General features: G+C 73.9%; 52 protein-coding genes, 1 tRNA gene and 5 pseudogenes (1 of these 58 cut by a window edge). 18 read left to right on the top strand and 40 right to left on the bottom strand.

Going from position 1 to position 56,126, the window contains the following annotated elements:
* The first annotated feature begins 34 nt into the window (after positions 1–34).
* Together ABZ807_RS11460 and ABZ807_RS11455 are read left to right on the top strand one after the other, a co-directional pair.
* Positions 35–111 (top strand) — tRNA-Leu (locus tag ABZ807_RS11460).
* Between the two features lie 32 nt (positions 112–143).
* The gene (locus ABZ807_RS11455; RefSeq protein WP_357155411.1) at positions 144–893 is read left to right on the top strand and encodes a helix-turn-helix domain-containing protein; all 750 of its coding nucleotides are present in this window, start codon (positions 144–146) and stop codon (positions 891–893) included.
* Between the two features lie 44 nt (positions 894–937).
* On the opposite strand, the gene ABZ807_RS11450 is transcribed toward ABZ807_RS11455, so the two are convergent.
* Positions 938–2,095 carry an aminotransferase class I/II-fold pyridoxal phosphate-dependent enzyme gene (locus ABZ807_RS11450; protein ID WP_357155409.1) on the bottom strand — a complete coding sequence of 386 codons (1,158 nt, stop codon included), beginning with the start codon at positions 2,093–2,095 and terminating at the stop codon, positions 938–940.
* A gap of 101 nt (positions 2,096–2,196) precedes the next feature.
* Between ABZ807_RS11450 and ABZ807_RS11445 the strand changes: the two genes are divergently transcribed.
* From ABZ807_RS11445 to ABZ807_RS11435, 3 genes are all read left to right on the top strand, one after another.
* Entirely contained in the window at positions 2,197–2,676 is a 480-nt protein-coding gene (locus ABZ807_RS11445; protein ID WP_357104460.1) for an Lrp/AsnC family transcriptional regulator, read from the top strand.
* A gap of 76 nt (positions 2,677–2,752) precedes the next feature.
* On the top strand, positions 2,753–3,775 hold the full coding sequence (locus tag ABZ807_RS11440; RefSeq protein WP_357155594.1) for an LLM class flavin-dependent oxidoreductase: 1,023 nt from the start codon (positions 2,753–2,755) through the stop codon (positions 3,773–3,775).
* A gap of 245 nt (positions 3,776–4,020) precedes the next feature.
* Positions 4,021–5,454: a pyridoxal-dependent decarboxylase gene (locus tag ABZ807_RS11435; protein ID WP_357155407.1), complete on the top strand. Its 1,434-nt coding sequence runs from the start codon at positions 4,021–4,023 to the stop codon at positions 5,452–5,454.
* 20 nt (positions 5,455–5,474) lie between these two features.
* On the opposite strand, the gene ABZ807_RS11430 is transcribed toward ABZ807_RS11435, so the two are convergent.
* Complete coding sequence (locus tag ABZ807_RS11430; protein WP_357155403.1) at positions 5,475–5,945, bottom strand: Rrf2 family transcriptional regulator; 471 nt, start codon at positions 5,943–5,945, stop codon at positions 5,475–5,477.
* Positions 5,946–6,168: 223 nt separating this feature from the next.
* On the opposite strand from ABZ807_RS11430, the gene ABZ807_RS11425 reads away from it, so the two are divergent.
* Entirely contained in the window at positions 6,169–6,633 is a 465-nt protein-coding gene (locus ABZ807_RS11425) for a hypothetical protein (RefSeq protein WP_357155401.1), read from the top strand.
* On the opposite strand, the gene ABZ807_RS11420 is transcribed toward ABZ807_RS11425, so the two are convergent.
* From ABZ807_RS11420 to ABZ807_RS11395, 6 genes and pseudogenes are all read right to left on the bottom strand, one after another.
* Positions 6,634–7,518: an acyl-CoA thioesterase II gene (locus ABZ807_RS11420; RefSeq protein ID WP_357155399.1), complete on the bottom strand. Its 885-nt coding sequence runs from the start codon at positions 7,516–7,518 to the stop codon at positions 6,634–6,636. It lies immediately after the preceding gene.
* The gene (gene pyk, locus ABZ807_RS11415; protein WP_357155397.1) at positions 7,515–8,963 is read right to left on the bottom strand and encodes a pyruvate kinase; all 1,449 of its coding nucleotides are present in this window, start codon (positions 8,961–8,963) and stop codon (positions 7,515–7,517) included. Before pyk ends, ABZ807_RS11420 begins: the two co-directional genes overlap by 4 nt.
* Positions 8,964–9,296: 333 nt before the next feature.
* Positions 9,297–9,662, bottom strand: coding sequence for a YciI family protein (locus ABZ807_RS11410; protein ID WP_357155395.1), 366 nt, complete (start codon positions 9,660–9,662; stop codon positions 9,297–9,299).
* Between the two features lie 195 nt (positions 9,663–9,857).
* Positions 9,858–10,655, bottom strand: a pseudogene (locus ABZ807_RS11405) (alpha/beta fold hydrolase); the annotation flags it as partial.
* A 257-nt stretch (positions 10,656–10,912) separates the two neighbouring features.
* A complete protein-coding gene (locus tag ABZ807_RS11400) occupies positions 10,913–11,104 on the bottom strand; it encodes a DUF397 domain-containing protein (RefSeq protein WP_357155393.1) in 192 nt (63 codons plus the stop codon).
* A pseudogene (locus tag ABZ807_RS11395) lies at positions 11,095–11,346 on the bottom strand (Scr1 family TA system antitoxin-like transcriptional regulator); the annotation flags it as partial. The pseudogene ABZ807_RS11395 and the gene ABZ807_RS11400, both read right to left, overlap by 10 nt.
* A gap of 11 nt (positions 11,347–11,357) precedes the next feature.
* Here ABZ807_RS11395 and ABZ807_RS11390 point away from each other — a divergent pair.
* On the top strand, positions 11,358–12,032 hold the full coding sequence (locus ABZ807_RS11390; RefSeq protein ID WP_357155391.1) for a hypothetical protein: 675 nt from the start codon (positions 11,358–11,360) through the stop codon (positions 12,030–12,032).
* A 39-nt stretch (positions 12,033–12,071) separates the two neighbouring features.
* On the opposite strand, the gene ABZ807_RS11385 is transcribed toward ABZ807_RS11390, so the two are convergent.
* The 4 genes from ABZ807_RS11385 to ABZ807_RS11370 all read right to left on the bottom strand — a co-directional run bounded on the left by ABZ807_RS11385 (position 12,072) and on the right by ABZ807_RS11370 (position 13,889).
* On the bottom strand, positions 12,072–12,506 hold the full coding sequence (locus tag ABZ807_RS11385) for a hypothetical protein (RefSeq protein ID WP_357155389.1): 435 nt from the start codon (positions 12,504–12,506) through the stop codon (positions 12,072–12,074).
* Positions 12,503–12,949, bottom strand: a complete 447-nt coding sequence (locus tag ABZ807_RS11380; protein ID WP_357155387.1) for a hypothetical protein — start codon at positions 12,947–12,949, stop codon at positions 12,503–12,505. Before ABZ807_RS11380 ends, ABZ807_RS11385 begins: the two co-directional genes overlap by 4 nt.
* 336 nt (positions 12,950–13,285) lie before the next feature.
* Positions 13,286–13,549 carry a DUF6244 family protein gene (locus tag ABZ807_RS11375; protein WP_357155385.1) on the bottom strand — a complete coding sequence of 88 codons (264 nt, stop codon included), beginning with the start codon at positions 13,547–13,549 and terminating at the stop codon, positions 13,286–13,288.
* A 121-nt stretch (positions 13,550–13,670) separates the two neighbouring features.
* Positions 13,671–13,889, bottom strand: coding sequence for a winged helix-turn-helix domain-containing protein (locus ABZ807_RS11370; protein ID WP_357155383.1), 219 nt, complete (start codon positions 13,887–13,889; stop codon positions 13,671–13,673).
* Between the two features lie 183 nt (positions 13,890–14,072).
* On the opposite strand from ABZ807_RS11370, the gene ABZ807_RS11365 reads away from it, so the two are divergent.
* Positions 14,073–14,246, top strand: a complete 174-nt coding sequence (locus ABZ807_RS11365) for a hypothetical protein (RefSeq protein ID WP_357155381.1) — start codon at positions 14,073–14,075, stop codon at positions 14,244–14,246.
* Between the two features lie 193 nt (positions 14,247–14,439).
* Here ABZ807_RS11365 and ABZ807_RS11360 read toward each other — a convergent pair whose 3' ends face one another.
* The 6 genes and pseudogenes from ABZ807_RS11360 to gltB all read right to left on the bottom strand — a co-directional run bounded on the left by ABZ807_RS11360 (position 14,440) and on the right by gltB (position 26,336).
* The gene (locus ABZ807_RS11360) at positions 14,440–15,087 is read right to left on the bottom strand and encodes a hypothetical protein (RefSeq protein WP_357155379.1); all 648 of its coding nucleotides are present in this window, start codon (positions 15,085–15,087) and stop codon (positions 14,440–14,442) included.
* Positions 15,088–17,625 carry an FtsK/SpoIIIE domain-containing protein gene (locus tag ABZ807_RS11355; protein ID WP_357155378.1) on the bottom strand — a complete coding sequence of 846 codons (2,538 nt, stop codon included), beginning with the start codon at positions 17,623–17,625 and terminating at the stop codon, positions 15,088–15,090.
* 287 nt (positions 17,626–17,912) lie between these two features.
* Positions 17,913–18,116, bottom strand: a pseudogene (locus tag ABZ807_RS11350) (hypothetical protein); the annotation flags it as partial.
* 195 nt (positions 18,117–18,311) lie between these two features.
* Positions 18,312–19,877, bottom strand: a complete 1,566-nt coding sequence (locus ABZ807_RS11345; protein WP_357155376.1) for an MFS transporter — start codon at positions 19,875–19,877, stop codon at positions 18,312–18,314.
* Between the two features lie 203 nt (positions 19,878–20,080).
* Positions 20,081–21,628, bottom strand: a complete 1,548-nt coding sequence (locus ABZ807_RS11340) for a glutamate synthase subunit beta (protein WP_357155374.1) — start codon at positions 21,626–21,628, stop codon at positions 20,081–20,083.
* Positions 21,621–26,336, bottom strand: coding sequence for a glutamate synthase large subunit (gene gltB, locus ABZ807_RS11335; protein ID WP_357155372.1), 4,716 nt, complete (start codon positions 26,334–26,336; stop codon positions 21,621–21,623). The genes ABZ807_RS11340 and gltB overlap by 8 nt, the downstream gene beginning before the upstream one ends.
* 146 nt (positions 26,337–26,482) lie before the next feature.
* Between gltB and ABZ807_RS11330 the strand changes: the two genes are divergently transcribed.
* Positions 26,483–27,325: a GNAT family N-acetyltransferase gene (locus ABZ807_RS11330; RefSeq protein ID WP_357155371.1), complete on the top strand. Its 843-nt coding sequence runs from the start codon at positions 26,483–26,485 to the stop codon at positions 27,323–27,325.
* Between the two features lie 155 nt (positions 27,326–27,480).
* Here ABZ807_RS11330 and ABZ807_RS11325 read toward each other — a convergent pair whose 3' ends face one another.
* The gene (locus ABZ807_RS11325; protein WP_357155369.1) at positions 27,481–28,671 is read right to left on the bottom strand and encodes an NAD(P)/FAD-dependent oxidoreductase; all 1,191 of its coding nucleotides are present in this window, start codon (positions 28,669–28,671) and stop codon (positions 27,481–27,483) included.
* 11 nt (positions 28,672–28,682) lie between these two features.
* On the bottom strand, positions 28,683–29,852 hold the full coding sequence (gene lgt / locus ABZ807_RS11320) for a prolipoprotein diacylglyceryl transferase (RefSeq protein ID WP_357155368.1): 1,170 nt from the start codon (positions 29,850–29,852) through the stop codon (positions 28,683–28,685).
* 103 nt (positions 29,853–29,955) lie between these two features.
* On the opposite strand from lgt, the gene ABZ807_RS11315 reads away from it, so the two are divergent.
* Positions 29,956–30,534, top strand: a complete 579-nt coding sequence (locus ABZ807_RS11315; protein WP_357155367.1) for an NUDIX hydrolase — start codon at positions 29,956–29,958, stop codon at positions 30,532–30,534.
* Between the two features lie 152 nt (positions 30,535–30,686).
* Here ABZ807_RS11315 and trpA read toward each other — a convergent pair whose 3' ends face one another.
* The 3 genes from trpA to trpC all read right to left on the bottom strand — a co-directional run bounded on the left by trpA (position 30,687) and on the right by trpC (position 33,650).
* Complete coding sequence (trpA, locus tag ABZ807_RS11310) at positions 30,687–31,490, bottom strand: tryptophan synthase subunit alpha (protein ID WP_357155365.1); 804 nt, start codon at positions 31,488–31,490, stop codon at positions 30,687–30,689.
* 4 nt (positions 31,491–31,494) lie between these two features.
* Complete coding sequence (gene trpB / locus ABZ807_RS11305) at positions 31,495–32,727, bottom strand: tryptophan synthase subunit beta (protein ID WP_357155364.1); 1,233 nt, start codon at positions 32,725–32,727, stop codon at positions 31,495–31,497.
* A 119-nt stretch (positions 32,728–32,846) separates the two neighbouring features.
* Positions 32,847–33,650 (bottom strand): indole-3-glycerol phosphate synthase TrpC, encoded by an 804-nt coding sequence (gene trpC / locus ABZ807_RS11300; protein ID WP_357155593.1) that lies wholly within the window; start codon positions 33,648–33,650, stop codon positions 32,847–32,849.
* A gap of 488 nt (positions 33,651–34,138) precedes the next feature.
* Between trpC and ABZ807_RS11295 the strand changes: the two genes are divergently transcribed.
* Positions 34,139–34,417: a hypothetical protein gene (locus tag ABZ807_RS11295; RefSeq protein WP_357155363.1), complete on the top strand. Its 279-nt coding sequence runs from the start codon at positions 34,139–34,141 to the stop codon at positions 34,415–34,417.
* On the opposite strand, the gene ABZ807_RS11290 is transcribed toward ABZ807_RS11295, so the two are convergent.
* From ABZ807_RS11290 to ABZ807_RS11275, 4 genes and pseudogenes are all read right to left on the bottom strand, one after another.
* The gene (locus ABZ807_RS11290; RefSeq protein ID WP_357155362.1) at positions 34,410–34,997 is read right to left on the bottom strand and encodes a Trp biosynthesis-associated membrane protein; all 588 of its coding nucleotides are present in this window, start codon (positions 34,995–34,997) and stop codon (positions 34,410–34,412) included. The two genes, ABZ807_RS11295 and ABZ807_RS11290, sit on opposite strands and share 8 nt — an antisense overlap.
* A 55-nt stretch (positions 34,998–35,052) precedes the next feature.
* Positions 35,053–36,606 carry an anthranilate synthase component I gene (locus tag ABZ807_RS11285; protein WP_357155361.1) on the bottom strand — a complete coding sequence of 518 codons (1,554 nt, stop codon included), beginning with the start codon at positions 36,604–36,606 and terminating at the stop codon, positions 35,053–35,055.
* 58 nt (positions 36,607–36,664) lie between these two features.
* Positions 36,665–37,021 (bottom strand): annotated as a pseudogene (hisI, locus tag ABZ807_RS11280) (phosphoribosyl-AMP cyclohydrolase); the annotation flags it as partial.
* Positions 37,022–37,243: 222 nt separating this feature from the next.
* Positions 37,244–37,567: pseudogene (locus ABZ807_RS11275) on the bottom strand (phosphoribosyl-AMP cyclohydrolase); the annotation flags it as partial.
* 675 nt (positions 37,568–38,242) lie between these two features.
* On the opposite strand from ABZ807_RS11275, the gene ABZ807_RS11270 reads away from it, so the two are divergent.
* Genes ABZ807_RS11270 through ABZ807_RS11260 form a run of 3 tightly spaced genes read left to right on the top strand, consistent with a single transcriptional unit; the run spans position 38,243 to position 40,349 of the window.
* The gene (locus ABZ807_RS11270) at positions 38,243–38,989 is read left to right on the top strand and encodes an ABC transporter ATP-binding protein (RefSeq protein WP_357155360.1); all 747 of its coding nucleotides are present in this window, start codon (positions 38,243–38,245) and stop codon (positions 38,987–38,989) included.
* Positions 38,986–39,741 carry an ABC transporter permease gene (locus ABZ807_RS11265; protein ID WP_357155359.1) on the top strand — a complete coding sequence of 252 codons (756 nt, stop codon included), beginning with the start codon at positions 38,986–38,988 and terminating at the stop codon, positions 39,739–39,741. Before ABZ807_RS11270 ends, ABZ807_RS11265 begins: the two co-directional genes overlap by 4 nt.
* Positions 39,742–39,752: 11 nt before the next feature.
* The gene (locus tag ABZ807_RS11260; RefSeq protein ID WP_357155358.1) at positions 39,753–40,349 is read left to right on the top strand and encodes a TetR family transcriptional regulator; all 597 of its coding nucleotides are present in this window, start codon (positions 39,753–39,755) and stop codon (positions 40,347–40,349) included.
* A 33-nt stretch (positions 40,350–40,382) separates the two neighbouring features.
* Here the strand turns inward: ABZ807_RS11260 and ABZ807_RS11255 are convergent, their stop codons facing one another.
* A complete protein-coding gene (locus tag ABZ807_RS11255) occupies positions 40,383–42,170 on the bottom strand; it encodes an ABC transporter ATP-binding protein (protein ID WP_357155357.1) in 1,788 nt (595 codons plus the stop codon).
* The gene (locus ABZ807_RS11250; protein ID WP_357155356.1) at positions 42,167–44,044 is read right to left on the bottom strand and encodes an ABC transporter ATP-binding protein; all 1,878 of its coding nucleotides are present in this window, start codon (positions 44,042–44,044) and stop codon (positions 42,167–42,169) included. The genes ABZ807_RS11255 and ABZ807_RS11250 overlap by 4 nt, the downstream gene beginning before the upstream one ends.
* Before the next feature lie 171 nt (positions 44,045–44,215).
* On the opposite strand from ABZ807_RS11250, the gene ABZ807_RS11245 reads away from it, so the two are divergent.
* Both ABZ807_RS11245 and ABZ807_RS11240 read left to right on the top strand, forming a co-directional pair.
* Complete coding sequence (locus ABZ807_RS11245) at positions 44,216–44,845, top strand: TIGR03085 family metal-binding protein (protein WP_357155355.1); 630 nt, start codon at positions 44,216–44,218, stop codon at positions 44,843–44,845.
* Between the two features lie 173 nt (positions 44,846–45,018).
* On the top strand, positions 45,019–46,845 hold the full coding sequence (locus tag ABZ807_RS11240) for a long-chain fatty acid--CoA ligase (RefSeq protein WP_357155353.1): 1,827 nt from the start codon (positions 45,019–45,021) through the stop codon (positions 46,843–46,845).
* Positions 46,846–46,930: 85 nt separating this feature from the next.
* On the opposite strand, the gene ABZ807_RS11235 is transcribed toward ABZ807_RS11240, so the two are convergent.
* A complete protein-coding gene (locus tag ABZ807_RS11235; RefSeq protein WP_357155352.1) occupies positions 46,931–48,244 on the bottom strand; it encodes a low temperature requirement protein A in 1,314 nt (437 codons plus the stop codon).
* A gap of 106 nt (positions 48,245–48,350) precedes the next feature.
* Positions 48,351–49,808 carry a PLP-dependent aminotransferase family protein gene (locus ABZ807_RS11230; protein WP_357155350.1) on the bottom strand — a complete coding sequence of 486 codons (1,458 nt, stop codon included), beginning with the start codon at positions 49,806–49,808 and terminating at the stop codon, positions 48,351–48,353.
* A 58-nt stretch (positions 49,809–49,866) separates the two neighbouring features.
* Between ABZ807_RS11230 and ABZ807_RS11225 the strand changes: the two genes are divergently transcribed.
* On the top strand, positions 49,867–50,520 hold the full coding sequence (locus ABZ807_RS11225; protein WP_357155349.1) for a hypothetical protein: 654 nt from the start codon (positions 49,867–49,869) through the stop codon (positions 50,518–50,520).
* A 57-nt stretch (positions 50,521–50,577) separates the two neighbouring features.
* Positions 50,578–51,036, top strand: coding sequence for a hypothetical protein (locus ABZ807_RS11220; RefSeq protein WP_357155347.1), 459 nt, complete (start codon positions 50,578–50,580; stop codon positions 51,034–51,036).
* Between the two features lie 30 nt (positions 51,037–51,066).
* On the opposite strand, the gene hisF is transcribed toward ABZ807_RS11220, so the two are convergent.
* From hisF to ABZ807_RS11175, 9 genes are all read right to left on the bottom strand, one after another.
* The gene (hisF, locus tag ABZ807_RS11215; protein WP_357155345.1) at positions 51,067–51,834 is read right to left on the bottom strand and encodes an imidazole glycerol phosphate synthase subunit HisF; all 768 of its coding nucleotides are present in this window, start codon (positions 51,832–51,834) and stop codon (positions 51,067–51,069) included.
* Positions 51,835–51,908: 74 nt separating this feature from the next.
* Positions 51,909–52,907, bottom strand: coding sequence for an NADP-dependent oxidoreductase (locus ABZ807_RS11210; RefSeq protein WP_357155343.1), 999 nt, complete (start codon positions 52,905–52,907; stop codon positions 51,909–51,911).
* A gap of 143 nt (positions 52,908–53,050) precedes the next feature.
* Complete coding sequence (locus ABZ807_RS11205; protein WP_357155341.1) at positions 53,051–53,440, bottom strand: RidA family protein; 390 nt, start codon at positions 53,438–53,440, stop codon at positions 53,051–53,053.
* Entirely contained in the window at positions 53,437–54,162 is a 726-nt protein-coding gene (gene priA / locus ABZ807_RS11200) for a bifunctional 1-(5-phosphoribosyl)-5-((5-phosphoribosylamino)methylideneamino)imidazole-4-carboxamide isomerase/phosphoribosylanthranilate isomerase PriA (protein WP_357155339.1), read from the bottom strand. The genes ABZ807_RS11205 and priA overlap by 4 nt, the downstream gene beginning before the upstream one ends.
* Positions 54,163–54,178: 16 nt before the next feature.
* Complete coding sequence (locus tag ABZ807_RS11195; RefSeq protein ID WP_357155337.1) at positions 54,179–54,502, bottom strand: hypothetical protein; 324 nt, start codon at positions 54,500–54,502, stop codon at positions 54,179–54,181.
* Positions 54,503–54,556: 54 nt separating this feature from the next.
* Complete coding sequence (gene hisH / locus ABZ807_RS11190) at positions 54,557–55,183, bottom strand: imidazole glycerol phosphate synthase subunit HisH (protein WP_357155336.1); 627 nt, start codon at positions 55,181–55,183, stop codon at positions 54,557–54,559.
* Positions 55,183–55,353 (bottom strand): hypothetical protein, encoded by a 171-nt coding sequence (locus ABZ807_RS11185; protein WP_357155334.1) that lies wholly within the window; start codon positions 55,351–55,353, stop codon positions 55,183–55,185. Before ABZ807_RS11185 ends, hisH begins: the two co-directional genes overlap by 1 nt.
* Positions 55,354–55,411: 58 nt before the next feature.
* The gene (gene hisB, locus ABZ807_RS11180) at positions 55,412–56,023 is read right to left on the bottom strand and encodes an imidazoleglycerol-phosphate dehydratase HisB (RefSeq protein ID WP_357155333.1); all 612 of its coding nucleotides are present in this window, start codon (positions 56,021–56,023) and stop codon (positions 55,412–55,414) included.
* Positions 56,020–56,126 carry the end of a histidinol-phosphate transaminase gene (locus ABZ807_RS11175; protein WP_357155331.1) on the bottom strand. It continues 967 nt past the right edge of the window, so only the last 107 of its 1,074 coding nucleotides appear in the window; its start codon lies beyond the right edge, outside the window — the gene reads right to left on this strand; the stop codon is at positions 56,020–56,022. Before ABZ807_RS11175 ends, hisB begins: the two co-directional genes overlap by 4 nt.

Below are 56,126 nucleotides of genomic sequence, written 5' to 3'. Positions count from 1 at the left end.
CTAGTAGGTAGGCTGTCAACGCCGAATCACGGAAGCCCCTGTACTCCAACCGGAAGAGAGACGGAGCTCAAACCTCCGACAGTGTGGGTTCGAGTCCCACCGGGGGCACCAAAAGTGTCGTACGGGCGTTCGAAGATGCCCATGTGCATCCACCCGAGATACGCGCCCGTGCGCGGCGGCTATACCTCAACGGCGCGACCGTTGCCGACGCCGCCCGTGCCGTCGGGGTTTCCTATCCCACCGTCCGGCACTGGTGCAAGGATCGACCGGAGCCGAAGCAACAGAGCACCGTAATGCGCTGCTTCCGCTGCCGCTCCGACGTCGACAATCCGACAGATCCCGGTCAGTATGCCTATCTGCTCGGCCTCTACCTCGGCGACGGGCACCTGGTCACCGCCGCGCGGGTTCCGGTGCTGCGCATCAGTTGCGCCGACGCCTGGCCCGGCCTGATCGACGCCTGCGAGCAAGCCATGAAGAGCGTCCTCGCGGCCTCTGTGCAGCGCGTGCAGAAGCAGGGCTGTGTCAGCGTGCAGAGCTACGGCAAACACTGGCCGTGTCTGTTGCCGCAGCACGGGCCCGGCAAGAAGCATGAACGGCCGATCGTCCTGGCCGACTGGCAGCGGAAGATCGTCGCGACGCAACCGGGCGACTTCCTGCGCGGCCTGTTCCACTCCGACGGTTGCCGGTGCTTCAACCGGGTCACCGTCCGCGGCAAGGAATACGTGTATCCGCGCTACATGTTCTCCAACCGCTCCTCCGACATCATGGGCCTCTGCCAGTGGGCCCTGGACCTGCTGGGCATCGCCTGGCGAATGAACCTGCCCTGGTCGCTATCGGTGGCCCGGCGGGACGCGGTCGCCGCTCTGGACCGCCACGTCGGCCCGAAGTCCTGACGCCGGGCAGCGCCCCCGGGACGGGCGGCGAGCGCCGCCAGAGGTCAGATCGCGGCGAGCGCCCGCTCCAGGTCCGCCCGCAGGTCCTCCGGGTCCTCCAGCCCCACGGAGATCCGCAGCAGCCCGCCGCACGGCTTGGCCTCCCCCGCCACCGGCCGGTGGGTGAGCGAGGCCGGGTGCTGGATCAGGGTGTCCACCCCGCCGAGCGACACCGCGTGGGTGATCAGCTCGCAGGCCCCGGCGACGGCCGCGGCGGCGGGCGCGCCGCCGCGTACCTCGAAGGCGAGCAGGCTGCCGGTGCCGGACATCTGGCGGCCGACCAGGCCGGCCGGGTCGTGGACCACGGGGTGGTGCACCCGGACGACGGCCGGGTGGCCGGCGAGCCAGCCGGCGAGCTTCTCCGCGCCGGCCTGCTGGGCGCGGACCCGCAGCGGCAGGGTCTGCAGGCCCCGGTGCAGCAGGTACGCGCCGAGCGGGTGCAGGACGGCGCCGGTGACGGCGCGCACCTGGCGCAGCCGGGCGGCCCAGTCGGCGTCGCAGGCGACGACGCCGGCGAGCACGTCGCCGTGCCCGCCGATGCTCTTGGTGGCGCTGTGCAGCACGAGCGCGGCGCCGTGCCGGGCGGGCTGCTGGAGCACCGGGGTGGCGACGGTGTTGTCGACGAGCAGCGGGACGTCGCCGGCGGCGGTGGCGAGCGCGGCGATGTCGACCAGGTCGAGGGTGGGGTTGGCGGGCGTCTCGACGATCACCAGGGCGGTGTCGGGGCGTACGGCGGCGGCGACCTCGTCGGGGCGGGCCCAGGTGACCTCGGTGCCGAGCAGCCCGGTGGCGAGCACGTGGTCGGTGCCGCCGTAGAGGGGGCGGACGGCGACGATGTGTCGCTTCCCGTCCCGGGTGGCGGCGAGGAGCGCGGCGGTCAGGGCGGCCATGCCGCTGGCGAAGGCGACCGCCGCGGCGGTGCCCTCCAGCTCGGCGAGGGCGGTCTCGAAGCGGGCCACCGTCGGGTTCCAGAGCCGCTGGTAGACGGCGCTGGCGCCGGGCGGGAGGGTGCCGCCGGTGGCGAGCAGCTCGTACGCGTCGCCGCCGCCGTCGACCGAGGGCAGCGGGTTGGTGGTGGAGAGGTCGATCGGCGGCACGTGGACGCCGAGGGCTGTGAGGTCGTCGCGGCCGGCGTGCACGGCCCTGGTGTCCACGGTCGTCATGCCGATAGCGTCGAACGATATCCTGATCAAAGGCAAGACCTCCGAAGATGATTCTGCGTAAGTCGCTTTCGTCGTCGAAGAATTCGCGGAATGATGGTCACATGCCCACTGCGCCGAATGATGTGCGGCCGTTCGCCGCGCTGGACGACGTCGACCGAGCGATCCTCACCGAGCTGGCCGCCGACGGTCGGCTGCCGAACAACGCCCTCGCCGAGCGGGTCGGGGTGGCCCCCTCGACGTGTCTGACCCGCACCCGGGCGCTGCGTGACTGCGGGGCGATCCGCGGCTTCCACGCCGAGGTGGACCCGGCCGCCGTGGGGTTGCCGTTGCAGGCCCTCGTGTCGGTCCGCCTGGCCGCGCACGAGCGGGCCGCCGTGGACGCCTTCCGGGCCCGCTCGGTGCGGCTGCCCGGGGTGGTGTCGGTGTTCCACGTGGCCGGCGCGGAGGACTACGTGCTGCACGTGCGGGCGGCCTCCGGGGACGCGCTGCGGGACTTCGTGCTGGACCACCTGGCGGTGGACCCGGCGGTGCAGCACACCCAGACCAGCCTGATCTTCGAGCAGGCGCGCGGCATGGGCTGACGCCGCCCCGCGCCGGAGCTGCATGGACTGGGCCACGCGTACCCAGCCGGGGGGAACAATTCCGGCGCGCGCCGGGTTGATCACACCCGTGATCGACGTACCGATGGCTGTTCTTGATCTTGCGCCCGTGGCCCGTGGGGCGTCCGCCGGGGAGGCCCTGCGGGCCACCACCGAGCTGGCCCGCCGCACCGAGGAGCTGGGCTACCGGCGGTTCTGGGTGGCCGAGCACCACAACATGCCGGCGATCGCCAGCTCCGCGCCGGCCGTGCTGCTGGCCCACCTGGCCGCGCACACCTCGACGATCCGGCTGGGCTCCGGCGGGGTGATGCTGCCCAACCACGCGCCGCTGGTGGTGGCCGAGCAGTTCGGCACGCTGGAGGCGCTGCACCCGGGCCGGATCGACCTGGGCATCGGCCGCGCGCCGGGCACCGACCAGGTGACCGCGCTGGCGCTGCGCCGCACGATGGAGGGGCTGTCGGCAGAGGGTTTCCCGCGCGAGCTGGCGGACCTGATGAACTACTTCAGCGGCGACGAGCCGGGGCAGATCACGGCCACTCCGGGGCTCGGCCAGTCCCCCGCGGTCTGGCTGCTCGGGTCCAGCGGTTTCAGCGCCCAGCTGGCCGGGCTGCTCGGGTTGCCGTTCTCGTTCGCGCACCACTTCAGCGCGCGGAACACCCTGCCCGCGTTGCAGCTGTACCGGCAGAACTTCCGTCCGTCGCGCTGGCTGGAGAAGCCGTACGCGATGGTCGCGGTCAACGTGGTCTGCGCGGAGACCGACGAGCGGGCCGAGTGGCTGGCCGGGCCGAGCGCGCTGTCGTTCCTCAAGCTGCGCTCGGGGCGACCGGAGCCGCTCGCGACGCCCGACGAGGCGGCGGCGTACCCGTACAACGAGTTCGAACGCGAGTTCGTCCTGCAGCGCCGGGACGGGCAGGCGATGGGCTCGCCGGAGACGGTCCGCCGGCAGCTCGGCGACCTGCTCGCGCGCACCGGCGCGGACGAGCTGATGATCACCACCATGGTGTACGACGTGGCCGACCGGGTGCGCTCGTTCGAGCTGGTCGCCGACGAGGTGGCCGGCGGGCTCCCGCGGAATGCCTGAAACACGCTCTTCATACCCACGTCACCCCACCGTCGCGCGGCGCCCCTAACGTGGTGACCGGTGGTGGTACGGCACTCCCGGTCGGGACGGGTCGGGGGTGCTGCGGTGTGGAGCACCGGGTCGCCAGTTGTGCGGATTCCGCGGCTGGCGACCCGGTGCCTGCTTTCCCGGCCCGCCCCGCGCGCAACGGCCGCCCGCCACCGCAGCCCCTTGCCCACCCGGGATCGGTTTGGTCGACTCATCGGATGGCTGAGCACATGGACCCGGAGGAGTTCCGTCGTGCCGGGTACGCGGTGGTGGACTGGATCGCCGACTACTGGACGACGCTCGGGAAGCGACCGGTGACCTCGCAGGACCCGCCGGGCGCGGTGGCCGGGGCACTGCCCGCGGCCCCGCCCGAGCACGGCGAGCCGGTGGCGGCCGTGCTCGCCGACCTGGACACCCTGATCGCGCCCCGGCTGACCCACTGGCAGCACCCCGGGTTCTTCGGCTATTTCCCGGCCAACACCTCGGGCCCCAGCGTCCTCGGCGACCTGGTCAGCTCCGGGCTCGGCGTGCAGGGCATGCTCTGGGCCACCGGCCCGGCCTGCACCGAGCTGGAGACGGTGATGCTGGACTGGCTCGCCGGGCTGATGGACCTGCCGGACCGGTTCCGCTCCAGCAGCTCGGGCGGCGGGGTGATCCAGGACTCCGCCTCCTCGGCCACCCTGGTCGCCACGCTGGGCGCGCTGCACCGGGCCAGCGGGGGCCGGTGGCGCGCGGTGGGCGTCGACCGCCGGTACCGGGCATACACGTCCACGCAGGGACACTCGTCGATCGAGAAGGCGGCGCGGATCGCCGGGCTGGGCGAGGACGGGGTCCGCCCGATCGAGGTGGACCCGCACACCCAGGCGATGCGCCCGGAGGCGCTGCGGGCGGCGATCGAGGCCGACCGGGCCGCCGGGGACTCACCGGCGATCGTGGTGGCCACCATCGGGACGACCTCCACCACCGCCGTCGACCCGCTGCCGGAGATCGGGGCCATCTGCGCCGAGTACGGCGTCTGGCTGCACGTCGACGCCGCGTACGCGGGGGCGGCGGCGGTCTGCCCCGAGCTGCGCTGGTCGCACGCCGGCCTGGAGCACGCCGATTCGTACTGCTTCGATCCGCACAAGTGGCTACTCACCGGCTTCGACTGCGACGCCTTCTGGGTGGCCGACCGGGGTGAGCTGATCGAGGCGTTGACGGTGATGCCGGAGTTCCTGCGCAACGCCGCCACCGAGTCCGGCGCGGTGATCGACTACCGGGACTGGCAGGTGCCGCTGGGGCGGCGTTTCCGCGCGCTGAAGCTCTGGTTCGTGCTGCGCTGGTACGGCGTCGAGGGGCTGCGGGCGCACATCCGCACGGGGGTCGCCCTGGCCGACCGGTTCGCCGGGCGGGTGGCGGCCGACGACCGGTTCGAGCTGGTCGCGCCGCACCCGTTCTCGCTGGTCTGCTTCCGGCTGCGGGCCGGCGACGACGCGAGCGCCGCGCTGCTGGCCCGGGTCAATGGCACCGGCAGAGTGCACCTGACGCACACCCGGGTCGCCAGGCGGTACTCGCTGCGGCTCGCGGTCGGCTCCCCGCTGACCGCCGAGGAGCACGTGGACGAGGCCTGGGAGCTGCTGGCCGCCGCGGCAACCGACCTCCTCGCCGGTTGACACCGCCGGTGCGGCCAGGCTCAGCTCCAGGCGCGCGGATCGGCGGCCAGCTCGGTGATCCGGTCCGGCAGCGCCCCGGCGGCGACGTCGCCGATGCTCACCTGCTCCAGGACCTCCCGCTCGCTGGCTCGCAGCGCGATCCAGACCTCCTGCAACGCCCGGGCCGCGCCGTGGTAGCCGAGCTCCTCGGGACGCTGCCCGCGCACGTGGGCCAGCGGCCCGTCGACGACCCGGATCACCTCCGCCAGGGAGATCTCCGCGGCCGGCCGGGCCAGCCAGTAACCGCCCTCGGGCCCGCGCTGGGCGTGCACGATGCCGCCCCGGCGCAGCTGGAGCAGGATGCTCTCCAGGAACTTCGGCGGGATCTCCTGGGCCCGGGCGATCTGCTCGGCGGTGACCGGGCGGGACCGCCCGGCACTCGCGCCGTCGGCGACCGAGGCCAGCTCGACGGCCGCACGGAGGGCATAGTCGACCCGGGCGGAGAGGCGCATGACGGCAAGGCTAGTCGGCTGACCAGCCCGCCGGGCCGCCGCCCTCCATCGAACGGCTGACCGGTCCGGCGCCTCGCCGGCCGGCGCGCGTCCCACCGCCGGCCGGGCGGCGCCGCGCGGTGGCGCGGCCATGGCACCATACCCGTGTCGCCGGCGTGGGTGCCGGAGGACCACGCACCCTCGCACACGCGAGCACCGCCGGCCGATATGGGCAGCGACAGCGATGCCGGACGTAACGCCGCTGAATCCGCGGGACCCGCGGCAGGCCGGGCCGTATGAACTGCTCGGCCGGCTCGGCGTGGGCGGCCAGGGCGTGGTCTACCTGGGCCGCGACGTGCAGGGCCGGTGGGTCGCGGTCAAGGTGATCAATGTGGACCTGCACCAGCACCCGCGGGCCAAGTCCCAGTTCGCCAAGGAGATCGCCGCCGCCCGGCGGGTGGCGCCGTTCTGCACCGCGCAGATCCTCTTCGCCGACGTCGACGGCGACCTGCCGTACGTGGTGAGCGAGTTCATCGAGGGCGTCACCCTGCAACGGCTCGTACGGGAGCGCGGCCCGGTCGCCGGGAACCCGCTGCACCGGCTTGCCTCCCTCGACCGGATCGCCAAGGCGTCCGCCGGCAAGGCGTTCGACGCCAAGGACCCCGCCACGATCGACGAGGCGTTGGTGAAGGTGGTCAGCAGCTTCTGATCACGCGCCGACGCGGCGCAGCAGGCCCTCCTGCACGGCGCTGGCGATGTGCCGGCCCTCGGTGGTGAACATCCGGCCGGTGGCCAGCCCCCGCGCGCCGGAGGCCGACGGGCTCCAGCAGTCGTAGAGGAACCACTCGTCGGCCCGGAACGACCGGTGGAACCACAGCGCGTGGTCGAGGCTCGCCCCGACCACGCCGCCGGGACCCCAGACCTCGCCGTGCACCGAGAGCACCGAGTCCAGCAGGGTCAGGTCTGAGGCGTACGTGAGTGCGCACGCGTGCAGCAGCGGATCGTCCGGCAGCTTGCCGTCGATGCGCATCCAGACCCGCTGGTACGGGTCGGCGGGGCGGTCGCCGGGGCGTACCCAGCCGGGCTCGCCGACGTAGCGCACGTCGATCGGGCGCGGGATCTGCCCCCAGATGCCGAGCCGCTCCGGGTACCGGGAGAGCCGGTCCGCCATCGTGGGGACGTCGTCCGGGCCGGGCACGTCCGGCGGCGTCGGGGCCTGGTGGTCCAGGCCCTCCTCCTGCCGCTGGAACGAAGCCGACATGAAGAAGATCGGCTGGCCGTGCTGGAGGGCGACCGAGCGGCGCACCGAGAACGACCGGCCGTCGCGGATGTTCTCCACCTGGTACTCGATCGGCTCCGCCGGGTCGCCGGGGCGCACGAAGTAGCCGTGCAGCGAGTGGACGAAGCGTTCCGGGTCGACGGTCCGCCCGGCGGCCACCAGGGCCTGGCCGGCGACCTGCCCGCCGTACACCCGCTGCGGGCCGACCGGCGGGCTCATCCCCCGGAAGGTCATCTCACCGGTGTGGTCGAGGTCGAGGACCTCCAGCAGTTGGTCGACCGCGGCCTGGCCGGCCGGGGGTTGACGCTCGATCACTGCAGGGCCCGCGCGGAGGCCGCGTCGACCAGCGAGCCGAGCTGGTGCACGCGCAGCGTGTTGGTGGAGCCCGGGGTGCCGGGCGGGCTGCCCGCCACGATCACCACGTAGTCGCCGGGGTTGGCCCGGTTGAGGCCGAGCAGCGCCTGGTCGACCTGGCGGAACATGTCGTCGGTGTGCTCGACGAACGGCATCAGGAAGGTCTCCACGCCCCAGCAGAGGGCGAGCTGGTTGCGCACCTCGGGCACCGGGGTGAAGGCCAGCAGCGGCAGGTCGCAGTGCAGCCGGGAGAGCCGCTTGACGGTGTCGCCGGTCTGCGAGAAGGCGACCAGCGCCTTGGCGCCGATGGCCCGCGCGATCGAGGAGGCGGCGACGGTGAGCGCGCCGCCGTGGGTACGCGGGTCGTGCTGGAGCCGGGGCACCCCGATCGAGCCGGACTCGGTGGTGGTGACGATCTTCGCCATGGTGCTGACGGTGAGCACCGGGTACCTGCCGACGCTGGTCTCGCCGGAGAGCATCACGGCGTCCGCGCCGTCGAGCACCGCGTTGGCGACGTCCGAGGCCTCGGCGCGGGTCGGCCGGGAATTCTCGATCATGGAGTCGAGCATCTGGGTGGCCACGATGACCGGCTTGGCGTTCTCCCGGCAGAGCTGCACGGCGCGCTTCTGCACCAGCGGCACCTGGTCCAGCGGGAGCTCGACGCCCAGGTCGCCGCGGGCGACCATGACGCCGTCGAAGGCCAGCACGATCGCCTCGAGGTGGTCCACCGCCTCGGGCTTCTCGACCTTGGCCAGCACCGGGCGGTGCACGCCCTCCTCGGCCATGATCGCGTGCACGAGCTTGATGTCCTCGGCCGAGCGGACGAAGGAGAGCGCGATCATGTCGACGCCCAGGCCGAGGGCGAAGCGCAGGTCCTCGGCGTCCTTCTCGGACATGGCCGGGACGCTGACCGCCACGTTCGGCAGCGAGACGCCCTTGTTGTTGGAGACCGGGCCGCCCTCGGTGACCAGGCACCGGATGTCGTTGCCGGTGACGTCGCTGACCTCGACGGCGACCCGGCCGTCGTCGATCAGGAGCCGGTCGCCCGGCTTCACCTCCTGCGGCAGCTTGCGGTAGGTGCAGGAGACCCGATCCTTGGTGCCGAGGATGTCGTCGCCGGTGATCACCACGGAGTCGCCGGTGCGCCACTCGTGCGGGCCGTCGGCGAACCGGCCGAGGCGGATCTTGGGGCCCTGGAGGTCGGCCAGGACGGCGACCGGGTGCCCGGCGGCGTCGGCCGCCTCCCGCACCAGCCGGTACACCGACTCGTGATCGGCGTGACTGCCGTGGCTGAAGTTGAGCCTGGCCACGTTCATGCCCGCCTCGACGAGCCCCCGGATCCGCTCCGGGGACGAGGTGGCAGGGCCAAGAGTGCAGACGATCTTCGCGCGGCGTGTCACGCCCATCAGGCTAGTCTCTCCTCCGGGTCGACCGGCGGGCCGACCCCTTTCGGACTGCGGAACAGTCGTCCTCCGACGCGCCGCTTGGGGCGCGGGACCGGTGGGCGCGGGGCCGCACCGGGGGACGTCGTGAGTGGCGGGCATCGGCGACCGCGCGCCGGGAATCGTACCGCTCGTGCGCATCCGCCGCCGGAGGCGCTCCCGCCGCGGCTCCGCTCACCCACCGCCGGTGGTGTCCGGCAGCGTGGGTACGGCGGAGAAGACCCTCGAGTCGGCGGCGGCGCGGGAGACGCGCCGCCAGTGGCGGGGAGGTCATCGGGCTCCTCGGCTGCGGCGCCCCTAGCTCTCCGTCTTGGCCAGCGGAAACTCCAGCGAGCCGGCCGGGCAGAGGAAGGTCATCACGTCGACCTGGTAGAGCCCGGCCTGCACGGCGGGGTCGGCCGCCATCACGCTGCGCACGTCGTCGACCGAGCCGGTGCGGGCCAGCCCGAAGCCGATCGGCGGCGCCGGCTCCCGGGCGGGGCCGTCGACCGACCCGGCGACCAGCACGATCCCCCGCCGCTGCAACGCCTGCATGTGCTCGAAGTGCTCGGCCTGCAACCGCTGCACGGTCTCGTCCGGCAGCGCCCGGCCGGCGGCCCCCGGATAGAGCACGATGCACTCGTACGTGTCGAGCGCGAAGTCCAGCTGCGGCGTACCCGTCATGGCGCCCCCTCCCGCGCTGCCGGCGTCGCCCCGCGCCGGTCATCCCGACTCGGCACAGCGTCCCACGCGGGGGCGGCGCACAGCGGGCGCTCCGGCCAACTACCCCGCCGGCGCACCCGGTTGCCGACCGGCTAGGTTGTTCCGCCGTGCCGAACGGGCGGACGGGCCTGTCCCGTCCGCCCGTTCGCCCGTTCGCAGGGCGAAACAGTTGGGCCAGATGGCCGCGTCGGTGAGCACCTGCCGGACCACGGTGTAGGTGGTCCCGTCCAGGACCAGGCCGAGGTGGCCGACCACCCGCAGCGGGCACCAGCCCTGGATCAGCACGTTGGTCGCGCCGTCCGCCAGCGAGGCGTTGTCGATCGGCCAGACCAGCTCGTCCTGCCAGGTCCGTACGGTGGCCCAGCGGAGGGCGCCGGGGGTGTCGTCCCCGTCGTTGAGGGCGGTGAGCAGGTCCGAGCCGACCGACATCTGCTGGCAGGCGACGATGCCGGCGCAGCTGCCGAGGCCGACGAATTTCAGGATGTTGGCGGCGTACGTGCCCTGCTGCGGGCTGCCCAGGCTGACGTAGCGGCCGACGGCGTCGGCGCCGCCGAGGAACTTGACGTACCAGCGGGACACCAGGCCGCCCTCGGAGTGGGCGACGATGTCGACCTTGGCCGCCCCGGTGCTGGCGCGGACCTGGTCGACGTACGTCTTGAAGGCGCGGGCGGACTCGCGGATGTCGCCGAAGCCGAGCCCGGAAAGCTCGTAGATGGAGACCCGGAAGCCGTCGGCGCGCAGCCGGGCGGCGATCGGCTCGTACGCGATGGAGACGCCGATCAGCCCTCCGACGACGATGACCGGATTGGCGTTCGCGGCGGCGGCATTGGTGGTGGTGGACATGGCCACGGCGCCGGCGGTGGCGGCGCGGTCGGGGGCGGCCGCGGCGGCGGTGGCCGGGACGAGCAGTGCGGCGACGGCGGTGGTGGCGGCGAGGATCGTTCGGAGCAGCATGGCTGCACCTCCGGCGGGAGGTACCCGGGGAGCCGGGACGGTGGGCGGGGGGATCCGATCGATCGTGGGATGATGATGCGTGGCGGATTTCACATCCGTCAATGAAAAGTTACGAGCCGGTAACATGATCTCGCACGAGATGCACAAACCGGCCTATCGGACGCGACCGCAGCATCGCCGTCGCCGGCACAGCCAGCCACAACACACCGCGCCCGCCCCGATTCCGGGACGGGCGCTGTTGCGGAAACCGTGGTCGGTCAACCCCTCTCGGGGACCCCGGCGGCGAAAGCCCGCCACACCGCGACAGGGAAGATCAGGACGGGACCGGTCGGATCCTTCGAGTCGCGGACCGCGACCACGCCGGGCAGGTTGTCGGCGACCTCGACGCAGTCGCCGCCGTTGTTGCCGCTCTTCGTGCTCTTGCGCCACCGGGCGCCGGTCAGGTCCATGATCGTGCCGCTTCCCTGATCAGATCCAGGGACCGCCCTCGGGGAAGAGCCTCTCCCCGGATGCGTTCCCACCGTCGATCGAGCGTAGCAATGTCCGCTGCCTGCTCCAGGATCTGCGCCTGCGCCTGACTGTCGACGTGCGCGACCCTGCCACCGTCAATCAACTCGGCGATGGTGAATGGGCCGCCGAGGCCGGAGTACATCCCGACGTCGCTCGGCACGACGTGGATCTGCACGGACGGAAGACCGGGAGATGAATCTTGGACAGACCGTTGGCCTCTTTGCGGCCCAGCTCGGCGAGAAGCTTCTCAAACGTTGGGTGAGCGGCGCAGACCTGGATGTGCGCCTCGCTGTAGCGGTCCTTGTCGCGCTGGAAGTCGTAGTGCAGGAGGAGTTCGCACGGGTCGTCACCGACCAGCAGGCCGCAGAACGATGCCTCGACGGTGAGGAACTTGCTCTCGGCCCGGTCCAACGTCAGCAGGCACTGCAATCCAGCCAGATACCCGTGCGTCCAACGGTGCGCATTCGAATCGGCTGGGAGGTCAGCGGACCGAGCTGGGTGCCGACGACCGCCTGCATTGCCGTGATCCTGGCGACCACCCGCGCGTTGTCGCAGACTGTCTTGTTCAGGAGCGCCTGCATGGTGTCCGCGAACTCTCGGGCCTGCGGCCCGAGCCCACTACGGCTGCGTGTTGCCAATGGACATCCACAACTTCTGAGCCTCAAGAGAGCTGAAGTCGCGTCGGCTCGCCATCTCGGCGAGCTGCTGATAAGTGAGGTGCAGCTTGTCGAGCGCCAGACGAGCGGCTTCCCGCCATTCGACCTGGCTCATCTCGATGACAACTGGTCCAGGCATCTGTGTCGGCGCAGTGGTCATGGTGAGCCTCCCCGAGCTGCACACGGAACCTGCTGGAAGCCCTCATGCTAGCGATGAGAACGCCAATCTTCCACCCGGCGTCACGGAAACTTAGCCCAGAGTGATGATCGATTCCGCAATCGTGAGGGGAGTTCCCGTGTCGAACCGCTCGGGATCCACCCGCAGGTCGACGGCGACGCCGGGCTCGACTAGCCAAAAGGCCTCGGTGCCGTCACTGAAGCCTTCTGCGGCGCCATGTCGAAACGCGATCAGCGCCCAGTCCGCCGGACGCTCGTCGTACTCAACGAGGAAGTCGCGGAGGTTCGCGAGCGTCGTCAACCGCCCTCCCCGGAGCACGTGCACCCGCACGTCGACCCGGTATCCCTCATCAACCGGGCGCTCCCAGACCCGGGTGGTGAACCGTACGCCCTCCCACTCGGTGACGAAGTCCGAGACCAGCTCCCCGATGCCGGGCGGCAGGTAGCCGATCCGGAACCCGTCCAGCTCGTCACCGGCGAGGCCGGAGGAGTCCGGCCCGGAGGTCATTCCGCTACCTCGATCGCCGCCTCCACCTTGTCGAGGTAGTTGAACCACCACTCGCCCTCGGCCTTGGGCTTCGCGGACAACAGATGTGCAGCCACCACGAAGGCGAGCACCACAACGGACTCGGCTGGCAGGCTGTCGATCAGACGCTGACCAGCAAGCACTGCGGCCACGAAGGCGGCGACCTCCCCCGCAGTGACGGAGGACCACGATTCCATCTCCGCGACCTCGCCCGCGAGCGCTCGGATCTGCGGCTCCGAAGGTCTGTCACCAAAGACGTCGATCGTCGCGAACCCGCAGATCGCGATCAGCAGCTCAAGCGCGCCTCGACGGGTCCCTTCATCCGGGAACGCGCGAAGAGCTTCGTCGAACCTGTCAGCGTCGCTCTTGACAGCCCAGTGCAGTGCGTCACGCACCAACTGCTCCACGCGGTCGTCAATCTTCAACTGAGCCTCCCTGATTCCGCCTGCCGGCCTTCCATGCCTTGAAAGAACCCCAACTCGCCACTATGCCGAGAGCTACGCCCGCCACAGCCTTCGGCCAGGCCGGCAGAAACTCGGCCACGCTGGCCCACACGGTTGTCGCGACAGAGCCTCCCAACGCGATGCCCTCGGGAGTGACCGATCGACGCTGACCAGGAGGTGGGGCTTGATCTGCCTCACGCTTCCGGGCCGCGCGGCGCTCGGCGCCTGCCGCCAGCAACTCCCTCGACCGGAGCGGCGCTGGCGCGGATGGCCTGAGCGTTACGGGTGGCTGGCGAGTTGCGCTGCCAGCACCCGAGCTCAATTTCCCAGCGCACGGACCTTGGCGATCGTCTCCTGGACGTGCTGCCGGGCCGGCTCGCCTCCCTGGGTGGCCTGGGTCAGCGCCTGCCGGTACGCGTCGATCATGCCGATCAGCGGGCCGGCGGCCACGCCCTCCAACGCACCGGCGACCAGCGCCCGCGCCTCGGCCGCGTCCTGCGCCGCGGCGGCCGTCTTGGCCTTCGCCTCGTCCAGCTTCTGCGCCGCCGCCGCCAGCCTCGCGATCATCTGCGCTGCGCTCACATGCCCTCCCCCTGGTCGCCTCGCATCGACCGGTCAGCGCCACCGCACCGGCGTCGACCACAAGGGAGCGTACGAGATCCGCGCACCCACCGCGACCACGTGATGACGTACGAGGTATCGACTACCGCTCGGCGACGAACACGCCGACACCCGGCACGCCGACGACCAGTCCTTCGGCCTTCAAGGTCAGCATCGCGTTCCGCACGACGATCGCGGAAACGCCGTGAATCTGGCAGAGCTGCGAGGTGGAAGGCAACTTCTCGCCGGGCGGCAACTCGCCCGAGGCGATCTGCTTACGGATGTGCTCGGCAAGCTCAACCCACTTGGGGCTCGGTGGCATGGCGGTACTCCCTGGTCAGCACCCGTGGAGTTGGTCCTTCCCCACCGCGCAGAGCGCCCGGTCGGCCGGTCCCCTGGACGGCCGGGCGTGCCGGGGCCGACCCGCACGCTGCCCCCGGCCTGACGGAGCAACCAGCACAACAGCAGCGCACCCGAGGAGACCCAACCGACGGGAGACGTACCCGTGGACGACTCGCCCGACCAGTCGGACTTCGTGTCCGCGCAGGACCTCGCCGACGCCGACGACATCCTCTTCGCCCATCCGCCGCGCCGGGTCAGCCGCTGGCTCTGCGGCTGCGACGAGGACTACCCCTGCCCCGACGTGCGCTTCGCCCTCCTGGTCAAGGGGGAACAATGAACGCCGCCGCCTACCGGGCGTACGCCGCGCACCGGATCGACGAGGCGCGTCGGACAATCGACGAACATGCCGTCGAGGCGTACACCGGGGTGTGCCGCAGTTGTGGGCGGCCCGGGCCGTGCGACGAGCAGCGGGCCGCGCGGACCCGACTGGCGCACCACGCCGACAGGGCGGCGGCGTTGGCGCCCAGGGATCAGCGGAGGAAGCGGACGAGCAGCAGGCTGGCGCAGTACGCGGTCGGCACCAGGGCGACGCAGATGACGAAGCCGAGCGGGACGAACCGCGGCGGCTCCACGGTGGCCAGGGCGGGTCGGCCCCAGCGGCCGAGGATCAGCCAGCCGGCGGCGAAGGAGAGTACCGGCAGCCCGGCGCAGACCCAGGCGCCCAGGGTGAAGCCGCTGACCAGTCCCACCCCGGAGGCGACCACCAGGACCAGCATGAGCAGCACCCCGGCGGCGGCGCAGGCGACGTAGACGGCCACCGCCCGGGCCGCCGGTGACCACGTCGGCAGCAGCTCCGGCCGGGCGGCGAGGGCCTCGACCTGCCGGGTCCGCAGGTCGGCCTCGTTGACCAGGCTGCGGGCCTCCTCCAGGACGGCCGCCGGGTCGGCGTCCGGGAGCTGGTCGGCGTTCTCCGGGGCGGCCGGGATGGGCTCGACACCGATCGCCTCGCCGAGCTGGTCCAGCCGCTGGCCCTGGGCGGCGAGCCGCTGACCCAGCTGCGCCACCCCGCCGTGCAGCCGCCGCCGGCGCTCCGCCTCGGCGGTGGCGCCCCGCTCGCCGTCGCGGACCTGCACGGAGAGCTGGCGCACCGCGGCGGCGTACTCCTCGAAGGTGGACACTCAGCGCTCCTCGTCCTCGGGCCGGTGCCCCGGGCGGACGAACGGCACGATCAGCGCGGTCCGCTGCGCGTGCCGGTCCACCAGGAGCGCCCGGTCGGGCCGGGGGGCATACGCCAGATCGGTGACCCCGAGGTGCAGGCCGAGGTCGGCGGCCGGCACGTTGAGCGCCACCAGGCAGGCCACGTCGTCCCGGTTCTGCGAGCCGCCGAGGTCGTCGGCGAGCCGGCGCAGCCCGCGCCACCAGCCGAGCAGGTGCACCCCGTGGCCGGGGCCCTGGCGCAGCAGCGCCCGCAGGTCGTCGTGCCCGGAGCGGAAGGTGTCCGGGTCGGTCCGGGCGAGGGCGGCGCCGGCGGCGTCAGTGCCGAAAACCACCAGGTACGTCCGGCCCCGCTGCCCCGGGTCGGCGGCCAGCTCGCCGATCCGCTGGCGCAGCCCCGCCGCGTCGACCTGGCAGACCGGGTGCCCGGCCGCCTTGATCCCGGCGGCGGTCTCGTCGGCCAGCTCGTCGGCGGCCTCCACCAGCGGCGCGAGCACGAACTCCGCCTCACCCGGGGGGTGCTGGCGGGCCAGGCTCAGCGCGGCGGCCCGCAGCACGTGCGCCGCGGTCGCCGCGGTGCCCACCACCGCCAGATGCCGCCCCGGGGTGGCGTCCAGGGCGAACCGGGCGGGGGTGCCCGCCACGTCGACCGTCCGGCCGACCAGCACCGACGGGCGCCGCCCGCCGGGGCGCAGGGCGGCGGTGGCCGGCTCGTCCTCCAGGTGCGCGGCCTCGTACCCGCGGAAGACCGACGGCGGCGGCGAGCCCTCCGGCCGGGTGTCCCAGAGTTCGTAGCGCAGCCGGGCGACCTGCCGGGCGTCGGCGTGCGCGTCGGGGAAGCGGACCAGCAGGTCCGCGCCGGGCGCGCCGGCGGCGGTGTTGACCACAGCGGTGCCGACCGCGCCGGCGGCAGTGGCGGCGGCGCGCGGGCCGAGCACGGCCTCGCCGCCGGGCAGCGCCACCCGCAGCGCGAACTGCCCGAAGAGCGTGTCGGCGCGGCCGTACAGGGCCTCGATGCCGGTGGTGCTCTGGCTGGCCAGCACCAGGTGTACGCCGTACGAGCGGCCCTTGCGGGCCAGTTCCTCCAGCAGGTCGACGGCCTCCCGGGCCAGCCGGTCGGTGCCGGCGAGCAGCACGTGGAACTCGTCCACCACGGTCACGATCCGGGGCACCGCCGCGTCCACCGGCAGGTCGGCGAGCTTGGTGACCCCGTGCCGCTTGAACTCCTCGGCCCGGCGACCCAGCTCCCGGCGCAGCTCGCGGAGCACGGCGAGGCCGTACTCGCGGTCGGACTCGACGCCGACGGTGCGGGCGTGCGGCAGGAACGACGGGTCCCGCTCGGTGGGAACGAACTCGGTGAAGCTGACGCCTTCCTTGAAGTCGAGCAGCCAGAGCTGGAGTTCGGCCGGGGAGTAGCGGGCGGCCAGTCCGTAGAGGACGTCGACGAGGAAGACGGTCTTGCCGGCGCCGGTGCGCCCGCCGACCAGCCAGTGCGGGGTGGCGTCGTCGAAGGCGAGGGTGACCGGCTCCCGCCCGGCCCGGCCCACCACCGTGCGCAGCCCGGCCCGCGCGGACTCCGTCCAGCGCCGCTCGGGCAGCAGGTCCGCCACGTGCAGCGCCGCGTCGCGCCGCACGGCCGCGGCCAGCCGCCCGGCGAGCGAGCGTACGGCCTCCTGCGGCGGGTCGCCGTCGAGCAGCACGGGTACGGCCAGCCCGGTGCCGTCGTCGCCGAACGGGTGCCCGGGCGGGTCGCCGACCCAGGCGTACCGCTCGTCGAGCCGCAGCGTGGTGGTGGCGCCCAGCGGCGGCGCCTGCCCAGGTGGCGCCGCCGGGTGGCCGGCGAGCAGCACGCAGACCGCGGCGCTGGGCCCGGCGTGGGTGAGCGCGGCGAGCCGGGCCAGTTCGCGCGGGGCGGGGGCGGAAGCCGCGACCACCAGCAGCAGCTCGTGGTCGTCCCGGTCGGCCTGCTGGGCGGCTCGGGCGTGCGCCTCGGCGGCGTCGAGCAGCACGCCGATCTCGGCCTCGGTGGTGGCCGTCGCGCCGAGCACCCCGGCGTCGCGCAGCGGTCGCAGCGGCAGGAAGGTGGCGCCCAGCGCGGCCGGGTCGACGCCGACCACCCGGACGGCGCCCGGCGTGCTGGTGGCGAGCAGCCGCAGCACCAGCACCCGCAGCAGCACCGCCACCCGGGGGTCGCGGGCGTCGGCGCTGACCGCGAGGTGCCGGCCGGCGCCCAGCGGCAGCAGCAGCGGGAACCGGCCGTCGGCGGTGGTGGCGTCGCCGACGCGTACCGGCGCGGGCTCGCCGGCCGGGCGGGTCGCCGGGGCGGTGGGGGCGGTCAGGTCGGTGGCGAGCTGGCCGAGCCGCGCGACGAGGTCGACGGTGCGTTCCGGCGCGGGCTGCCCGGCCAGCCGGTCGAGCAGCGCCCGGGCCCGGGTCCACCGGTCACGGGCCTGCCGGTGGGCGGTGACCGCTTGCCCGTACGCCGACGCGAGCCTGCCCACCGTCTGCTCCCCCACGACGTCCGTCCGGTCGAGGGAACCCTAACGGAGCCGGGCCGGCGACGCACGAGACGGCGACGACCGGGGCCCGGGCGCCCGCGGTGGCACCACCTCCATCGAGGTGGACGGGGCGGGGCTGCGGCTGCGGGCGCTGGCCCTGCCCCCGACGGCGGCGGTCGCCGCCTCCCGGCGAACCCGGCTGGAGACGACAACCGTGCGGGGGGGGCGAGGACGGTATCCGGACGCTGTAGAGCTGATGTCGTAGACGATTCACGCCGTCCTGGGCGGCGTCAGCTCGGCGGCGCCGACACCGCCGGCGCCGCCGGCGTGCCGGTGGCGGCCTCGATCGCCCGGATGTGCCGGTAGGCGAACCAGAGCGGCGGGAAGGCGCCCACGGCGAGGGAGAGGTCGACCAGCGTCCAGAACCAGGGGATCTCCCGGATCGGCCCACAGGTCAGCGCCCGCGGCACGATCCCCGCGCAGGCGATCATGCCGGAGCTGGACCACCCGGCCCGGCCGGCCACCGGCTCCGCCGTTGCCGATGGTTGCCGGCTCCGCCGTTGCCGATGGTCGCCGGCTCCGGTGAGTCGTCTGCGACATCAGCTCCACAGCGTCCGACCGGTGCCCGCGGCCCGGCCGGCTCCGCCCCGAGGACGTTCCGCCGGTCACCGGCCACCCCGCCGGCCGACTCAGCCGGACCGCAGGCAGTCGGCCTCTGGGCCGTGCGGGACGGCCGTACCCGTCAGGCCGGAACGGCGGCGCGAACGATGCGGCGCGCAGGCCGCGCACTCATGTGCCGCGCGGGCGGCCCGGCTCGACCGGGACTGGCCAGCGAACGGTCGCAGCGCGGCCAAGGGCCGGGCACCGAAGCGCACGCTGCCCGCCGGCCGGGCGGTCCGGGCGACCGCCCGCGCCGGTCGGCCAGCGCCGACCATGCTCGACGCGGGGCGGACGACACGGGCGGCCGTCGAGGCGATCCGGCGCACCGGCCGCCGTATCGCGGGCGCGGCCAGCACCAGGGTGAGCCGGCGACGCAGTCGGCGCTCGCGCAGCCAATCGAGGGTCACCCCCGCCACCACGGTGGCGACCGCCGTGGTCGCGCCGGCCAGCACCAGGGTCTGCCGGGGCCCGGCGTACTCGGAGAGCCAGCCGAGCAGCGGCGCGCCCACCGCCGCCGAGACCGAGCCGGTGACCGCCAGCGCGGCGAGCACCCGGCCGCGCATCGCGTAGTCGGTGTCGAGCTGGGCCCGGGTGCCGACGGTGGTGTCGATGACCACGGCCGCGGCGGCGATCGGGAGGATCACCGAGGCGAAACTCATGGTGCCCGGGGCCAGGCCGGCGACGATCTGCAGGACACTGGCCAGCAGGCCGGCCCCGACCAGGATGCCGTAACCCAGCTCCCGGCGCCGGGCCGCGACGAGCGCGCCGCACACCGTGCCGACCGCGAAGACGGTGGAGAGGAAGCCGTAGCCGGCCGCGCCGCCGCCCAACGGGCCGTCGCTCATCGCCGCCATGGTGACCTGGTAGTTGCGGCCGAGGCTGCCAAGCACGAAGGACAGGGCCAGCGCGACCAGCACCACCGGCTGGCCCAGCAGGTAACGGAAGCCGGCCCTGATGCCGCCGTCAGTCGGCTCCGCGTCGGTCACCGCCGGCTCGCCGCCGTGCCGCTCCCCCTCGCGTACGGCGAACAGGGCGGCCACCACCGCCACGAAGCTGGCGGCGTTGACGCCGAAGAGCAGCGCGGGGCCGACGGCGGCGACCACGACGGCGCCGACGCTCATGCCGAGGATGCGGCCGGCGGAGTTGGTGAGCGAGCCGAGGGCCAGAGCGTTGCCGAGGCTCTCCCGGGGCACCAGGGTCGAGCACCAGCGGCCCATCACCGGGCCTTCAATCGCCGAGACGGCACCGGTGACCAGCGAGATCGCGTAGATCGCCGGAAGTCCGCCGGCGCCGGTGACGGCGACCAGGGCCAGTCCCGCCGCGAGGGCCGCGTGGGCCGCCTGCGCGACGATCAGCAGCGGCTTGGCGGGCAGCCGGTCGGCCAGCGCCCCGCCCCAGACGCTGAGCAGCAGCGTGGGGACGGCCTGGAGCAGGACGGCGAGGCCCATCGAGGCCGCCGAGCCGGTCTCGGCGAGCACGTACCAGTTGACTCCGAGGACCTGCATCCAGGTCCCGATCACGGATACGAACCCAGCACCAGCCCAGATCCGGTAGTTCCGGTGACGCAGCGCGGCGAACGTGGCACCGAGGGCCACGACGACCTCCCCGTTCCGACAACGACATGACGAAGCCGAACGGCGGTTCAGTTCAGCAGCCGACAAGTCTTGCGGCGGTCAAACCGATTTGCCCATGGTCGTGAGGGGGCTCACGAACCCGGGCGCGGCCGAGCCGGACATCCGCGTCGAGCGAAGGACAGGTGGTGCGTCCGGCTGACCCGCCGGACGCACCACCGCGACGGTCAGCGGGCGGCGAGCGGCTGCCGTGCCGGGTCCACCGGGGCCGGCAACGCGCCGACCCCACCCAGGTAGGCGTGGACCGCCGCAGCCGCGGCCCGCCCTTCGGCGATGGCCCAGACGATCAACGAGGCCCCCCGGTGCATGTCACCGGCGACGAAGACCCCGTCGGCGTCGGTCTGCCAGTCGGGCCGGGCGTCGACCGCGCCCCGGGCGTTACGACTCACCCCGAACTGGTCCAGCAGCGGCTGCTGCTCGGTGCCGTCGAAGCCGATGGCCAGCAGCACCAGGTCGGCCGGGAGTTCACGCTCGGAGCCGGGAAGCGGGGTGACGAGCCGTCGGCCGTCCCGCTTCTCGACGGTGACCTCCACGATCCGCACGCCCTTGACCTGGCCGGTGCCGTCGTCGACGAACTCCTGCACGGCGACGGCGAAGACCCGCTCGCCGCCCTCCTCGTGCGCCGGATAGTTGCGCAGCACCCACGGCCAGGTCGGCCACGGGTCCCGGGCGGTGTCCCGTGCCTGCGGGGGCTCCGGGTACAGGTCGAGCTGGTGTACGCCGGCCGCGCCCTGCCGGTGGGCCACGCCGAGGCAGTCCGCGGCGGTGTCACCGCCGCCGATGATCACGACGTGCTTGCCGGCGGCGTCGATCGAGGTGCCGTCGGGCAGCACGGCGGGAGCCGGTCGCCCCTCGCCGGCCGCGACGACGCGGTGCGGCCCGCCGGCCGCCCGGGCGACCGCGCGGTTCGCGGCGACCAGGTGCGCCATCGCCTGGTGCACGCCGCGCAGCTGCCGGCCGGGGGTCTCCGGGGTGTCCCGACCCTGCAGCGCGCCGCAGGCCAGCAGCACCGCGTCGTGCTCGGCGCGCAGCTGTTCGGCGGTGACGTCCACGCCGACGTCCACCCCGGTGCGGAACTGGACGCCCTCGGCGGCGAGTTGGGCCAGCCGCCGGTCGATGTGCTGCTTCTCCAGCTTGAAGTCGGGGATGCCGTACCGGAGCAGGCCGCCGATCGCGTCGTCGCGCTCGTACACGGTCACCGCGTGACCGGCGCGGGCGAGCTGCTGCGCGGCGGCGAGACCGGCGGGGCCGGAGCCGACCACGGCGACCGACCGTCCGGTCGGCGCCGGCACGGGGCGGGGCCGCAGTCCGCCCCGGGCCACCGCCGCGTCCGCGATCTCCACCTCGACCTGCTTGATGGTGACCGGCTGCCCGCCGCCGATGCCGAGCACGCAGGCGGCCTCGCAGGGCGCCGGGCAGAGCCGGCCGGTGAACTCCGGGAAGTTGTTGGTGGCGTGCAGCGACTCCACCGCGGCGTCCCAGTTGCCGGTGCGGACCAGGTCGTTCCAGTCCGGGATGCGATTACCGAGAGGACAGCCGGCGGTGTCGCTGTGGCAGAACGGGATGCCGCAGTCCATGCACCGGGTGGCCTGCTCGCGGATCAGCTCCTCGCCGGCCGGCGGGTACACCTCGCGCCAGTCGCTGATCCGCACCGGCACCGGGCGGCGCGCCGGCAGCCGCCGGTCGTAGCGCAGAAAACCGTTCGGGTCAGGCACGAGCCACCTCCTGGGCAGCCACCCGCGGGGCGGGCGGCACCGGCGCGGTCAACGCAGACATGACCGCGTCGTCGACGTCACGGCCGGCGGCTTCGGCGGCCCGCATGATCTCCATCACCCGGCGGTAGTCCCGGGGCACCACAGCGGTGAACTCCTCCACCGCCTCCGGCCAGCGCTTGAGCAGCTCCGCGCCGAGGACCGAGTCGGTCTCCGCGACGTGCCGCTGCACCAGGTCGTGCAGCAGGTCGCGCTCGGAGTCGCGCAGCGGCGTCAGGTCGACCAGTTCGGCGTTGACCCGGCCGGAGTCCAGCCGGTGCACGTACGCCGTTCCACCGGACATGCCGGCGGCGAAGTTGCGACCGGTCTCGCCGAGCACCACCACGGTGCCGCCGGTCATGTACTCGCAGCCGTGGTCGCCGACGCCCTCGACGACGGCCACCGCGCCGGAGTTGCGTACCGCGAACCGCTCCCCCACCCGGCCGCGCAGGAACAGCTCGCCGCCGGTGGCGCCGTACAGGATGGTGTTGCCGGCGATGATCTGGTCCTCGGCCCGCGCACCGGCGGCGGCCTCCGGGTCGGCGAACGGCGCGGCGGCGTCCGGGCGGACGACGATCCGCCCGCCAGACAGCCCCTTGCCGACGTAGTCGTTGGCGTCGCCGTGCAGCCGCAGGGTGATCCCACGCGGCAGGAACGCGCCGAAGGACTGACCGGCGGTGCCGCGCAGCACGAACTCGATCGTGTCGTCGGGCAGGCCGGCGCCGCCGAAGCGGCGGGTGACCTCGCCGCCGAGCATCGCGCCGACGCTGCGGTGCTCGTTGCGCACCGCCACCTCGACCCGGACCGGGTTGCCGTCGCGCAGCGCCGGCTGCGCCAGCGCGATCAGCTCGTTGTCCAGAGCCAGCTCCAGGCCGTGATCCTGGGCCCGCACGCCGCGCCGCGCGGCGTCCGCCGGCAGCTCCGGCAGGTGCAGCACACGCCCCAGGTCCAGCCCGTGCGCCTTCCAGTGCGCCACCGCCGGGGCGACGTCGAGCAGCTCGGTGTGCCCGATCGCCTCGTCGATGCTGCGGAAGCCCAGCTCGGCAAGATAGCCGCGGACCTCCTCGGCAAGGAACAGGAAGAAGTTCTCCACGAACTCCGGCCTGCCGGTGAAGCGCTCGCGCAGCACCGGGTTCTGGGTGGCGATGCCGACCGGACAGGTGTCCAGGTGGCAGACCCGCATCATCACGCAGCCCTCGACGATCAGCGGGGCGGTGGCGAAGCCGAACTCCTCCGCGCCGAGCAGCGCCGCGACGAGGACGTCCCGGCCGGTCTTGAGCTGGCCGTCGACCTGCACGGTGACCCGGTCGCGGAGCTTGTTGAGCAGCAGCGTCTGCTGCGCCTCGGCCAGGCCCAACTCCCACGGGGTGCCAGCGTGCTTGAGCGAGTTGAGCGGGGAGGCGCCGGTGCCGCCGTCGTGGCCGGAGATCAGGATGACGTCGGCCTTCAGCTTGGCGACGCCGGCCGCGACGGTGCCCACGCCGACCTCGCTGACCAGCTTGACGTGCACCCTGGCGGCCGGGTTGACGCACTTGAGGTCGTGCACCAGTTGGGCGAGGTCCTCGATGGAGTAGATGTCGTGGTGCGGCGGCGGGGAGATCAGGCCGACGCCCGGCGTGGCGTGCCGGGTGCGGGCGATCCACGGCCAGACCTTGTTGCCGGGCAGCTGACCGCCCTCGCCGGGCTTGGCGCCCTGCGCCATCTTGATCTGGAGGTCGTCGGCGTTGACCAGGTATTCGCTGGTCACGCCGAACCGGCCGCTGGCGATCTGCTTGACCGCGGAGCGGCGGGCCGGGTCGTACAGCCGCTCGACGTCCTCGCCGCCCTCGCCGGTGTTGGACCTGCCGCCGAGCCGGTTCATGGCGACGGCCAGGGTCTCGTGTGCCTCCGCCGAGATCGACCCGTACGACATGGCGCCGGTGGCGAACCGCTTGACGATCTCGGTGGCCGGCTCCACCTCCTCGACCGGCACCGGCGGGCGCACCCCGGTCCGCAGGCTGAACAGCCCGCGCAGCGAGCCCGCCCGCGCGGCCAGCTCGTCCACCTTGGCGGTGTACTGCCGGAAGACGTCGTACTGGCGGCTGCGGGTGGCGTGCTGGAGCAGGAAGACCGTCTCCGGGTTGAACAGGTGCAGCTCGCCCTCGCGACGCCACTGGTACTCCCCGCCGACCTCCAACCGGTCGGACGGCTGCGCGCCCGCGGCGGGCCAGGCCAGCGCGTGCCGGGCGGCCACCTCGGCGTGGATCTCGTCCAGGCCGATACCGCTGATGGTGCTGGGGGTGCCGCGGAAGTAGCGCTCCACCAGCCGGGTGTGCAGCCCGACCGCCTCGAAGACCTGCGCGCCGCAGTACGACGACACCGTCGAGATGCCCATCTTGGACATGATCTTCAGGACGCCCTTGCCGAGCGCCGTGACGTAGTTGCGCACCGCCTTCGCCGCCAGCTGCGATGTCGGCTCGTCAGGCCTGGTCGGGGCGACTCCTGTCAATACTCCGGTGGAGATCATGTCCTCGACCGACTCGAAGGCCAGGTACGGGTTGACCGCCGCCGCGCCGTACCCGATGAGCACGGCCGCGTGGTGCACCTCGCGGCAGTCGCCGGACTCGACGATCAGCGCCACCTGGGTGCGGGTCTGCTCGCGGACCAGGTGTTGGTGCACCGCCGCGGTGAGCAGCAGCGACGGGATCGGCGCCAGGTCGGCGTTGGTGTCCCGGTCGGAGAGCACCAGGATCCGGACGCCGTCCTCGATCGCCTCCGAGACGTGCCGGCAGATCTCGGTCAGCCGGGCCTTGATGCCGGCGCCGCCGTCGCGGACCGGGTAGAGCCCGGAGACCCGGACCGCCTTGAAGCCGGGCAGGTCGCCGTCCTCGTCGATGGAGAGGATCTTGGCCAGCTCGTCGTTGTCGATCACCGGGTACGGCAGCACGATCTGCCGGCAGCTCGCCGGACCCGGGTCGAGCAGGTTGCCCTCCGGGCCGATGGTCGACGTCAGGCTGGTCACCAGCTCCTCCCGGATGGCGTCCAACGGCGGGTTGGTGACCTGGGCGAAGAGCTGGTGGAAGTAGTCGTAGAGCAGCCGCGGCCGGGTGGACAGCGGCGCGATCGGGGTGTCGGTGCCCATCGAGCCGATCGGCTCGGCGCCGAGGCGGGCCATCGGCGCCAGCAGGATCTTCAGCTCCTCCTCGGTGTAGCCGAAGGTCTGCTGGCGGCGGCGGACCGAGTCGTGGGTGTAGACGATGTGCTCGCGCGGCGGCAGGTCGCTCAGGTCGATCAGCCCGGCGTGCAGCCACTCGGCGTACGGCTGGGCGGCGGCCAGCTCGGCCTTGATCTCGTCGTCCTGCACGATCCGCCCGTTGACGGTGTCGACCAGGAACATCCGCCCCGGCTGGAGCCGCCCCTTGGCGACCACGGTGGCCGGGTCGAGGTCGAGCACGCCCGCCTCGCTGCCCAGCACCACCAGCCCGTCGGAGGTCCGCCACCAGCGCCCCGGGCGCAGCCCGTTGCGGTCCAGCACCGCGCCGACGATCTCACCGTCGGTGAAGGCGACCGAGGCCGGGCCGTCCCACGGCTCCATCAGGCTGGCGTGGAACCGGTAGAAGGATTTCCGACCGTGGTCCAGGTCGTGGTCGTTCTCCCAGGCCTCCGGGATCATCATCAGCACCGCGTGCGGCAGGCTCCGCCCGGCCAGGTGCAGCAGTTCGAGGACCTCGTCGAAGTTGGCCGAGTCGGAGGCGCCCGGGGTGCAGACCGGGAAGATCCGCCGGATGCTGCCGGGGATGTGCCCGCCGGCTCCGCCGGCGGCAGCGGAACCGCCGCTGAGCATCGACTCTCTTGCCTGCATCCAGTTCCGGTTGCCGCGGATGGTGTTGATCTCACCGTTGTGCGCGATGAACCGGTACGGGTGGGCCAGCGGCCAGGACGGGAAGGTGTTGGTGGAGAAGCGGGAGTGGACCAGCGCGATCGCGCTTTCCACCCGCTCGTCGGTCAGCTCCGGGAAGTACGCCGGCAGCTGGTCCGGGGTGAGCATGCCCTTCCAGGTCATGGTCCGCGCCGAGAGCGACGGGAAGTACGCCGGCACACCCCGCTCGGCGCTCTCCCGCTCGGCCTGCCTGCGGACGCAGAACGCCACCCGGTCCAGGTCGAGACCGGTCAGCGGGGAGCCGGCCGGGCCGGCCGGGGTGTCGGTGAGCCGGTGCGCGGCCAGGAACAGCTGGCGGATCCGGGGCATCGCCGCGAGCGCGGACTCGCCCAGCCCGCTCGGGTCGACCGGCACGTCCCGCCAGCCGAGCAGGTCGGCCCCTTCGACCAGGGCGTACTTCTCCACCACCTGCCGGGCGCGGGCCTCCCCGGCGTCGTCGTCGGGGAGGAAGACCAGGCCGGTGGCGTACTGGCCGGCCGGCGGCAGCGGGAAGTCCACCACCGCGCGCAGGAACGCGTCCGGCACCTGGATCATGATCCCGGCGCCGTCGCCGGTGTTGTGCTCCGCGCCCCGGGCGCCGCGATGGTCCAGGCGGCAGAGCACGCCGAGGCCGCCCGCCACCACCGCGTGGGAGCGCCGGCCGTGCAGGTCCGCCACGAAGGCCACGCCGCACGCGTCGTGCTCGTTCGCCGGGTCGTAGAGACCGGCCGCGGGCGGGGCCGACTGCGGGCTGTGAGGGTACGGAAAGGCCACCGGGGCTCCTGTCGTCACTCAGGTTGGATCATGATCGGGACGACGTCGGCCCTTGGCGGTTTATTGAGTCTACGTTAGGGCGACCCAGGCAGGGCCAGTGCAGATTGATCACACCTTCCAGACTCTGGGACAGGTAGTCTCGCGCGGTGGATCCCCTGCAGAGCGAACTCTTCGCCGGGCTGGAACGCTTCTACGACGCGGTGCCCCGGGACGCCGCGCGCGAGGAGCAGCACGGCGCGCTCGTGCTCTTCGTCCGGCAAGGGGCGGGCTGGCCGTACTACGCCCGGCCCCGCCTGGACGCCATCGAGCCGCCGTCGCTGGCCGACGTGACCGCCGTACGCGAGCGGCAGCGGGAGCTGGGCCTGCCGGAGGCCCTCGAATGGGTGCACGAGACCACCCCCGACCTGCTCGCGGTGGCCCGCGCGGCGGGGCTGAGCGTGCTGGAGGCACCGCTGATGGTGCTCGACCCGGCCGCCCTGCCCGACCCGACGACGCTCACCGACGTACCGGTGCGGGTGCTGGACCCGGACGCGCCCGGCTTCGCCGCGGACGTGGCCGCCCGCCGCGCGGTCGCCGCGGTCGGCTTCGCCGCCGCCGGCACCGCCCGGGGCGATGCCGGCCCGGCGCAGCGGGACGGCGCCGTCACCGAGTTGGACGTGGCAGCGCTGGACGAGGAGCGGGCCCGCATCGCCGACGGCCGCCGACTGTCGGTGCTGGCCGGCACGCCCGAGGAGGGGGCGCTGGCGAGCGGGATGGCGATGCGGGTCGGCGACGTGGCCGAAATCGCCGGGGTGGCCACCCTGCCGGCCGCCCGCCGCCGCGGGCTGGGCGCGGCGGTCACCGCCGCGATCGCCCGCGAGCTGCTGGCCGCCGGCACCGACCTGGTCTTCCTCTCCGCCGGCAGCGAGGAGATCGCCCGCGTCTACCTCCGGGTCGGCTTCCGCCGCGTCGGCACCGCCTGCATCGCCGAACCCACCGCCCTGATCTGACCCCGGCTCCCGGCTCCCGGCTCCCGGCTCCCGGCTCCCGGCGATCATGAAGTTGGCGGTGTCCGCGTCGGTGTGTCGTGCCGCTAACTTCATGATCAACGCGGGAAGCACGCGGGAGGGGCCGGCGCGTGGGGCGTGCGGTGCAGCGAGCGGGGTCAGGGGGTTGGTGGGCGCCACTGGGCGGCTGCGGAGGCGGCGCTGGAGAGCAGTCGGGGGCTGATCGTGCCGAGGGCGGCGTCACGGGCCCGCAGGGCCAGCCGCCCCCGGGCCTGGAGGACCGCCGACATCCGGCGGGTCTGCCGTACCACTGTCGCCGCGCGGGGGCGACGCAACCGGTCGTACGTCTGCACGGCGTCGGGCAGCCGGGACTCGCGCAGCAGCGAGGACAGGGTGGCCGCGTCCTCGAAGGCGAGGCAGGCGCCCTGCCCCAGGTGCGGCGGCATGGCGTGCGCCGCGTCGCCGAGCAGCACCACGCCGCCGGGGCCGGCCGGGAAGCCGTACGCCCGGGGCAGCGGGCGCAGTTCGCGGACCTCCTGCTGCACCAGGTCGGCCGGGTCGGTGGCGTCGAGCAGCTCGCCGATCGGGGCGGGCCAGCCGGCGTACCAGCGCTTGAGCAGGGCGAGCTGGGTCTCCGGCGGCTCGGGCCGGGGCGCACCGGCGGCGGTGGCGACCCAGTAGATGCCACCCCGGCGGGAGGCGCCGGAGGAGCCGCGCTCGCCCAGCGAGGCGGCCACGAAACGGTAGCCCGCACCCAGCACCTCCCCGCCGACCGGCTGGTCGGCCGGCAGCCGGGGCGCCCGGTACCAGGGGATCACCGCGCGCCAGGCCGCGCAGCCGGAGCTGACCACGGCCGAGGAGGGGGCGAGCTGGCGACGTACCGCGCTGTCGGTCCCGTCGGCGGCGACCACCAGGTCCGCCTCGACCAGGCGCCCGCCGGCGCCGACCGCCGGCCGCTGCCCGGGTCGGACCCGGACGGTGTCCACGGTTACGCCGGTGCGCAGCTCCACCCGGTCGCCGAGCCCGGCGATCAGCGCGTCGTGCAGGTCCTCCCGGTGCACCACCACCGGCATCCGGTCGGCCGGCGTCGGGCGCGGCTGCACCAGCCAGTGGCCGTCCGGCCGGCGCACCCCGGCGTCGGGCAGCGGGGTGGCGATCGCGTCCAGGCCGGCGCCGAGGCCGAGCGCGTGCAGCGCGCGTACCCCGTTGGGCCAGAGCACCACGGCCGTGGCCTCCGGGCGGACCCGGTCCGCCCGCTCCAGCAGGGTGACCTGCCAGCCGGAGCGGGCCAGCGCGCCGGCCACCGCCAGCCCACCGAGCCCGGCGCCGACCACCACCGCGGTGCGCATCCCCGCCCCGCTCAGCTGTCCCGGTCGGTGGGCCGGGCGCCGGTGGCGCCCGCCCGGTCATCCCGCTCCGACGCGTCGCCGTCACCGTCACGCTCGGGCGCCGTCCCGGCGTCGGCCGGGGGCTCGTCGCCGCTCGCCGTGATCGCCTCGGCGGCGGGTTCGTCGGGGACCTCGCCGGTCTCCCGGTACGCCCGGAACTGCTCCTCGCTGACCGTCCGGTAGCCCTCCGGGGCGACCGCCCGGGGTCCGTTCTCGGTGCGGGAGAGGTCGACCTGGGAGACGTCCCCACCGGTCGGCGGGGCCGGAGTGGCCGGCACGCCCACCGGGATCAGGTACTCGCGGGGGCCACGGACCCGCAGGAAGTAGATCAACGCGCCCAGGAAGACCAGCCCGGCGGTCCAGACGTTGAGCCGCACGCCGAGGATCCGGTTCGCCTCGTCGGTGCGCATGATCTCGATCCAGAACCGGCCGGCGGTGTAGCCCATCACGTAGAGCGCGAACGCCCGACCCTTACCCAGCTTGAGCCGGCGGTCGAGGGCGAACACCAGGGCGGCCACGCCGACGTTCCAGAGCGCCTCGTAGAGGAACGTCGGATGATAGAGCCCGGGCTCCAGGATCGGCTGGCCGGCGTCATCGCGCAGCGCGTGGCCGGGGTTGGCGGAGTCCATCTTGTGGATCTCCAGCCCCCAGGGCAGCGTGGTGCGGCCGCCGTAGAGCTCGTTGTTGAACCAGTTGCCGAACCGGCCCACCGCCTGGGCCAGCGGCAGGCCGGGGGCGAGCGCGTCGGCCACCACCACGAACGGGATGCCGAGCTGCCGGGCGGCGATCCAGGCGCCGACCGCGCCGCCGGCCACCGCGCCCCAGATGCCCAGACCGCCCTCCCAGATAGCGAACGCCTTCAGCGGCTCGCCACCGGCGCCGAAGTACTTCTCGGGCGAGGTGATGACGTGGTAGATCCGGGCGCCGACGATGCCGGTCGGCACCGCCCAGACCGCGATGTCGAGCACCGCGCCGGGGGCCACGCCGCGCTGGCGCAGCCGGCGCTCGGTGATCCAGCAGGCCAGCACGATGCCGAGGATGATGCAGAGCGCGTACGCCCGGATCGGCACCGGCCCGAGCTGCCAGACCGCGGTGGTCGGGCTCGGCAGGGCCGCCTGGGGGCTCAACGAGGCGAGGGTCACGGGTGCAAAGGCTACCGCTGCACATCGCATCCGCGGCACCCCGGTCCGGCGCGGTTCGCGTGCCGGATGACTTCCGGTTTGCCGGCCCGTACGCTCTTTGTCCATGAGCACGCTCACCTGGGCGGTCGCCGCGGTCCTGACCGACGAGGCCGGCCGGGTGCTGCTGAGCCGGCGCGACCGGGGCGGGCGGTGGGCGCTGCCCGGCGGGCGGCTGCGCCGACCCGGGTGCCCGACCGGTGCGGTGGCGGGCGAGGTCCGGCGAGAGACCGGGTGGCCGGTCGACGTGATCGACCCGGTCGGCCTCTACCACCTCACCTGCTCACCGTGCGGTGGGCCGCCGACGCCGAGTCCCCAGCCCGACGTGCTGGTGCACGTGTTCCGGGCCCGTGCCCGGCAGGGTGCGGCCGACGAGCCGCCGGCCGGGTGCACCCTGGCCTGGCACCTGCCGGACCAGCTGCCCACCGAGGTCACCCCGGTCACCCGGGCCGCCCTCGCCGACGCCCGGGCCGGACGCTCAGGGGTGCTGCGTGACCTGCGCCCCGACGGTGCGACGGGGGCCACGATCCGGCCCGACGTACCGACGAAGCCCGTGCCGCCGGTGGGTGCAGGCTCACCGGCCCGGGCGGGCGATCCCGTGCCTCCTGCGCCGCGCGCCGCGTCGGCCGTCCGGCCCCATCCCTGACCGAGGCGCCGCCGCGCCCCGCGCTGCACTCACGGTTTGCGGCGTGTCGCGGTGTCCCGAATTCGGGACACCGCGACACGCCGCAAACGGAGTCGATCACGCTGGCGCGGTCGCGGGGCACCGGACGGGCGGCAGCGACCGGGCCGCCGCAGTCAGCGGGCTCGGTGGCGGACGCCCTCGGCGAGTTCGGCGCTGAGCGTGCGCAGGGCGGTCAGCCCCGCGGCGGAGTCCGGGGCGTCAAGCAGGCAGCGGACCAGGGCGCTGCCCACGATCACGCCGTCGGCGTACCCGGCGACGGTGGCCGCCTGGGCGCCGGTGCCCACGCCGAGACCGACGCCGACCGGCAGGTCGGTGACCTCGCGGAGCCGGGAGACCAGGATCGGTGCGGCGTCCGAGGTCTGCGCCCGGGCGCCGGTGACCCCCATGATCGCGGTGGCGTAGACGAAGCCGAGACAGTGCTCGACGGTCATCTTCAGCCGCGCGTCGGTGGACGAGGGCGAGACCAGGAACGTGCGGTCCAGGCCGTGCGCGTCCGAGGCGGCCAGCCACTCGCCGGCCTCGTCGGGAATCAGGTCCGGGGTGACCAGGCCGGTGCCGCCGGCGGCGGCGAGGTCGCGGGCGAACGCGTCGACGCCGTACTGCTCGATCGGGTTCCAGTAGGTCATGGTGACCACCGGCGCGCCGGTGGCCGCGACCGCCTCGACGATCCGCAGGGTGTCCGCGGTGCGGACCCCGCCGGCCAGGGCGATGTCGCTGGCCTTCTGGATCACCGGCCCGTCCATCACCGGGTCGGAGTACGGGATCTCCACCTCGATGACGTCCACGCCCGCCTCGACCATGGCGGTCATCGCGGCGATGCTGCCCTCGACGGTCGGGAAGCCGGCCGGCATGCAGCCGACCAGCAGGGCCCGCCCGTCGGCGCGGGCCTTGTCGAAGGCCACCCCGATCCGACTCACGCTGTCACTCCTTGTCGAGGATGCCGAAGTACTCGCCGGCGGTGTGCACGTCCTTGTCACCCCGACCGGACAGGTTGACCACGATGACCGGTTCCCGGCCGAGTTCGGCGGTGAGCCGAGGGGCGATCTTCAGCGCGCCGGCCAGCGCGTGCGAGCTCTCGATCGCCGGGATGATCCCCTCGGTACGGCAGAGCAGCTCGAACGCGGCCATCGCCTCGGCGTCGGTCACCGGCTCGTACCTGGCCCGGCCACTGTCGTGCAGCCAGGCGTGCTCCGGCCCGACGCCCGGGTAGTCCAGCCCCGCGGAGATCGAGTGCGACTCGACGGTCTGGCCGTCGGCGTCCTGCAGCACGTACGTGCGGGTGCCGTGCAGCACGCCGGAGCTGCCGCCGGTGATGCTCGCCGCGTGCCGACCGGTCTCCACCCCGTCCCCGCCGGCCTCGAAGCCGTACAGCCGCACGTCGGCGTCACCGACGAAGGCGTGGAAGATGCCCAGTGCGTTGGAGCCGCCGCCGACGCAGGCGGCGACCGCGTCCGGCAGCGCGCCGGTCAGGTCGAGGCACTGCTGGCGGGCCTCCTCGCCGATGCCCCGGACGAAGTCCCGGACCATCTCGGGGAACGGGTGCGGACCGGCGGCGGTGCCGATCAGGTAGTGGGTCTCGTCGACGTTGGCGACCCAGTCCCGCATCGCCTCGTTCATCGCATCCTTGAGCGTGCGTGAACCGGTGGTGACCGGGACGACGGTGGCGCCGAGCATCCGCATCCGGGCCACGTTGAGCGCCTGCCGCCGGGTGTCGACCTCGCCCATGTAGACCACGCAGTCGAGGTCGAACAGGGCCGCGGCGGTGGCGGTGGCCACCCCGTGCTGGCCGGCGCCGGTCTCGGCGATCACCCGGGTCTTGCCCATCCGCTTGGTGAGCAGCGCCTGACCCAGCACGTTGCGCACCTTGTGCGCCCCGGTGTGGTTGAGGTCCTCCCGCTTGAGCAGCACCCGGGCGCCGACCCTGGCGGAGAACCGCTCGGCGGAGTACAGCAACGACGGGGTGCCGGCGTAGTCGCGCAGCAGGGCGTCGAACTCGGCGAGGAAGATCTCGTCGTTCATCGCCTTGCGGTACGCGGCGTCCAGCTCGTCCAGCGCCGCGACCAGCGCCTCCGGCACGAACCGGCCACCGAAGCGGCCGAAGTGACCGGTGGCGTCGGGGAGCTGGCCGGCCGGGGCCGACGCGTTGGCGCTCATGCCGCCACCTTCCTGCGGTCGGCGGCGTCATGAGGCCTTGCCGCGCTGCGCCTGATGATTCGCTCGCTGCGCTCGCTCATGGCGGTGTCCTCTCGCTGCTGACGTCTCCCGGCGCGGGATCAGCGCACCGGGCGGGGCGTTGCCGGGTGGTTGCCGGCGTTGACCAGCTCGGCGACCGCCTCGCGGGGGCTCTTCTGAGTGACCAGGCCCTCCCCCACCAGCACGGCGTCGGCGCCGGCCGAGGCGTATCGGATGAGGTCGTGCGGGCCGCGCACGCCGGACTCGGCGATCTTGACGACGCTGCTGGGCAGGCCGGGTGCGATCCGCTCGAAGACCGAGCGGTCGACCTCCAGGGTACGCAGGTCGCGGGCGTTGACCCCGATCACCTGCGCGCCGGCCTCCAGGGCGCGGTCGGCCTCCTCCTCGGTGTGCACCTCGACCAGCGCGGTCATGCCGAGCGACTCGATCCGCTCCAGCAGGCCGACCAGCACGTTCTGTTCGAGGGCGGCGACGATCAGCAGCACCAGGTCGGCACCGTGCGCGCGGGCCTCGTGCACCTGGTAGCTGGAGACCACGAAGTCCTTGCGCAGGACCGGTACCTGCACGGCGGCCCGGACGGCGGCCAGGTCGTCGAGCGACCCGCCGAACCAGCGCCCCTCGGTCAGCACGCTGATCGCCCGGGCGCCACCGGAGGCGTACTGGCCGGCAAGGTCGGCCGGGTCGGCGATCTCGGCCAGCCGGCCCTTGGACGGCGAGGAACGCTTGACCTCTGCGATCACCGCCACGCCGGGCCGGCGCAGGGCCGCGTACGCGTCCAGCGGCGGCGGCGCGGCGGCGGCCAGCTCGCGGATCCGCTCCAGCGAAACCTGCTCCTGCCGCCGCGCCACGTCCTCGCGGACGCCGGCCAGGATCTCGTCGAGCACGCTGTCGGACGCCGCCGAACCGGCCCCGTCCCCCTCCGCGTGCGCATGCTCAGCAGTCACCAACGGACTCCCCTCTCCGGGTGTCATGGGCCGATGCTAGGGGGCGCCAGCTGGCGACGGCTGCCGGGGGTATGGCGCACCTCACGAAATGGACTGTGGCATGATGGCCGACTTCCGGTGAACACGGTGTCACGCAGCGCCACCGCACCCATCGACCGGCGCCATCCGCGCCCGCCCCCGGGCCATCGCGCGAGCATCGACCGCTGCCCATGGACAATGAGAGCACGGCGGCCCGGTCCGCGCAGCAGGGCAACGTCCGTCGATGCTGTGACGAAGCTCAAGGAAGAACGCCCTACCCAGGTCGTTCGCCCCGACGGACAGTTGATCCGCCCGTCACCGTGGTGAAACGTGGGCGGGGCAGCCTGTCCACCAGGCAGACTCGATGACGCGCCTGCCGAGACGTCGGACTCCTCCTGCGGGGTGACCACATGAGCACGACCGGGCCCAACTCCACCGCCATCGGACTGACCACCCTCTCCCGCACCGTCGCCTCGCTGGCCGTCGGCGTGGTGCACACCCTGGAACGCGCCGTGGTCGGCGAGGGGCGGATCCGTACCGCGCGCGGCAACGCCTGGGAGGCGGTCTGCGCCGACCGGGCCCGCGCCGACCAGCGGGCCGAGCTGGACCGCCTGGTGGCCGAGCTGGCCGCCGCCCGGGCCACCGACCAGGACCGCCGCGAGGTCCGCGAGCGCCAGCCGATCAACTGACCGTCGGGTCCTCGCCCCGGTCCAGCGCGTCCCACGCCTCCCTGGTGCCGCGCTCGGTGGCCGGGCGCCCGTCGGCACCGGACGGCGCACCGGTGCCGGACCGGCGCTCGTACCGGGCGCCCATCGCCGGCCAGCGCTGACCGCGCGCCGCGGTGAGCCCGCCGCCGAGCGCCGCCAGCACCCCGCCGAGCAGGCAGAGCGCCGGCCACTGCCGGCTCACCTCGCCGTCGAACGCGGCGACCAGCCCGTACCCGCCGCCGGCCGCCACCGCCGCGCCGAGCAGAGCCAGCAGCCCGCCCAGCAGGCGGCGGACCTTGCCGCGGGTGGCCAGCACCGCGCCGCCCCCGGCCAGGCCGACCAGCGCCAGCGCCGACAGCCAGGGCAGCAGATCGACGCCCGAGCGGCCGTGCCGCGCCGACGGCAGCGACCCCCGGCTGATCAGGTCCACCGACCAGGTCCGGGTCGCCGCCCAGAAGGCCAGGCCCGCCCCGGCCAGGCAGAGCAGCACCGCGTACGTCAGCTCGCGCCGGCCCGGCGCGGACGGCGCACCCGGCGCGGCGGGCGTGTCCGGGCCGCTCATCGGCGCCCCCTTCCGCTCGCCACCGTGGGGCTCCGCCGCACGGCACTCCGCGCGCTCATCGGGCCGGCCGGAGGGTCTCGGCGGCGGCGATGGCGGCGAGCACCGCGGCGGCCTTGTTCCGGGTCTCCTGGTCCTCGGCGGCGGGATCGGAATCGGCCACCACCCCGGCCCCGGCCTGCACGTACGCCCGCCCGTCGCGGATCAGCGCGGTGCGGATGGCGATCGCCATGTCGAGGTCGCCGCCGAACCCGAAGTAGCCGACGGTGCCGCCGTAGATGCCCCGCCGGACCGGCTCCAGCTCTTCGATGATCTCCATGGCGCGCACCTTCGGGGCGCCGGAGAGGGTGCCGGCCGGGAAGGTCGCCGTGAGCGCGTCGAAGGCCGTCCGGTCCTCGCGCAGCGTGCCCACCACCGTCGAGACGATGTGCATCACGTGGCTGTACCGCTCGATGGTGGCGAACTCCGGCACCTGGACGGTGCCCGGGCGGCACACCCGGCCCAGGTCGTTGCGGCCCAGGTCGACCAGCATCACGTGCTCGGCCCGCTCCTTGGGGTCGGCGAGCAGCTCCGCGGCGAGCCGGGCGTCGGCGTCCGCGGTGGCGCCGCGCGGCCGGGTGCCGGCGATCGGGTGCAGCAGCGCCCGCCGCTGCCCGTCCGCCCCGGCGTTGACCTTCAGGTGCGCCTCCGGCGACGAGCCGACGATGTCGAAGCCGTCGAAGCGCAGCAGGTACATGTACGGGCTGGGGTTGGTGGTGCGCAGCACCCGGTAGACGTCCAGCGGGTCGGCATGGGTGTCCCGCTCGAAGCGCTGGGCGAGCACGATCTGGAAGCACTCGCCGGCCCGGATCGCCTCCTTGGCCGCCTCGACCGCCTTCGGGTAGCCCCCATCGGCGGTACGGCTGACCACCTCGCCGACCGGCGCCCGGTCCACGGTGGAGATCATGGGCGGAATCGGTCGGGACAGCGCGGTGGTCATCGCGTCGAGCCGCCCCACCGCGTGGTGGTACGCCGCCGCGACCAGCGCCTCCCGGTCCGGCGCCTCCACCGGCGGCAGCACCGCGTTGGCGACCAGGATCGCCGAGCCGTCGTAATGGTCGAGCACCACCAGGTCGGTGGCGAGCATCATGCCCAGCTCCGGCACGCCGAGGTCGTCCTCGGTCAGCTCGGGCAGCCGCTCGAACCGCCGGATCAGGTCGTAGCCCAGGTAGCCGACCATGCCGCCGGTCAGCGGCGGCATGCCGCTGGCCGGGTCCCAGACCGGGCCGGCGAGCGCCTCGACGGTCTCGCGCAGCACCCGGACCGGGTCACCGGAGGACGGCACGCCGGCCGGGGGCCGGCCGGTCCAGACCGCGACGCCGTCCCGCTCGACCAGGGTCGCGCCGCTGCGCACGCCGATGAACGAGTACCGGGACCAGGACATCCCGGCCGAGCCGACCCCCTGCTCGGCGGATTCCAGCAGGAACGTGCCCGGACCGCCGGCCAGCTTGCGGTAGACGCCCACCGGGGTCTCCGCGTCGGCCAGCAGCCGCCGGGTCACCGGCACCACCCGCCAGCGGGCGGCCAGCTCGGTGAAGCTGCCCAGGTCGGGGCTCAGGGTGCCGTCGGTCATCGCCGGGCCTGCCTCTCGTCCGCGCCGGCGCGGTCCGGCCGCGCCCCGCTCCTCGCGCTCACCGATCGCTCCCCGCACCGGTCACCGGCAGGTCGGTGAAGAAGCATGTGCGATGCCCGGTGTGGCAGGCCGCCCCGACCTGGTCGACGCTGACCAGCAACGCGTCGCCGTCGCAGTCCAGCGCCACCGAGCGGACGTACTGGTGGTGGCCGGAGGTGGCCCCCTTGACCCAGTACTCCTGCCGGCTGCGCGACCAGTAGGTGGCCCGGCCGGTGGTCAGCGTGCGGTGCAGCGCCTCGTCGTCCATCCAGGCGACCATCAGCACCTCGCCGGTGTCGTACTGGCGCACCACCGCGGCGACCAGGCCGTCGGGGGTGCGGCGCAGCCGCGCGGCGATGGCCGGGTCGAGGCGGGACGAACCTACGGCGCCGGCATCGGCGTCGCTCGGGGAAGGGTCAGTCACGGGCACAGTGACCCATTGTCCCGCACGCGGCGCGGGGACCTGCGGGGCGTACCCGCTCCGGCGGGCCGCCCGGGCGAGCTGGGCGACGTAACGGTCCAGCCGCCCGTCGGCCAGCGCCCCGGCCAGGCCCGCCCCGACCACCTCCGCGACGCGGTCGGCGTACGGGCGCACCAGCGGGACGACCCCGGCGACCAGGCGCGCCGCGGCGGCCCCGAGCTGGCCGGTGGAGCCGGAACGCAGCCCGAGGCAGAGCAGCATGTCGTCGCGGTAGCCCGGCGGGGCGACCGGCAGGGCGAGCGCGGCGGCGAAGGCGGCCCGCCGGGACACCACCCGGACGCCGGGGTTGGCCAGCCGCAGCACCGAGGGGCAGAGCCGGGCCAGGTCGGCGGCGGCCAGCCGCACGCCGGGGTGGTCGCCGGCGGCGCGGGCGGCGGCCACCTTGCCCAGCGTCGCCACCAGCTCCTCCAGCCGGGGCTGGTCGGCGGGCTGGCAGAGCACCGGCAGGTCGATCCGGGGCCGCCAGCCCTCCTCGGCCCAGAGCAGCCGGACCGGCGCGGTGACCGGCAGGCCGAACGCCCAGTCGGCCGGCTCGCCGAGCCGCTCGACCCAGGAGCGGACGTCCCGGGCGGCCACCGAGACGTGCACCAACCGCCCGTCGACCTCGGCGAGGTACGCCTGCCGGGCGGCGTACGGGGTGCGACCGGCAGACCGGCCCGTCGCGCCCGGGGTGGGCGGGACGGGCCGGTCGTCCTCGGTGACGAGCACGTCGAGGTCGACGTCGCTGTAGGCGGTGGCGGCCCGTCGGGCGTGGCTGCCGCGCAGCAGGATCCCGACGACGGGGCGGTCGGCGGCCTCGCGCAGCCGGGTCGCCCAGTCGTCGAAGAATGCGTCCGCCAACAACGGAGCGTGATCCACCGCGCCATCGTGCCGTACGCCCCATCAGGCCGCAATGCCCGTTGACGGACCCGGTGTCCGATCAGGGGGCTAGTGCCCCAGGGTTCGCATTGATGCCTCGGGATACCTTTCGCCGGCCATCGCCCCGACGGTCTCCTGCGTGCTGATGTCCACACACCCAGGCTCCCAGTTCGAGCGCACTCGAAGTCAACCGTTGCGCGCGGCAGCTATCTCATTTAGCGTTGAGTTCAACGGATGATGAGTTTTGGGAGGTGGGCGGTGGAGGACGCGATCACGGTCCGCGACCTGGTCGTCGACCGGGGGCGGCGGAGGGTGCTGCACGGCATCGGCTGCACCGTCCCCCGCGGCTCGGTGACCGGGCTGCTGGGCCCCAGCGGCAGCGGCAAGACCACCCTGATGCGGGCGGTGGTGGGGGTGCAGGTGATCGACTCGGGCACGGTCACCGTGCTGGGCCGGCCGGCCGGCGCCACCGAGCTGCGCCGCCGGGTCGGCTACCTGACCCAGGCGCCCAGCGTCTACGCCGACCTGACCGTACGGGAGAACGCCCGCTACTTCGCGGCGTTGCAGGGCCGGCACGCGGCCGACGCCGACCGGGCGGTGGCCGACGTCGGACTGGCCGACGCGGCCACCCAGCTGGTCGGCACCCTCTCCGGCGGGCAGCGCAGCCGCGCCTCGCTGGCCTGCGCCCTGGTCGGCGAGCCCGAGCTGGTCATCCTCGACGAGCCGACGGTCGGTCAGGACCCGGTGCTGCGGGCCGACCTGTGGGCCCGGTTCCACGAGATGGCGGCGGCCGGCACGACGCTGCTGGTGTCCAGCCACGTGATGGACGAGGCGGCCCGCTGCGACCGGCTGCTGCTGATCCGGGAGGGCCGGCTGGTCGCCGACGACACCCCGGACGCGGTCCGGGAGCGCACCGGGGTCGACGACCTGGAGGAGGCGTTCCTGCGGTTGATCCGGTCAAGTGAGGCGGGCCGGGGCGGCGCCGCCGGTGAGGAGGCACCGTGAACCCGCGGATCCTGGCCGCGACGACCGGCCGCATCCTGCGCCAGCTGCGGCACGACAAGCGCACGGTGGCGCTGCTGGTGGTGGTGCCGACGGTGCTGCTGACCCTGGTCTACTACATGTACGCCGACCAGCCCACCGCGCCCGGGAAACCGTCGGCCTTCGACCGGATCGCCCTGATCATGCTGGGCTTCTTCCCGTTCATCGTGATGTTCCTGGTGACCAGCATCGCGATGCTGCGCGAGCGCACCACCGGCACGCTGGAACGGCTGCTCACCACCCCGCTGGGCAAGCTGGACCTGCTCTTCGGCTACGGCATCGCGTTCGGGCTGGCCGGGGTGGTGCAGTCGACCATCGCCGCGGCGGTGGCGTACTGGCTGTTCGGGATGGAGACGGCCGGCAGCGCCGGCCTGGTCATCCTCATCGCGGCGGTGAACGCCGTGCTGGCCGTGGCGCTCGGGCTGTTCTGCAGCGCCTTCGCCCGCACCGAGTTCCAGGCGGTGCAGTTCATGCCGGTGGTGGTCGCCCCGCAGCTGCTGCTCTGCGGGCTCTTCGTGCCGCGCGGGCAGATGGCCGGCTGGCTCCAGGCGGTCAGCGACGCGCTCCCCCTGTCGTACTCGGTCGAGGCCCTGCAGGAGGTCGGCGCGCACACCGAACCGACCGGCACGATGTGGCGGGACGTGGCGATCGTCGCGGGCGCGGCGGTGGTGGCCCTGGTGCTCGCGGCGGCGACCCTGCGCCGGCGCAGCGGATGACGGCGCAGCGGATGACGGCGCGACGCACCGGCCGGCGCCCCGGCAACCCCGACACCCGGCAGGCCATCCTCGCGGCGGCCCGGGCGGCCTTCGCCGAACGCGGCTTCGACGCGGCCTCCATCCGGGCGATCGCCACCGCCGCCGGGGTCGACCCGGCCCTGGTGCACCACTACTTCGGCACCAAGGAGGAGCTCTTCCGGGCCACCGTCGACATCCCGTTGGACCCGGCGGAGCTGCTCCCCGCCGTGCTGGCCGGCGGCGCGGAGGGCGTGGGCGAGCGGCTGGTCCGGATGTTCCTCGGGGTGTGGGACTCCCCGGCCGGCGCGGCGGCGGTGGCCCTGCTGCGCTCGGCGGTCAACAACCAGTGGACCGCCCGGCTGCTGCGCGAGTTCCTGGTCACCCAGGTGCTGCGCCGGGTGCTCGACCACCTCGACATTGCCCCGGCGGAGCTGCCGCTGCGCGGCTCGCTGGTGGCCACCCAGATGATCGGCCTGGCCATGATGCGGTACGTCATCCGGCTGGAGCCGGTGGCCTCCGCCGACCCGGAGACCCTGGTCGCGGCGCTCGGCCCAACCGTGCAGCGCTACCTCACCGGCGACCTGGGCTGACCGGTCCGGGGCCGGCGGGGCGCCGGACCCGGCTCAGCGGGTCTGCTCCAGCCAGGAGGCGTAGAGCAGGCCGTAGACCGACTCCGGGTCACGGACCAGCTTCTCGTGCGGGCCGCGCTGCACGATCCGGCCCCGATCCACCACGATCACCTCGTCGGCCGCCTGAGCGGTGGAGAGCCGGTGCGCGATGGCGAGGGTGGTCCGGCCGCGGGTGACCGCGTCCAGGGTGCGTTGCAGGCGTACCTCGGTGGCCGGGTCGACGGCGCTGGTGGCCTCGTCGAGCACCAGCAGATCCGGGTCGGCCACGTACGCCCGGGCGAGCGCGACCAGCTGCCGCTCCCCCACGCTCAGCGCCTCCCCCCGCTCGCCGACCGGGGTGGCCAGGCCCGACGGCAGGCCGTCCAGCCAGTCGGCCAGCCCCAGCTCGGTGAAGGCGGCGGTGAGCTGCGCGTCGGTCAGCTCGGGGCGGGCGAAGCGGACGTTGTCGCCGACCGTGGCGTCGAAGAGGAAGCCGTCCTGCGGCACCATCACCACCCGCGTGCGCAGCGAGTCGAACCGCACCCGGTCCAACGGCATCCCGGAGAGCAGCACCTGCCCGGCGGTCGGATCCATCAGCCGGGTGAGCAGCTTGGCGAAGGTGGTCTTGCCGCTGCCGGTCTCGCCGACCACCGCGACCCGGCTCTTCGCCGCGATGTCCACGGTGACGTCGTGCAGCACCGGCGGACCACCCGGGTAGGCGAAGGTCACCCCGGCGAAGCGGATGTCCAGCGGGCCCGGCGGCAGCTCCCGCCCCTGCTCGCCCGGGTCGGCCACGTCGGGGGCGACGTCCAGCACGTCGAGCACCCGGCGCCAGCCGGCGATCGCGTTCTGCGCCTCGTTGAGCACCTCGGTGGCGATCTGCACCGGCTGGATGAAGAGCGTGACCAGGAACAGGAAGGCGGTGAGCTGGCCGATGGACAGGGTCCGGTCCACCCCGAGGGTGACCCCGACGATCACCACGCCGGCCAGCGCGACGCCGGCCGCCAGCTCCCCCACCGAGCTGCCCAGGATGCTGATCCGGATGGCCCGCTGCTGGGCCTCCCGCTGCCCCTCGATCGCGGCGTCGAGCCGCCGCGCGGTCCGCCCGGCGATGCCGTACGCGCGGATCACCGGCGCCCCGACGACGCTCTCCGCGATCGTGCCGAGCAGGGTGCCCGTCCGCTGCCGCACCACGCCGTACGCCCCGCCGAGCCGCTGCTGGAGCAGCCGGATCACCAGCACCGCGGGGGCGAAGGCGACGAGCACCACCAGGGTCAACTGCCAGGAGTACGCCAGCATCACGGCCGTGGTGACCACCAGCTGGCCGAGGTTGACGATCAGGATCACACCGCCCCACTGGAGGAACTGGGTGATCTGGTCGACGTCGCTGGTCACCCGGGAGACCAGCGACCCGCGCCGCTCGGACTGCTGGTGCAGCATCGACAGGTCGTGCACGTGCCGGAACGCCCTGGTCCGGACGTTGGCCAGCGCGGTCTCGCTGACCGTGAACAGCCGGCGCATCATCAGGTAACCGCAGGTGGTGGTGACCACCAGCACGGCGGCGGCGACCACGGCCACCGTCCACACCACGCCGAGGTCGAGACCCCCGACGATGCCGTGGTCGATGCCGCGCTGCACGGCCACCGGCACGGCCACCCGGCCGACCATGTAGACCAGCGCCAGGGCGACGGTGCCGGCCAGCCCGGTCCGCAGCTCCGGGGAGAGCGCCAGGCCGCGCCGCAGCGTCCGCCAGGTCGTCTCGGGCCGCTCCTCCGATTCCGCCGTCGTCGCGCTCGCGCTCACCGGTCCACCTCGATCTCCAGGCCCGAGGTCAGCGGCGCGACCTCGTCGTACGTGTGGTTCTGCTCGCGTTCCTGCTCGGCCTGCTCGTACGCGGTGACCAGGTCGGCGTAGCCGGGCACGGTGGCGAGCAGCTCGGTGTGGGTGCCCCGGGCCACCACCCGCCCCTGTTCCAGGTAGACCACCTCGTCGGCGAGCGCGATGGTCGCCCGCCGGTACGCGACCACCAGGATCGACGCGGCGCCGCCCTGGCCGGTGGTCGGGGCGCGCAGCCCGGCCAGGATGGCCGCCTCCACCCTCGGGTCGACGGCGCTGGTCGCGTCGTCGAGCACGAGCAGCCGGGGCCGGCCGGCGAGCGCCCGGGCCAGGGTGAGCCGCTGCCGCTGCCCGCCGGAGAGCGAGGTGCCCCGCTCGCCGACCATGGTGTCCAGCCCGTCGGGGAGCGCGGCCACGAAGCCGTCCGCCTCGGCCAGCCGCAGCGCGGCCCACACGTCCTCGTCGCCGATGCCCGGCCGGTCCAGGGTGATGTTGGCCCGCATGGTGTCGTCGAAGACGAACGGCACCTGGGCGACCAGGGCGACCGTCCGCGCCAGCGAGTCCGCGGTCAGCTCACGCACGTCGACGCCGTCCAGGGTCACCGTGCCGGCGCGGGGGTCGACCAGCCGCACGGCCAGCGAGGCGATGGTGGACTTGCCGGCGCCGGTCGGCCCGACCAGGGCGACCGTCCTCCCGGCCGGCACGGTGAAGGTGACCTCGCCGAGCACCTCCGCGCCGGGCAGGTGCGCTTCGGCCGGCTCGTACCCGAAGCACACGTCGGCGAAGGCCAGCGTGGCGGGCGTCGGCTCGGCCGGGTCGAGCCGGCGCTCGCCGTACGGCATCTCGCCGGTGGCGTCCAGCACCCGGCGGACCCGGTCCCAGCCGGCGACGCTGCGGGGCAGCTCGGCGAGGACCCAGCCGATGGCCCGCACCGGGAAGGCCAGCACCGTGAAGAGGAAGGCGACGCTGACCAGCTCGGCGACGCTGATCGCGCCCGCCCGCAGCCGGAACGCCCCGACCACCAGCACCGCGAGGGTGCCGAGGCTGGGCAGGGTCTCCAGCATCGGATCGAAGACGCCGCGCAGCCGGCCCACCGAGATCAGCGCGTCGCGCAGCTCACCGGCGCGGGCGGAGAACCGGGCGGTCTCCTGTGCCTCGCGGCCCATCGTCTTGACCACCAGGGCGCCGTCGAAGCTCTCGTGGGCGATGCCGCTGACCTCGGCGCGCAGCCGCTGGGCGCGGGCCTGCCGGGGCGCCATCCGCCGGGAGTAGACCACGTTGAGCGCGAAGAGCGCGGGGAAGACGGCCAGCCCGACCAGGGCCAGCGCCCAGTCGGTGAGGAAGAGCGCGACGACCGCCCCGACCAGCATGACCAGGGTGCCGACCGCGAAGGGCAACGGGGCGATCGGGTACCAGGCCGCCTCCACGTCGGAGTTGGCATTGGACAGCAGCGTCCCGGTGGCGTTGCGCTGGTGCCAGGCCAGCGGCAGGTCGAGGTAGCGGCGGGTCACCCGGCGCCGGTAGGCGGCCTGGAGGCGGAACTGCATGTAGCCGGCGCCGAGTCGGCGGCCGAAGATGCCCACCACCCGCAGCACGCTGATGCCGAACAGCGCCGTCGCGGCCAGGGCCAGCGCGCCCGTTCCGACGGAGCCGCGGGCGATGGCCGGCACCACCACCTTGCCGACCACCGCGCCCACCACGAACGCGCTGGCGATCACCATGAGGCCGAAGAGCACGCTGCCGGTCACCGCCAGTGCGAAGATCCGCGGTTGTTCCCGGATCGCCCGGCCGAGGACCGACAGCCCCCTGCGGAGCACGTCCTGACTTGTCCCGCTCGCCACGCTGTCCCCCGCCGTAAGCCGCCTCGTTCTCCCTCATCCTTACCGGTGCCGGCCAGCTCCGCCGACCCGGAGCCGTATGTCCGCCGTCACGTGTCCGCCGGCGCGCCCCGCCCGCCGCCGGGGACGCGCTCCGGCCCGCCGGCTTCGGCCGGCGGGCCTACGATCTCCCTCATGCCGCGGTACGCCCGATCGGAGCGCGAGGCGCTCGCCGATCTCATGCTGGAGCTGGGACCGGACGCACCGACCATCGACGAGGGATGGACGACCCGCGACCTCGCCGCCCACCTGGTGGTGCGGGAACGCCGCCCGGACGCCGCCGGCGGCATCGTGCTGCCGCCGCTGCGCGGGTACGCCGAGCGGGTGCGCCGGCGGATCGCCGCCCGCCCCTGGGCGGAGCTGGTCGGGCTGGTGCGCCGCCCGCCGCTGTGGAGCCCGGTGAGCAACCCGCTCACCGACGAGCTGGCCAACACCCTGGAGTTCTTCATCCACCACGAGGACGTCCGGCGGGCCGGGGCGGGGTGGCAGCCGCGTGACCTGCCGGCCGGCCAGCGGACGCGGCTGTGGAAGCCGGCCTCCCTGCTGGCCCGCACGGCACTGCGCCGGTTCCCGGCCGACCTGCTGGTGCAGGCGCCCGGTCACGGCGAGCTGTCGGTGGGTCGGGGCGGCGAACGGGTCCGGCTGGTCGGGTCGCCGGGCGAGCTGGCGCTCTTCCTGTCCGGCCGTCAGCGGGTGGCCCGGGTCCAGGTCGACGGCCCCGCCCCCCTCGCGGACCGGATCCGCCACGCTCCCCTCGGCCTCTGACCCGACTGGTCGCTGCGGGCCGTCCGGTACGCCTGAGCGTTTCACCTCGCGGGACACAGCCAGCCCAAAGGTTGTGGGGCTAGCCGATGCCCGGGTGCAGGCAATACCCTTCGGTAACCGCAGACCGGCGTGACCCTCGTCACGTCATCCACCCCCTGAAGGCGGCTACAGCGATGGCTCTCGATGTACCGTACCGTTCTATTCCCGACATGCTCCTCAAGCGCGTGGCCGCCACCCCCGACGGCCACGCGTTCGCCAGTCCGGCGCCGGACGACTCCGGCCCCGTCTGGCTGACGTGGGAGCAGATCGGACAACGGGCCAAGGCGGTCGCCGCCGGCCTGCACGGCCTGGGCGTCGGCCAGGAGGATCCGGTGGCGATCCTGGCCAACACCCGGCTGGACTGGGTGATCGCCGACTTCGGCATCATGTGTGCCGGCGGCGCGACCACCACGGTCTACCCCACCACCGAGCCCGAGGACGCGGTCTACATCATCGCCGACTCCGGCTCCCGGGTGCTCTTCGCCGAGAACCCGGCCCAGGCCGCCAAGATCGCTGGGGCGGAGCTGCCCGCGCTCACCCACGTGGTGCTCCTCGACGGCGCCGCCGACCCGGCCGCGGCCGTCCCCCAGCTCACCCTCGCCGAGCTGGAGGAACAGGGCGGGCGGCTGCTCGCGGCCGAGCCCAGCCTGATCGAGCGACTCGTCGCCCCGATCGGCCCGGAGCACCTGGCCACCCTGATCTACACCTCGGGCACCACCGGCCGACCCAAGGGCGTCGAGCTGCTGCACGGCGGCTGGTGCTGGGAGGCCGTGGTGCAGGCCGAGACCGGCCTGCTCCGCGACGACGACACGCACTACCTGTGGCTGCCGCTGTCGCACTCGTTCGGCAAGACCCTGCTCTGCGGGTCGACCCACGTCGGACTGCCGACGTACGTCGACGGGCGGGTGGACAAGCTGGTCGACATGCTCGCGGTGATCAAGCCGACGCTGATGTGCGGCGCGCCCCGGGTGTTCGAGAAGGTCTACAACAAGGCGGTCACCACCGCCCAGGACGGCGGCGGCGCCAAGGCGAAGATCTTCGCCTGGGCGGTCCGCACCGGCAAGGAGAAGGTCGCCCTGGAGCAGGCAGGCCAGCCGGTCCCGACGGGGCTGAGGCTGAAGTACGCGCTGGCCGAGAAGCTGGTGTTCAGCAAGCTCCAGGCCCGCCTGGGCGGTCGGATCCGGGTGCTGGTCTCCGGCGCGGCGCCGTTAAGCCCGGAGATCGCCACCTTCTTCGCCTCGGCGAACCTGCCCATCTCCGAGGGGTACGGCCTGACCGAGACCAGCGCCGGCAACTTCGTCAACCCGCCGGAGGGACTGCGCATCGGCACCGTCGGCACGGCGCTGGGCGACCTGGAGTGCCGGATCGACACCGACGGCGAGATCCTGGTCCGGGGCAAGCCGGTGATGCGCGGCTACCACAACCTGCCCGAGGAGACCGCCGCGGCGTTCACCTCCGACGGTTTCTTCCGCACCGGCGACATCGGCAGCCTGGACGACGACGGCTACCTGCGGATCACCGACCGGAAGAAGGACCTGGTCAAGACCTCCGGCGGGAAGTACGTCGCGCCGTCGCACATCGAGGGCATGTTCAAGGCGGTCTGCCCGTACACCTCGCAGGCCATCGTGATCGGGCAGGCCCGCAACTACTGCACCATGCTGGTCACCCTCGACCCGGACGCGATCAAGGGCTGGGCGGCCGGTGGCCCCCTCGAAGGCCGGGAGTATGCCGAGATCGTCGCCTCCCCGGAGGCGCAGGCGATGGTCGAGGGGTACGTGGCGGAGCTGAACGGCAAGCTGAACCGCTGGGAGACGATCAAGAAGGTCACCATCCTCCCCCGCGACCTCACCATCGAGCACGGTGAGATCACCCCGTCGCTGAAGATCAAGCGCCGGGGCGTGGAGAGCAACTTCGCCGCCGAGATCGACAAGATGTACTCCGGCACCCTCGCCGAACTCTGACCCGCCCGCCGGCGGCCGCGCCCCACCGTCCCGGGGCACGGCCGCCGGTCCGTCCGACGGTCGCGCCCTGGCGGCTCGGCGCCGGTCAGAGGTGCCGCCGGCGCCAGGCGCTCAGCTCCTGCTCGACGGCGATCTGCTCCTCCAGCGCGAGCTGCCGGATCTGGCGCCGCCGGCCGTCCTCGCTCAGCGTCTCGGCGACGGTGGCCGAGACGCAGATCACCGCCAGCACAGCCACCGCCACCAGCTCCGGCAGCGGGGCCGCCAGCGGGGCGACCAGGACGATCACCGCCACCCCCACCAGCAGCGGCCAGCGCACGGCGTGCAGCACCAGCAGCGCGCAGCCGGCGAGGCTGAGCAGGTAGAGGCCGACGCCGCCGTAGAGGACGGTGACCCAGAAGGCGCCGAGCGGCTCCCCCCAGGACGGCGTGCCGGGCAACGCCGATTCGGCGAGCAGGTCCTTGAGACCGAGGGCGAAGAAGATGATCCCGGCGATCATCGGCAGGTGCAGATAGGTGTACGCGTTCCGGGCCAGCCGGGCCCGGGTGCCCGGCTGCCCGGCAGTGTGCAGCTGCTGCTCGACGCCGAAGGCCAGGGTGTCGAAGTACGCCCACCAGAGCACCGCGGCGATCGCGATGCCAAGCACCGCGGTGGTCATCACCGGCCCGGTCAGCGGCAGCGCGCTGATGGCCTTCGGACCGAGCCCGAGCGCGATGACCGACTCGCCGAGCGCGAGCAGGATCATCAGGGCGTGCCGTTCCGCCCAGTGCCCGGCGGAGATCACCACCCAGTACGAACCGCCCAGCACGATCCCCGCCGCATACTCCACCAGCACCGCCGCCGTCCAGAGGCCGAGCTGCAGCCCGGTCGCCAGGGCGCCGGAGGCGACCCGGGGCGGCACCTGCCCGGCGGCGACCAGCAGCACCGTGGCGACCACCGGCAGGGCGGCGAGCTGCCGCCAGAGCCGGAACCGGGCCGGATCGGACCGGGCCACCCAGCCGAAGATCGTGAGCTGCGGGGCGCGGACCAGGAAGTAGCAGACGGCGAAGACGAGCGGGCCGTTGAGCCCGCCGGGCTCATCGACGAACGCGCCCGGGATGCTCAGCACCAGCAGGAAGGTGGCGGCCACGATGACGAAGCCGACCACCGGCAGCACGCCCTGGTCGGCGCGGACCAGGTTGCCGAGACCGGCGAACCCTTGCCAGCACCACCAGAGCAGCGCCAGCACGAGCAGCGCCCGGAACAGGTTGACCCAGCTGGGCCGGCTCGCGGTCAGACCGGTGACGGTGAGGAACGCGAAGGTGAAGATCAGGTCGTAGAAGAGCTCCAGCCGCGTCACCCGGGACCCCGGCGCGCCGGGCCGGACCACGCTCGCCCACCGGGTGCCGCCCCTGTTCGCCACCTGCGCAGTCTCCCAGCCGGACAGGACCGGTGAGCGCGATCCGGGCAGGTCGGCAGCATCGGGGCAGGTCGGCAGTATCCGGGCCGCCCGGCCGGGCAGTGCCGTATCAGGCGATGACGGACGGCTCCCGCCACTGCGTACGGCCGGCGCGGTCCAGGTCGTAGCGGACCGCGGCGAGCCGGCCCACCGCCTCCACCAGGTCCGCGGTGGGCAGCGTGAAGGGCAGCCGCAGGAAGCGCTCCAGCGTGCCGTCCAGGCCGAACCGGGGCCCGGGCGCCAGCCGTACGCCGACCTCCTCGGCGGCGCGCGCGAGGGCGCTGGAGATCGGGCCGTCCAGCTCGGCCCAGAGCGTCACGCCGCCGCGCGGGACGGCGACCCGCCAGTCCGGCAGCCGCTCGGCGAGCGCGCCGATCAGCGCGTCCCGCTGGGCGGTGAGCTGGGCCCGACGGGCGGCCACGATGCTCGACGCGTCGGCGAGCAGGTGCACCGCGACCAACTGCTCCAGCACCGGGCTGGCCATGTCCACCCCGACCCGGGCGGCGGCCAGCCGCTGCACCTGGGGGGCGGAGGCACGGACCCAGCCGATCCGCAGGCCGCCCCAGTAGGGCTTGCTCATCCCGCCGATGCTGATCACCCGGGAGTGCCGGTCGAAGGTGGCCGTCGGGGGCGGCAGCACGGTGCCGTCCAGCGGCAGGTCCACGAAGGACTCGTCGATGACCAGGTCGGTGCCGGCGGCGTGAGCCGCGCCGACCAGCCGCTCCCGCAGCTCCGTGGGCATCAGGTGGCCGGTCGGGTTCTGGAACTCCGGGATCAGGTACGCCAGCTTCGGCCGAGCCTGCCGGATGCTGCCCAGCAGCAGGTCGGCGTCCCAGCCGGCGCCGTCGGCGGCGAGGCCGTGGGTGGTGATCCGGGCCCGGCGGGCGGAGAGCGCGGCGAGCGCGTTGGGATAGGTCGGCGACTCGACCAGCACGCCGCCGCCGGGCGAGAGGGCCAGCCGCAGCACCAGGTCCAGGGCGTGCTGGGTCCCGCTGGTGACCATGATCTGCTCCGGGCTGGTCGGCAGCCCCCGTTCGGTGTACGACCGGGCCACCGCCTCGCGCAGCTCGATGATCCCGGTCGGGTGGTAGCCGGCGCCGCCAAGGTAGCGGGGCAGGTCCTCGGCGGCGGCGCGGGCGGCCGGGACGAGCTGCGGCGGGGCGGCCAGCGCGGCGACACCCAGGTCGATCATGTCGCGGTCGTCCAGCGGGGTCCAGAGCCCGGTGCTGGCCACCCGGTGGGTGCCGGGCAGCATCGTCCAGCTGCCCGCGCCGCGCCGGCTGGCCAGGTGCCCGCTCTCCCGCAGCTGCCGGTACGCGGCGGTGACCGTGGTCCGGCTGATGCGCAGCGCCTCGGCCAGCTCCCGCTCGGCCGGCAGGCGTACCCCCAGGGGGAGCCGGCCGTCGGCGAGCAGGCCACGGACCGCGGCGGCGAGCGCGGCGTAGTCCGGGCTGCGACGGCGGCCAGGGAGCGCATGCCACTGACCCAGCAGCCGAGCCAATTGGGCTCCCCGTACCTGGCTGGTCACGGCCACCCCTCCCAAATTGGCTCTTCTTTCGTCACGATTGGCACCTAGAGTGGCACGCATGGCAGCGATTGGCAATCTGCGCCACCGGCCGGTCCGGCGGCTCACCCAGCTCTACGTCGGGCTGGTCCTCTACGGCGTCAGCATGGCGCTGATGATCCGCTCCGGGCTCGGGCTGAACCCGTGGGACGTCTTCCACCAGGGCCTGTCCCGGCAGACCGGCATCTCCGTCGGCACGGCGAGCATCCTGGTCGGCGCGATGGTTTTGCTGCTCTGGATCCCGCTGCGACAGCGGCCCGGGCTCGGCACGGTCAGCAACGTCGTGGTGATCGGCCTGTCCGTGGACGCCACCGTGGCCCTGCTCCCCGAGGACCTGCCGCTGCTCGCACGGATCTGCCTGCTGGTCACCGGCATCGTCGCCAACGGCGTCGCGACCGGCCTCTACCTCGGCGCCGACCTCGGCCCCGGTCCGCGCGACGGGTTGATGACCGGGCTGGTGGCCCGCCGCCCCGGCAGCTCGGTCCGGCTGGTCCGCACCGCCATCGAGGTGACCGTGCTGGCCCTGGGCTGGCTGCTCGGCGGCACGGCGGGCATCGGCACCGTCGCGTACGCCCTCGCCATCGGCCCGCTGGCGCAGCTGTTCACCCCGCTGTTCACCGTGCCGCCACGGTCCACCCCCGACGTCCCCGTGGTCACCCTCGCTGAGCTGCGCTGACGTCACTGGGGGAAAGTGGGTGTTTCCTCCGTCGACACCGCCGGGCATCATTCCTGCATGGGGGAGAGCGGATGGCGCTGGACGGACGCGTGGATCTTCGTGTCACTGGTGATCGCGAGCGGCGCCGGGCGGCACCGCCGCGCGGCCGACAGCCGACGCCCGGAGGGCGTCCGGCTGGCCGACGTCATCTCCACGGCGGACCACCTCAACCAGGCGATCCCCGAGCGGCAGGACGTCGAGGCGGCGGTGCGCCGCCTGGTCGGCGCGGGCCTGGTCAGCGTCACCGACGGCTGGTTCCGGATCACGCCGGACGGGGAGCGGCTCTGGCGCACCCGGCCGAGCGCGGGCGTGGCAACCACCGTGGACACGGTGCAGGGGGTGCTGGTCCGGCGGCACACACCCGGTAGCGCGGACTGGCACCTGCCCGAGGAGGACCATGCCGCGGCCGTGCAGGAGTATATCGTCCGGTCGATCCCGGCCCCGCGCCGCTCGCCGGAGGGGCGAACCGGCCGCTGAGGGCCCCCAGCGCCGGGCCTCCGGCGGCCCTCAGCGAATCGGGTGACCGGCGGCCTTCAGCGCGTCCTTGACCTCGCCGACGGTCAACTCGCCGAAGTGGAAGACGCTCGCCGCGAGCACCGCGTCGGCGCCCGCGCCGATCGCCGGCGGGAAGTGCGCCACCTCGCCGGCGCCGCCGCTGGCCACCACGGGCACGTCCACCACCGCGCGGACCGCCTGGATCAGCGCCAGGTCGAAGCCGGCCTTGGTGCCGTCGGCGTCCATCGAGTTGAGCAGGATCTCGCCCGCCCCCAGCCCGGCGCCGCGCCGGGCCCACTCGACGGCGTCCAGGCCCGTGCCGCGGCGCCCGCCGTGGGTGGTCACCTCGAACCCACTGGGCGTGGTGCCGGCGGGAGCCCGGCGCACGTCCAGCGAGAGCACCAGCACCTGCCGGCCGAACCGGTCGGCGATCTCGGCGATCAACTCCGGGCGGGCGATCGCGGCGGTGTTCACGCCGACCTTGTCCGCGCCGGCCCGCAGCAGGGTGTCGACGTCGGCGACCTGCCGTACGCCGCCGCCGACGGTCAGCGGGATGAAGACCGACTCCGCCGTGCGCCGGACCACGTCGAGCATGGTGCCCCGGTCGCTGGAGGAGGCGGTGACGTCGAGGAAGGTCAGCTCGTCCGCGCCGGCCCGGTCGTACGCCGCGGCCAGCTCCACCGGGTCACCGGCGTCCCGCAGGTCGAGGAAGTTGACCCCCTTGACCACCCGCCCGGCGTCCACGTCCAGACACGGGATCACCCGTACCGCCACCGTCATGTCGCGAGCCTATCCAACTCCAAACGGCCCGGCGGCCGACCCGTTCGGGTCGGCCGCCGGGAACGAGGCCCAGGTCACACCCGGACGAGCATCTTGCCCAGGTTCTCGCCGCGCAGCAGGCCGAGGAACGCCTCGGGGGCGTTCTCGATGCCGTCGACGACCGTCTCGTCGTACGAGAGCCTGCCGTCGCGCAGCCAGCCGGACACGTCCCGCACGAATGCCTCCCGCAGGTTGCCGTGGTCGCCGACCAGGAAGCCGCGCAGGGTGAGCCGCTTGCCAATGACCAGCGCCAGGTTGCGCGGGGCGGCCGGCGGCTCGGTGTCGTTGTACTGCGCGATCATGCCGCAGATGGCGGCCCGGCCATGCAGGTTCATGGCGAAGATCGCCGCCTCCAGGTGGTCACCGCCGACGTTGTCGAAGTAGACGTCGATGCCGTTCGGGGCGGCCGCCCCGAGCGAGTCGCGCACCGGGCCGTCGTGGTAGTCGAAGGCGGCGTCGAAGCCGAGGGCCCGCAGCCGCTCGACCTTGGCCGCGGAGCCGGCGCTGCCGACCACGTGCCCGGCGCCCTTGAGCTTGGCGATCTGGCCGACCAGGCTGCCGACCGCGCCGGCGGCGGCGGAGACGAAGACGCTCTCCCCCGGCTTCATCCCGGCCACCTCCAGCAGCCCGGCGTACGCGGTCAGCCCGGTCATGCCGAGCACGCCCAGGTACGCGCTCACCGGTGCAAGGGTCGGGTCGACCGTGCGGGCGGCGTGCGCGTCGAGCAGCGCGTACTCCCGCCAGCCGAGGCCGTGCAGCACGGTGTCGCCGACCGTGACGCCCTCGGCCTCGCTGGCCACCACCTCGCCGACCGCGCCGCCGTCGAGCGGCGCGTCGAGTGGGAACGGCGGCACGTACGACTTCACGTCGTTCATTCGCCCCCGCATGTAGGGGTCGACCGACAGGAAGTGGTTGCGGACCACGATCTGGCCCGCGCCCGGCGTCGGCACCTCGGTCTGCACGAGGCGGAAGTTGTCGGCGGTCGGCCAGCCCTGCGGGCGGGAGACCAGGTGGATCTCACGGTTGGTGCTCATGGTGTCGTCCTTTCCTACGCGGGAGATCGGGCCGCGCGGCGCTCAGGCCGCAGCGGCCTCGCGGACGGTGAGGGCGACCTCGACGGCGGGCAGGTCGACCACGAGGGCGACGGTCAGCCCGAAGCCGGGCGGGACGGCCGGGGTCACCGGTCGCCGAGCCAGGCCTCCAGCTCCACCTCGACCAGGTGGTCAGGATCCAGCAGACCGGCCACCACCACCATCGTGGCGGCCGGGCGGACCGCCCCGAACACCGCGTTGTGCGCCCGCCCCACCTCGTCGGCGTACCCGCGGTCGGTGACGTACATCCGGGTGCGGACCACGTCGCCGGGCTCGGCGCCCACCTCGGCCAGCGCGTCCAGCGCGATCCGCAGGGCCTGCGCGGTCTGCGCCGCCGCGTCCCCGACGTGGGTGACCACCCCGTCCACCGTGGAGGTGCAGCCGGCGGTCCAGGCCAGGTCGCCGGCCCGGACGACCCGAGAGTAGCCGTACACCGACTCCCACGGGCCGCCCGAGCCGAGCCTGGCGACCGTCACGCCTCCGCCAGGGTTTCCAGCGCCTGCGCCACGGTGAAGGCGCCCGCGTAGAGCGCCTTGCCGGCGATCACGCCCTCCACCCCGATCGGCTCGAGGGTGGCCAGCGCCCGCAGGTCGTCCAGCGTGGAGACGCCGCCGGAGGCGATCACCGGGGCGTCGGTGCGGGAACAGACCTCGCGCAGCAGGTCCAGGTTCGGACCGCGCATGGTGCCGTCCTTGGTGATGTCGGTGACCACGTACCGCGCCGCCCCGGCCTTGTCCAGCCGCTCCAGCACCTCATAGAGGTCGCCGCCGTCGCGGGTCCAGCCCCGGGCGGAGAGGGTACGACCCCGCACGTCCAGCCCGATCGCCACCCGGTCGCCGTACTCGCCGCAGACCCGGTCGCACCAGACCGGGTCCTCCAGCGCGGCGGTGCCGATGTTCACCCGGGCCGCGCCGGTGCCCAGCGCCGCCTGCAACGACTCGTCGTCCCGGATGCCGCCGGAGAGCTCCACCTTCACGTCGAGCTGCCGCACCACCTCGGCGAGCAGGTGCGCGTTGGAGCCCCGGCCGAACGCCGCGTCCAGGTCGACCAGGTGGATCCACTCGGCGCCGTCGGACTGCCAGGCCAGCGCGGACTCCAGGGGGTCGCCGTACGCGGTCTCGCTGCCGGCGGCGCCCTGCACGAGCCGGACGGCCTGGCCGTCGGCGACGTCCACGGCGGGCAACAGGGTGAGGCTCAACTTCTCTCTCCTCGCTTCAGATCCGACGGTCCAGGGCGATCACCACGATCGCCGGCAGGACCAGCAGCAGCAGGACGACCAGCACCAGGCGCAGCGCCAGGTCGTCCACGAACGTCCAGATCCCGAACAGCGCGGCCAGGCTCAGTCCCACGATCGCAGCCCGCTCCCCCCGGCTGCGGCGGGCCAGCCGGCCGGTGCGGCCCCGCCGCCACTGCGGCGTCAGCCGGCGTACCAGCGTGCGCGTCCGCTGCCGGCGGGCCAGCCTGCGCTGGCGTACGACGCGTTCCTGGGCGGCCTCGGCCTCCCGGACGGCGCGCCGGCGGGCCCGCTCCTTGCTCACGCCGTGCCCCGCACGGCCCCGGCGGCCGACGTGCCCCGCGCCGGGCCGGCCAGCTCAGTCAACAGTGGCCAGCCAGTTGCGCAGCAGCGCAGCACCGGTGTCGGCGGACTTCTCCGGGTGGAACTGGGCGGCCGACAGCGCGCCCCGCTCCACTGCGGCAACGAAGTCGGTGCCGTGGTGCGCGGTGGTGACCGTGGCGCCGGCGGCGGCCAGCCCCACGGCGTCGTTCACCCCGTACGAGTGGACGAAGTAGAATCGGCTGTCGGCGGGCAGGCCGGCGAAGAGCACCGAACCCTCCGGCGGCCGTACGGTGTTCCAGCCCATGTGCGGCAGCCGGTCGGCGGGCAGCTTCGTCACCCCGCCGGGCAGCAGCCCGAGCCCCTTGGTGACCACGCCGTGCTCGTCGCCGTGCTCGAAGAGCACCTGCATGCCGACGCAGATGCCGAGCACCGGCCGGCCGGCGGCGACCCGCTCGGCGATCACCGGACCGGCGCCGAGCGCCTCGATCCCCACCATGCACGCGGCGAAGGCGCCCACGCCCGGCACCACCAGGCCGTCCGCCTCGACGGCGGCGGTCAGGTCGTCGGTGACGGTCACCTCGGCGCCGGCGCGCTCCAGCGCGCGCTCGGCAGATCGCAGGTTGCCCGAGCCGTAGTCCAGCACCACGATCCGCCTGGTCATCAGCCCTCCCCGGGAAGCAGCCAGAGCACCCCGCCGACGGTGGCGAGCGTGGCGAGCAGCGCGGTGATGACCACCGCGCCGCGCGGCGCGCCCTGCCGGTGCAACGACCACGCCCCGCCGACGAGCACGCCGGCCAGGATCAGCAACAGGGTCGGCAGCACCGCGGCCATCAGTGTCCTCCTTCGTTCGCGACTGCGGGGCTCCGCTGCGCCGCACTCCGCGCGCTGGTCACAGCGCGCCCTTCGTGCTGGGGATCGCGCCCGCGGCGCGCGGGTCGATCGCGGTGGCCTCGCGCAGCGCGCGGGAGACCGCCTTGAACTGTGCCTCCACCACGTGGTGGGCGTCCGGGTGGCCGCCGGGGCGGGCCGCCCGCAGCACGTCCACGTGCAGGGTGATCCGAGCCGCCTGGCCGAAGGACTCCCAGATGTGCCGGGTCATGCTGGTCGGGTAGACCGGGCCGATGTACGGCGCGAGCGCCGGCTCGTCGTGCACCACGTACGGGCGGCCCGACAGGTCGACCGCGGCCCGGACGAGGACCTCGTCCATCGGCACGGTGGCCGAGCCGTACCGCCGGATGCCCGCCTTGTCCCCCAGCGCCTGGTCGAAGGCGGCACCGAGGGCCAGCGCGGTGTCCTCCATCGTGTGGTGGGCGTCGATCTCCAGGTCGCCGACGGTACGCACGGTCAGGTCGAAGCCGCCGTGCCGGGCGATCTGGTGCAGCATGTGGTCGTAGAAGCCGACCCCGGTGCTGATCTCGGCCCGGCCGGTGCCGTCGAGGTCGAGCTCGACGAGGACCTTCGTCTCCTTGGTGATCCGCTCCACGCGGGCGGTGCGACTCATGAGAGCTTCTCCAGAGCGGTGAGGAAGGCGTCGGTCTCGGCGGGGGTGCCGGCGGTGACCCGCAGCCAGCCGGGCAGGCCGACGTCGCGGACCAGGACACCGG

This window comes from Micromonospora sp. NPDC047548 (genome assembly GCF_040642975.1).
In the GTDB taxonomy this organism is placed as follows: domain Bacteria; phylum Actinomycetota; class Actinomycetes; order Mycobacteriales; family Micromonosporaceae; genus Micromonospora.
The sequence above is the reverse complement of the archived record's forward strand: the minus strand, read 5'-3'. Positions and strand labels throughout refer to the sequence as shown.

Coding starts and splice junctions, on each gene's coding strand:
- ABZ807_RS11450 (WP_357155409.1), bottom strand. CDS start 2,095: ATGACGACCGTGGACACCAGGGCCGTGCACGCCGGCCGCGACGACCTC.
- ABZ807_RS11445 (WP_357104460.1), top strand. CDS start 2,197: ATGCCCACTGCGCCGAATGATGTGCGGCCGTTCGCCGCGCTGGACGAC.
- ABZ807_RS11435 (WP_357155407.1), top strand. CDS start 4,021: ATGGCTGAGCACATGGACCCGGAGGAGTTCCGTCGTGCCGGGTACGCG.
- ABZ807_RS11430 (WP_357155403.1), bottom strand. CDS start 5,945: ATGCGCCTCTCCGCCCGGGTCGACTATGCCCTCCGTGCGGCCGTCGAG.
- ABZ807_RS11425 (WP_357155401.1), top strand. CDS start 6,169: ATGCCGGACGTAACGCCGCTGAATCCGCGGGACCCGCGGCAGGCCGGG.
- pyk (WP_357155397.1), bottom strand. CDS start 8,963: ATGGGCGTGACACGCCGCGCGAAGATCGTCTGCACTCTTGGCCCTGCC.
- ABZ807_RS11410 (WP_357155395.1), bottom strand. CDS start 9,662: ATGACGGGTACGCCGCAGCTGGACTTCGCGCTCGACACGTACGAGTGC.
- ABZ807_RS11400 (WP_357155393.1), bottom strand. CDS start 11,104: ATGGACCTGACCGGCGCCCGGTGGCGCAAGAGCACGAAGAGCGGCAAC.
- ABZ807_RS11390 (WP_357155391.1), top strand. CDS start 11,358: ATGAATCTTGGACAGACCGTTGGCCTCTTTGCGGCCCAGCTCGGCGAG.
- ABZ807_RS11385 (WP_357155389.1), bottom strand. CDS start 12,506: ATGACCTCCGGGCCGGACTCCTCCGGCCTCGCCGGTGACGAGCTGGAC.
- ABZ807_RS11370 (WP_357155383.1), bottom strand. CDS start 13,889: ATGCCACCGAGCCCCAAGTGGGTTGAGCTTGCCGAGCACATCCGTAAG.
- ABZ807_RS11325 (WP_357155369.1), bottom strand. CDS start 28,671: ATGCGCACCGCGGTGGTGGTCGGCGCCGGGCTCGGTGGGCTGGCGGTG.
- ABZ807_RS11315 (WP_357155367.1), top strand. CDS start 29,956: ATGAGCACGCTCACCTGGGCGGTCGCCGCGGTCCTGACCGACGAGGCC.
- trpB (WP_357155364.1), bottom strand. CDS start 32,727: ATGAGCGCCAACGCGTCGGCCCCGGCCGGCCAGCTCCCCGACGCCACC.
- ABZ807_RS11295 (WP_357155363.1), top strand. CDS start 34,139: ATGAGCACGACCGGGCCCAACTCCACCGCCATCGGACTGACCACCCTC.
- ABZ807_RS11290 (WP_357155362.1), bottom strand. CDS start 34,997: ATGAGCGGCCCGGACACGCCCGCCGCGCCGGGTGCGCCGTCCGCGCCG.
- ABZ807_RS11285 (WP_357155361.1), bottom strand. CDS start 36,606: ATGACCGACGGCACCCTGAGCCCCGACCTGGGCAGCTTCACCGAGCTG.
- ABZ807_RS11260 (WP_357155358.1), top strand. CDS start 39,753: ATGACGGCGCGACGCACCGGCCGGCGCCCCGGCAACCCCGACACCCGG.
- ABZ807_RS11245 (WP_357155355.1), top strand. CDS start 44,216: ATGCCGCGGTACGCCCGATCGGAGCGCGAGGCGCTCGCCGATCTCATG.
- ABZ807_RS11240 (WP_357155353.1), top strand. CDS start 45,019: ATGGCTCTCGATGTACCGTACCGTTCTATTCCCGACATGCTCCTCAAG.
- ABZ807_RS11225 (WP_357155349.1), top strand. CDS start 49,867: ATGGCAGCGATTGGCAATCTGCGCCACCGGCCGGTCCGGCGGCTCACC.
- ABZ807_RS11220 (WP_357155347.1), top strand. CDS start 50,578: ATGGGGGAGAGCGGATGGCGCTGGACGGACGCGTGGATCTTCGTGTCA.
- hisF (WP_357155345.1), bottom strand. CDS start 51,834: ATGACGGTGGCGGTACGGGTGATCCCGTGTCTGGACGTGGACGCCGGG.
- ABZ807_RS11210 (WP_357155343.1), bottom strand. CDS start 52,907: ATGAGCACCAACCGTGAGATCCACCTGGTCTCCCGCCCGCAGGGCTGG.
- hisH (WP_357155336.1), bottom strand. CDS start 55,183: ATGACCAGGCGGATCGTGGTGCTGGACTACGGCTCGGGCAACCTGCGA.
- ABZ807_RS11185 (WP_357155334.1), bottom strand. CDS start 55,353: ATGGCCGCGGTGCTGCCGACCCTGTTGCTGATCCTGGCCGGCGTGCTC.
- hisB (WP_357155333.1), bottom strand. CDS start 56,023: ATGAGTCGCACCGCCCGCGTGGAGCGGATCACCAAGGAGACGAAGGTC.